Annotated in this window: 50 protein-coding genes, 4 tRNA genes, 2 pseudogenes and 1 riboswitch; of the genes and pseudogenes, 16 read left to right on the plus strand and 40 right to left on the minus strand. The window is 60.5% G+C overall.

Annotated elements, in window-relative coordinates; genetic code table 11:
- Positions 1-98: 98 nt before the first annotated feature.
- From ACH6CV_RS12295 to ACH6CV_RS12305, 3 genes are read left to right on the plus strand one after another with little or no spacing between them, the layout of a single operon-like run.
- Positions 99-1,295, plus strand: coding sequence for a hypothetical protein (locus ACH6CV_RS12295; protein ID WP_456358500.1), 1,197 nt, complete (start codon positions 99-101; stop codon positions 1,293-1,295).
- Positions 1,279-2,505: a hypothetical protein gene (locus ACH6CV_RS12300; RefSeq protein ID WP_456358501.1), complete on the plus strand. Its 1,227-nt coding sequence runs from the start codon at positions 1,279-1,281 to the stop codon at positions 2,503-2,505. Before ACH6CV_RS12295 ends, ACH6CV_RS12300 begins: the two co-directional genes overlap by 17 nt.
- Positions 2,506-2,508: 3 nt before the next feature.
- Positions 2,509-3,153 carry an ABC transporter ATP-binding protein gene (locus tag ACH6CV_RS12305; RefSeq protein ID WP_456358502.1) on the plus strand — a complete coding sequence of 215 codons (645 nt, stop codon included), beginning with the start codon at positions 2,509-2,511 and terminating at the stop codon, positions 3,151-3,153.
- 527 nt (positions 3,154-3,680) lie between these two features.
- Here ACH6CV_RS12305 and ACH6CV_RS12310 read toward each other — a convergent pair.
- From ACH6CV_RS12310 to ACH6CV_RS12330, 5 genes are all read right to left on the minus strand, one after another.
- Entirely contained in the window at positions 3,681-4,397 is a 717-nt protein-coding gene (locus ACH6CV_RS12310) for an ABC transporter ATP-binding protein (protein WP_456358548.1), read from the minus strand.
- Between the two features lie 2 nt (positions 4,398-4,399).
- Positions 4,400-5,239, minus strand: a complete 840-nt coding sequence (locus ACH6CV_RS12315; protein WP_456358503.1) for an ABC transporter ATP-binding protein — start codon at positions 5,237-5,239, stop codon at positions 4,400-4,402.
- Positions 5,236-6,351, minus strand: a complete 1,116-nt coding sequence (locus ACH6CV_RS12320; protein ID WP_456358504.1) for a branched-chain amino acid ABC transporter permease — start codon at positions 6,349-6,351, stop codon at positions 5,236-5,238. Before ACH6CV_RS12320 ends, ACH6CV_RS12315 begins: the two co-directional genes overlap by 4 nt.
- A 7-nt stretch (positions 6,352-6,358) precedes the next feature.
- Positions 6,359-7,240, minus strand: a complete 882-nt coding sequence (locus ACH6CV_RS12325; protein WP_456358505.1) for a branched-chain amino acid ABC transporter permease — start codon at positions 7,238-7,240, stop codon at positions 6,359-6,361.
- A 79-nt stretch (positions 7,241-7,319) separates the two neighbouring features.
- On the minus strand, positions 7,320-8,468 hold the full coding sequence (locus ACH6CV_RS12330; RefSeq protein ID WP_456358506.1) for an ABC transporter substrate-binding protein: 1,149 nt from the start codon (positions 8,466-8,468) through the stop codon (positions 7,320-7,322).
- Between the two features lie 227 nt (positions 8,469-8,695).
- Here ACH6CV_RS12330 and ACH6CV_RS12335 point away from each other — a divergent pair, with 227 nt between their 5' ends.
- Positions 8,696-9,688 (plus strand): hypothetical protein, encoded by a 993-nt coding sequence (locus tag ACH6CV_RS12335; RefSeq protein ID WP_456358507.1) that lies wholly within the window; start codon positions 8,696-8,698, stop codon positions 9,686-9,688.
- 177 nt (positions 9,689-9,865) lie between these two features.
- Here the strand turns inward: ACH6CV_RS12335 and ACH6CV_RS12340 are convergent, their stop codons facing one another.
- Positions 9,866-10,288 carry a hypothetical protein gene (locus tag ACH6CV_RS12340; protein WP_456358508.1) on the minus strand — a complete coding sequence of 141 codons (423 nt, stop codon included), beginning with the start codon at positions 10,286-10,288 and terminating at the stop codon, positions 9,866-9,868.
- Positions 10,289-10,293: 5 nt separating this feature from the next.
- Positions 10,294-10,671 (minus strand): hypothetical protein, encoded by a 378-nt coding sequence (locus ACH6CV_RS12345; RefSeq protein ID WP_456358509.1) that lies wholly within the window; start codon positions 10,669-10,671, stop codon positions 10,294-10,296.
- A gap of 159 nt (positions 10,672-10,830) precedes the next feature.
- On the opposite strand from ACH6CV_RS12345, the gene ACH6CV_RS12350 reads away from it, so the two are divergent.
- Positions 10,831-12,762 carry an ABC-F family ATP-binding cassette domain-containing protein gene (locus tag ACH6CV_RS12350; RefSeq protein ID WP_456358510.1) on the plus strand — a complete coding sequence of 644 codons (1,932 nt, stop codon included), beginning with the start codon at positions 10,831-10,833 and terminating at the stop codon, positions 12,760-12,762.
- 519 nt (positions 12,763-13,281) lie between these two features.
- Here the strand turns inward: ACH6CV_RS12350 and ACH6CV_RS12355 are convergent.
- The 10 genes from ACH6CV_RS12355 to ACH6CV_RS12400 all read right to left on the minus strand — a co-directional run bounded on the left by ACH6CV_RS12355 (position 13,282) and on the right by ACH6CV_RS12400 (position 22,593).
- Complete coding sequence (locus ACH6CV_RS12355) at positions 13,282-13,875, minus strand: hypothetical protein (protein WP_456358511.1); 594 nt, start codon at positions 13,873-13,875, stop codon at positions 13,282-13,284.
- Positions 13,851-14,636 carry an RnfABCDGE type electron transport complex subunit B gene (locus tag ACH6CV_RS12360; protein ID WP_456358512.1) on the minus strand — a complete coding sequence of 262 codons (786 nt, stop codon included), beginning with the start codon at positions 14,634-14,636 and terminating at the stop codon, positions 13,851-13,853. Before ACH6CV_RS12360 ends, ACH6CV_RS12355 begins: the two co-directional genes overlap by 25 nt.
- A gap of 14 nt (positions 14,637-14,650) precedes the next feature.
- Entirely contained in the window at positions 14,651-15,235 is a 585-nt protein-coding gene (rsxA, locus tag ACH6CV_RS12365; RefSeq protein WP_456358513.1) for an electron transport complex subunit RsxA, read from the minus strand.
- On the minus strand, positions 15,232-15,870 hold the full coding sequence (gene rsxE / locus ACH6CV_RS12370) for an electron transport complex subunit RsxE (RefSeq protein WP_456358514.1): 639 nt from the start codon (positions 15,868-15,870) through the stop codon (positions 15,232-15,234). The genes rsxA and rsxE overlap by 4 nt, the downstream gene beginning before the upstream one ends.
- A complete protein-coding gene (locus tag ACH6CV_RS12375; RefSeq protein ID WP_456358515.1) occupies positions 15,863-16,795 on the minus strand; it encodes an RnfABCDGE type electron transport complex subunit D in 933 nt (310 codons plus the stop codon). The genes rsxE and ACH6CV_RS12375 overlap by 8 nt, the downstream gene beginning before the upstream one ends.
- Complete coding sequence (gene rsxC, locus ACH6CV_RS12380; RefSeq protein ID WP_456358516.1) at positions 16,796-18,136, minus strand: electron transport complex subunit RsxC; 1,341 nt, start codon at positions 18,134-18,136, stop codon at positions 16,796-16,798.
- Between the two features lie 6 nt (positions 18,137-18,142).
- Positions 18,143-18,490 (minus strand): DUF1622 domain-containing protein, encoded by a 348-nt coding sequence (locus tag ACH6CV_RS12385; protein WP_456358517.1) that lies wholly within the window; start codon positions 18,488-18,490, stop codon positions 18,143-18,145.
- Positions 18,483-20,081 carry an FMN-binding protein gene (locus ACH6CV_RS12390; protein ID WP_456358518.1) on the minus strand — a complete coding sequence of 533 codons (1,599 nt, stop codon included), beginning with the start codon at positions 20,079-20,081 and terminating at the stop codon, positions 18,483-18,485. Before ACH6CV_RS12390 ends, ACH6CV_RS12385 begins: the two co-directional genes overlap by 8 nt.
- 191 nt (positions 20,082-20,272) lie before the next feature.
- Positions 20,273-21,268, minus strand: a complete 996-nt coding sequence (locus ACH6CV_RS12395; RefSeq protein ID WP_456358519.1) for an FAD:protein FMN transferase — start codon at positions 21,266-21,268, stop codon at positions 20,273-20,275.
- 284 nt (positions 21,269-21,552) lie between these two features.
- On the minus strand, positions 21,553-22,593 hold the full coding sequence (locus tag ACH6CV_RS12400; protein WP_456358520.1) for a bifunctional transcriptional activator/DNA repair enzyme AdaA: 1,041 nt from the start codon (positions 22,591-22,593) through the stop codon (positions 21,553-21,555).
- A gap of 156 nt (positions 22,594-22,749) precedes the next feature.
- Here ACH6CV_RS12400 and ACH6CV_RS12405 point away from each other — a divergent pair, with 156 nt between their 5' ends.
- Positions 22,750-23,541, plus strand: a complete 792-nt coding sequence (locus ACH6CV_RS12405) for a discoidin domain-containing protein (protein WP_456358521.1) — start codon at positions 22,750-22,752, stop codon at positions 23,539-23,541.
- Between the two features lie 30 nt (positions 23,542-23,571).
- Positions 23,572-24,741 carry an iron-containing alcohol dehydrogenase gene (locus tag ACH6CV_RS12410; protein WP_456358522.1) on the plus strand — a complete coding sequence of 390 codons (1,170 nt, stop codon included), beginning with the start codon at positions 23,572-23,574 and terminating at the stop codon, positions 24,739-24,741.
- A gap of 224 nt (positions 24,742-24,965) precedes the next feature.
- Here ACH6CV_RS12410 and ACH6CV_RS12415 read toward each other — a convergent pair.
- From ACH6CV_RS12415 to ACH6CV_RS12450, 8 genes and pseudogenes are all read right to left on the minus strand, one after another.
- A pseudogene (locus tag ACH6CV_RS12415) lies at positions 24,966-25,235 on the minus strand (GNAT family N-acetyltransferase); the annotation flags it as partial.
- A 112-nt stretch (positions 25,236-25,347) separates the two neighbouring features.
- A tRNA-Asp gene (locus tag ACH6CV_RS12420) sits at positions 25,348-25,424 on the minus strand.
- Positions 25,425-25,427: 3 nt separating this feature from the next.
- Positions 25,428-25,504 (minus strand) — tRNA-Ile (locus ACH6CV_RS12425).
- Between the two features lie 60 nt (positions 25,505-25,564).
- Positions 25,565-25,639: transfer RNA gene (locus ACH6CV_RS12430), tRNA-Glu, on the minus strand.
- 20 nt (positions 25,640-25,659) lie between these two features.
- Positions 25,660-25,736, minus strand: a tRNA-Pro gene (locus ACH6CV_RS12435).
- Between the two features lie 77 nt (positions 25,737-25,813).
- Complete coding sequence (locus tag ACH6CV_RS12440; protein ID WP_456358523.1) at positions 25,814-27,202, minus strand: MATE family efflux transporter; 1,389 nt, start codon at positions 27,200-27,202, stop codon at positions 25,814-25,816.
- A gap of 27 nt (positions 27,203-27,229) precedes the next feature.
- Positions 27,230-29,110, minus strand: coding sequence for a hypothetical protein (locus ACH6CV_RS12445; protein ID WP_456358524.1), 1,881 nt, complete (start codon positions 29,108-29,110; stop codon positions 27,230-27,232).
- Entirely contained in the window at positions 29,107-30,243 is a 1,137-nt protein-coding gene (locus ACH6CV_RS12450) for a THUMP domain-containing class I SAM-dependent RNA methyltransferase (protein WP_456358525.1), read from the minus strand. The genes ACH6CV_RS12445 and ACH6CV_RS12450 overlap by 4 nt, the downstream gene beginning before the upstream one ends.
- A gap of 208 nt (positions 30,244-30,451) precedes the next feature.
- Positions 30,452-30,632, plus strand: a riboswitch (Lysine riboswitch).
- Between the two features lie 83 nt (positions 30,633-30,715).
- On the opposite strand from ACH6CV_RS12450, the gene ACH6CV_RS12455 reads away from it, so the two are divergent.
- The 3 genes from ACH6CV_RS12455 to ACH6CV_RS12465 all read left to right on the plus strand — a co-directional run bounded on the left by ACH6CV_RS12455 (position 30,716) and on the right by ACH6CV_RS12465 (position 33,381).
- Positions 30,716-31,513 carry a transporter substrate-binding domain-containing protein gene (locus tag ACH6CV_RS12455; protein ID WP_456358526.1) on the plus strand — a complete coding sequence of 266 codons (798 nt, stop codon included), beginning with the start codon at positions 30,716-30,718 and terminating at the stop codon, positions 31,511-31,513.
- Between the two features lie 358 nt (positions 31,514-31,871).
- Entirely contained in the window at positions 31,872-32,663 is a 792-nt protein-coding gene (locus ACH6CV_RS12460) for an amino acid ABC transporter permease (RefSeq protein WP_456358527.1), read from the plus strand.
- The gene (locus ACH6CV_RS12465; RefSeq protein WP_456358528.1) at positions 32,647-33,381 is read left to right on the plus strand and encodes an amino acid ABC transporter ATP-binding protein; all 735 of its coding nucleotides are present in this window, start codon (positions 32,647-32,649) and stop codon (positions 33,379-33,381) included. The genes ACH6CV_RS12460 and ACH6CV_RS12465 overlap by 17 nt, the downstream gene beginning before the upstream one ends.
- 16 nt (positions 33,382-33,397) lie before the next feature.
- On the opposite strand, the gene ACH6CV_RS12470 is transcribed toward ACH6CV_RS12465, so the two are convergent.
- Positions 33,398-33,964, minus strand: a complete 567-nt coding sequence (locus ACH6CV_RS12470; RefSeq protein ID WP_456358529.1) for a hypothetical protein — start codon at positions 33,962-33,964, stop codon at positions 33,398-33,400.
- Positions 33,965-34,340: 376 nt separating this feature from the next.
- Here ACH6CV_RS12470 and ACH6CV_RS12475 point away from each other — a divergent pair, with 376 nt between their 5' ends.
- Positions 34,341-35,351 (plus strand): hypothetical protein, encoded by a 1,011-nt coding sequence (locus ACH6CV_RS12475; RefSeq protein ID WP_456358530.1) that lies wholly within the window; start codon positions 34,341-34,343, stop codon positions 35,349-35,351.
- A gap of 231 nt (positions 35,352-35,582) precedes the next feature.
- On the opposite strand, the gene ACH6CV_RS12480 is transcribed toward ACH6CV_RS12475, so the two are convergent.
- The gene (locus ACH6CV_RS12480; protein ID WP_456358531.1) at positions 35,583-36,920 is read right to left on the minus strand and encodes a hemolysin family protein; all 1,338 of its coding nucleotides are present in this window, start codon (positions 36,918-36,920) and stop codon (positions 35,583-35,585) included.
- 536 nt (positions 36,921-37,456) lie between these two features.
- On the opposite strand from ACH6CV_RS12480, the gene ACH6CV_RS12485 reads away from it, so the two are divergent.
- From ACH6CV_RS12485 to ACH6CV_RS12500, 4 genes and pseudogenes are all read left to right on the plus strand, one after another.
- Positions 37,457-37,909 carry a hypothetical protein gene (locus tag ACH6CV_RS12485; RefSeq protein ID WP_456358532.1) on the plus strand — a complete coding sequence of 151 codons (453 nt, stop codon included), beginning with the start codon at positions 37,457-37,459 and terminating at the stop codon, positions 37,907-37,909.
- 27 nt (positions 37,910-37,936) lie between these two features.
- On the plus strand, positions 37,937-40,930 hold the full coding sequence (locus ACH6CV_RS12490) for a leucine-rich repeat protein (RefSeq protein WP_456358533.1): 2,994 nt from the start codon (positions 37,937-37,939) through the stop codon (positions 40,928-40,930).
- A 234-nt stretch (positions 40,931-41,164) separates the two neighbouring features.
- A pseudogene (locus ACH6CV_RS12495) lies at positions 41,165-42,019 on the plus strand (recombinase family protein); the annotation flags it as partial.
- Between the two features lie 45 nt (positions 42,020-42,064).
- A complete protein-coding gene (locus ACH6CV_RS12500) occupies positions 42,065-42,733 on the plus strand; it encodes a DUF4368 domain-containing protein (RefSeq protein ID WP_456358549.1) in 669 nt (222 codons plus the stop codon).
- Between the two features lie 86 nt (positions 42,734-42,819).
- On the opposite strand, the gene rbr is transcribed toward ACH6CV_RS12500, so the two are convergent.
- The 11 genes from rbr to ACH6CV_RS12555 form a co-directional block, all read right to left on the minus strand.
- A complete protein-coding gene (rbr, locus tag ACH6CV_RS12505; protein ID WP_456358534.1) occupies positions 42,820-43,965 on the minus strand; it encodes a rubrerythrin in 1,146 nt (381 codons plus the stop codon).
- A 5-nt stretch (positions 43,966-43,970) separates the two neighbouring features.
- Entirely contained in the window at positions 43,971-44,636 is a 666-nt protein-coding gene (locus ACH6CV_RS12510) for a rubredoxin (RefSeq protein WP_456358535.1), read from the minus strand.
- 85 nt (positions 44,637-44,721) lie between these two features.
- Positions 44,722-45,600, minus strand: a complete 879-nt coding sequence (locus ACH6CV_RS12515) for an iron-sulfur cluster assembly scaffold protein (RefSeq protein ID WP_456358536.1) — start codon at positions 45,598-45,600, stop codon at positions 44,722-44,724.
- Positions 45,601-45,619: 19 nt separating this feature from the next.
- Entirely contained in the window at positions 45,620-45,979 is a 360-nt protein-coding gene (locus ACH6CV_RS12520; protein ID WP_456358537.1) for a NifB/NifX family molybdenum-iron cluster-binding protein, read from the minus strand.
- 20 nt (positions 45,980-45,999) lie between these two features.
- Positions 46,000-46,824, minus strand: coding sequence for an MBL fold metallo-hydrolase (locus tag ACH6CV_RS12525; protein WP_456358538.1), 825 nt, complete (start codon positions 46,822-46,824; stop codon positions 46,000-46,002).
- The gene (locus ACH6CV_RS12530; protein WP_456358539.1) at positions 46,821-47,705 is read right to left on the minus strand and encodes a nucleotide-binding protein; all 885 of its coding nucleotides are present in this window, start codon (positions 47,703-47,705) and stop codon (positions 46,821-46,823) included. Before ACH6CV_RS12530 ends, ACH6CV_RS12525 begins: the two co-directional genes overlap by 4 nt.
- The gene (locus ACH6CV_RS12535) at positions 47,702-48,544 is read right to left on the minus strand and encodes a 4Fe-4S binding protein (RefSeq protein WP_456358540.1); all 843 of its coding nucleotides are present in this window, start codon (positions 48,542-48,544) and stop codon (positions 47,702-47,704) included. Before ACH6CV_RS12535 ends, ACH6CV_RS12530 begins: the two co-directional genes overlap by 4 nt.
- On the minus strand, positions 48,541-48,903 hold the full coding sequence (locus ACH6CV_RS12540; RefSeq protein ID WP_456358541.1) for a NifB/NifX family molybdenum-iron cluster-binding protein: 363 nt from the start codon (positions 48,901-48,903) through the stop codon (positions 48,541-48,543). The genes ACH6CV_RS12535 and ACH6CV_RS12540 overlap by 4 nt, the downstream gene beginning before the upstream one ends.
- Positions 48,904-48,940: 37 nt before the next feature.
- Positions 48,941-49,783: a P-loop NTPase gene (locus tag ACH6CV_RS12545; protein ID WP_456358542.1), complete on the minus strand. Its 843-nt coding sequence runs from the start codon at positions 49,781-49,783 to the stop codon at positions 48,941-48,943.
- Between the two features lie 41 nt (positions 49,784-49,824).
- Positions 49,825-50,184 carry a DUF134 domain-containing protein gene (locus ACH6CV_RS12550; RefSeq protein WP_456358543.1) on the minus strand — a complete coding sequence of 120 codons (360 nt, stop codon included), beginning with the start codon at positions 50,182-50,184 and terminating at the stop codon, positions 49,825-49,827.
- 84 nt (positions 50,185-50,268) lie between these two features.
- Positions 50,269-50,541 carry a DUF5320 domain-containing protein gene (locus tag ACH6CV_RS12555; RefSeq protein ID WP_456358544.1) on the minus strand — a complete coding sequence of 91 codons (273 nt, stop codon included), beginning with the start codon at positions 50,539-50,541 and terminating at the stop codon, positions 50,269-50,271.
- Between the two features lie 398 nt (positions 50,542-50,939).
- Between ACH6CV_RS12555 and ACH6CV_RS12560 the strand changes: the two genes are divergently transcribed.
- Positions 50,940-51,641 carry a recombinase zinc beta ribbon domain-containing protein gene (locus tag ACH6CV_RS12560; RefSeq protein ID WP_456358545.1) on the plus strand — a complete coding sequence of 234 codons (702 nt, stop codon included), beginning with the start codon at positions 50,940-50,942 and terminating at the stop codon, positions 51,639-51,641.
- A gap of 66 nt (positions 51,642-51,707) precedes the next feature.
- Here the strand turns inward: ACH6CV_RS12560 and ACH6CV_RS12565 are convergent, their stop codons facing one another.
- Both ACH6CV_RS12565 and ACH6CV_RS12570 read right to left on the minus strand, forming a co-directional pair.
- The gene (locus ACH6CV_RS12565) at positions 51,708-52,121 is read right to left on the minus strand and encodes a hypothetical protein (protein ID WP_456358546.1); all 414 of its coding nucleotides are present in this window, start codon (positions 52,119-52,121) and stop codon (positions 51,708-51,710) included.
- A 379-nt stretch (positions 52,122-52,500) separates the two neighbouring features.
- Positions 52,501-53,241, minus strand: coding sequence for a hypothetical protein (locus ACH6CV_RS12570; protein WP_456358547.1), 741 nt, complete (start codon positions 53,239-53,241; stop codon positions 52,501-52,503).
- Positions 53,242-53,643: the final 402 nt, after the last annotated feature.

Raw genomic sequence — 53,643 nt, forward strand, 5'->3', positions numbered from 1 at the left:
GTTTTTTCGATATACTGACATATAGCGGTTGACAATACCTGGAAATTGCTGTAGTATGGAAAAATACGCTATGTTTGTGGCGTAATGTGGCGCTTAATATGAAGAGGGAAATTGTAATGCTGCAAAGAAATGCCGCAAATCTTATCAAATCCAGGCCTTTTTTGATCGGCCTGCTTATTGCCACATTGTCAATTATATTTTGTGTAATTTACACGGCCTTTGGGACAATCACAAGTCTCTATCAATTTATGACAGACTACGGGAATGTTCGTTATTTGGTGGTTCCCAATAAGCAAATGCGGGCGAATGAATTGGCTTTATCAGATTGTGATGTTGACGGAATAAGAGAACAAGTTTTTGCCGTATCTTCTGCAAGCCGCGAAGAAAGCGCAGTGATTGTCGGTGTATTTGGGAAGGATTGCTGGATACCGAAAAATGATGTCGAGCTTTTCTGGGAACAACAGGAGACCATCGAAAATCTTATTTTTCTCAGACATAAGGCTTATCTTAGTTCGGAGTTTTACAACCTGTATGAATATATAGAACCATGGGTCGATACAATCGTCATTGAAAATACCATCTTTGATGTCGTTGGCATGGCGGAATTCTATTTTGGTGAACGAGGGGTCTCCCATGTTCTGTCAGCAACGGAAATTCATGGCTTCGACGCAACGCTTCCTCCTTTAATAAGTACTGGTTCTGGCGAAAGAATTGAGTATCCGGAAGGTTTTGGCACGATCCTCATATCCGGCAATGACTTCATGGAGTTGAATCTACCGCTTTCCTTTATCTCCATTGTGTTTGAAGAGCCTCCATCCTATGAACAGTATCATCAGATGCGTGGCTGCTTTGATGAAAACCACTTTGATATTGACCCATATCGCACTGGAGCCACAGGGATCACCCTTGCCCACATAAACGGACTGATTTGTGGCGTGGCTGTTTTATTATCAGTCATGCTCACATGTGGCTTAATCAAAATTATCCTCGACGCAAATCAGGATGTATGGCGAGGACTATATCTGATTGGCTGTACGAAGGTAAGATTGCTTACAGGAACAGTATCTCTGTTAGCTATGTTATATACGGCGGCGGCGATTATCTCGGCTATTCCTTGTTACTTTATACTTAAACACCTGACGACGCTCAAAATATCGATCGGTATAAGTATAGGCGCTCTTGCTTTGCTGGTTGTACTGAGCGTTCTGTTTGTTATTCTCGCAACGCTTCCAACATGCATTCTCGCCGTGCGGAGGTACACAAGGGAGGAGGATGCCTATGTACAGACGATTTAAGGTTATGAGGATTATCTGCAATGGGCACAAATTGGCCAGGGCTACAATCCTCATCCTGACGTTTATCACAACGGTCAGTATGCTGTGGGTATTGCCGATGAGATTTATCGGACGATCCCGGCACGCGGCATGGAGCGGGTCTGGCTTGGATAACGCAGCCTTCTTTACGAGAAACTTTCGATTCGATTGGTATGGCTTTGATGATGTGCCGCCAGCCTATGGAAGACTGATCAACCATCTTAATGATATGGATGGTTGTACGGCAACGAGTGTCGACTATTGTGATATTTATTTTGCTGATGACCCAGAGCCCGTTGTGCTTTGCATATATCCCGAAATATTAAGAGAAACCATTCGGACGCCTTTAAGTGAAGGCACATTTGAATCTGCGAAGGGCAGCGAAGCATTGCCATTGGTACTGGATAGTCGCTTGCGCAATGCTTATGAGATTGGCGATAAGATACCTGTCCTATGCACCTGGGATGGAAATACGCACAATGAGATTGAAACCATCGCAATTGTTACAGGATTTCTCTCATCGGATAACGACCACATTAGCACTTTGGGCGGTAGCAGCACTCAAATGTTACGGTGTTTTGCCGCGAAAGCAATGGATGGTGACTCATATATTGCATTGGTCTCGGATGGTTCGATTTTCAAAGAAAAAGCATACACCGGCGATTGTTCATCGGTACTATTACTGCCGCCAAAAGGGGAACCTGTGAGCCAGTACATTGATGGATGGCGCAACAGCATTGCGCAATGGAATCTAGGACAAATCGACAGTTATCAGGAGATTTACGAGCGCGATTTATGGGGCATGGCCGTTATCGGAAACATTGACTATTATCTGTTGACGGCATGGCTCATGATCCTAACGATCGCGAGTTTGGCCGGATATAATCTAATGCAAACGGATTATCTGCGCCGCAGACTCGCATTGTTTGGAATGCTCGGAATGACAAAGGGAAGGATGCTTTCGTACATTGCAGTGGGCGGGTATCTTCCGTTTTGGCTCGTAAATTTCCTTGGATTGTTGGTTGGAAACGCCATTGCCATAACGCTTTATCTCGATTATAGGGCGGTAGTCCGACAGTTGACGATGACAACGTTGCTTGTTACGATGTTGCCGCATTTACTGGCGCTATGCGTTGATGGGATCCGGATTATGCGCATGGACGTATTAAAACAGTGGAATGCAAGGAGGTAGCGTATGGCGATTGTCAAGGCTATGAATGTTGGCCATTCTTACGATGGGAAAATGGATATTTTTGATAATATTTCTTTCGAATTGGATGAGGGGCAAACGCTGGTGATTACGGGCCCATCCGGTTCGGGAAAGTCGACGCTTATGAATTTACTCGCAATGCTCATGAAGCCGACAAAGGGAACTCTTTTCTTTCGAAATGTCGATATCGCTGAACTGACCGAAACACAACGGGCAAATACGAGGCTGAGGAATATCGGCATGATCAGGCAAGACCTTGCGCTCCTCCCTGATCGCAGTGCCCTCGAAAATGTAACGGTCCCCTTACTTCTCATTGGGAAAATTCACAAAAAGGAAATCTCGGAAAGAGGTCGGAACATTCTCACGAGAGTTGGTCTGGAAACGCAAATCCATAGCAAGACGGGGCATATGTCAGGCGGCGAGCGGCAAAGGCTGGCCATTGCCCGCGCTTTGATAACCAATCCCAGATTAATACTGGCCGATGAGCCGACAGCCCAACTCGACGAGGCTAACGCGTATATGATAAAAGAAATGCTAATCGATATGACAGATAAAGATGCCGCGTTGATTTTTGCAACGCATGATATGAGTCTGGTCAACTCGTTTGGACAAAGGCTGGATTTGAGATAGGCGCATGATAGGACCATTGTGGTCATGATCTCAGCGACTTCGTCAAACTCACACCGAGGGCACGCGAAAAGCGCGGAGAAACGGTTCAAGAGCACATAGCGGATGGGTTGCATTTGTCGCCGCCGCTTAAGAGCGGGAACCCAAGCACTTAAAATCCGCGAAGAGACGACTCTGCGCGGAAAGAGAAAAGGCGACGTCGGTTCTCGTGAGGCCCGAACCGGAGAGACTTCCGCTGGCGGCAACGCCTGCGGTTGCAGAAACGAGCAAGACTGCGGACGTCCGGTTTCAATACGGGAATGCGGTTGTCGAAATCCCCGCCGGGAGCCGGGCGGAGGACATATCCGAAGCGCTGAAGGCGATTTCAGGCCTATGATCGATTTCAGCGTTGTTCGGAACTACGATCGCCTGCGGCCAAACCCCCGCTCAAGCCACAAATTGATCCGCCACCAGGCCGCCACCCCGCCTGCGGACACCCTTCCGAGCAGGGGAATGGAGAGAGCCGCCGCGCGGATTCTGACCCTATCGCGTCAGCGCCCCGCGGCCTTGCCCAAATACGCCGCCCTCACCGCCTCATTGCCCAGCAGCGACTCGCCCGTGCCCTCCAGGGTCATCCTGCCCGTCTCCAATACATACCCGTAATCCGCCGCGCGCAGCGCGGCGTTGGCGTTCTGCTCGATCAGCAGGATCGTGATCCCCTCGTCGTTCACCGTCTTGATGATCGAGAAGATGTCCTTGACCACCATCGGCGCCAGCCCCAGCGACGGCTCGTCCATCATCAGGATCTTCGGCTTGCTCATCAGCCCACGGCCCACCGCCAGCATCTGCTGCTCGCCGCCCGACAGCGTGCCCGCCGGTTGCCACGAGCGCTCCTTGAGCCGTGGGAACAGAGCGTACACATGCTCGATGTCGCGCTCGATCGCCCGCTTGTCCCGCCTCAGGTACGCGCCGATCTTGAGGTTTTCCAGCACCGTCAGGTTCGCAAACACGCGCCGGCCCTCGGGCACCAGCGCGATGCCCTTCTCCACAACCTTCTGCGCGTCGAGCCTGGTGATGTCCTGCCCCTCAAACGTGATCGTGCCCGCCGACGGCGTCACAAGGGAGCTCACCGCGCGCAGCGTGGTCGACTTGCCCGCGCCGTTGGCCCCGATCAGCGTCACGATCGCGCCCTGCTCCACCGAGAACGAGATGCCCTTGAGCGCCTCGATCCCGCCGAAATTCACCTTTAAATCCCTGACCTCGAGCAGCTTCATGCCTCGTCCACCCCCAAGTACGCCTTGATCACGACCGGGTCGTCCTGCACCTCGGCGGGCGTGCCCTCGGCGATCTGCTTGCCGAAGTCGATCACATAGATGCGGTCGCTGATCTCCATGACCAGGTTCATGTGGTGCTCGATCATGAACACCGTGAGCGCGAACTGCTGCTTGATCTTGACGATGAACTGAGCGAGCTCGTCGGTCTCCTGCGGGTTCATGCCCGCGGCCGGCTCGTCGAGCAGCAAAAGGCGCGGCTTCGTCGCCAGCGCGCGCACGATTTCGAGGATGCGTTGCCTGCCGTAGGGCAGCGATCCGGCCACGTCGCGCATCTCGCGCTTGAGCCCGAGCGTTGTAATCAGCTCCGCCGCCTCCTCGCGCATGCGCTTTTCCTCCGCGTGGCCCAGCATAAACGTCGAAGCCAGGAGGCCCGACTTGACGTGCATGTGGCGCGCAATCAGCACGTTTTCAAACACCGTCAGGTTCTTGAACAGCCGGATATTTTGGAACGTGCGCGCCACGCCCAGCGCGGTGATCTTATCGGGCGTCTGCTTGATCTGGCGGGTGTATTCGCCGTTATGGCCGGCCGCGTACAGCCTCTTCATCTTGCCGGTGGGGAAACCCTCGGCGATGACCTGGCCGTGAAGCTTCACGCGCCCGTTCGTCGGCGCGTACAGCCCGGTGATTACGTTGAACGCCGTGGTCTTGCCCGCGCCGTTGGGCCCGATCAGCGCCACGATCTCGCCCTCGTCGACCGTCAGCGACAGATCGCTCACCGCGACCACGCCGCCGAACTGCATCGTGACGTTTTCTACCTCCAGCACATGCGCGCTCATCGCTTGACACCCCCCGTCGGGACCTTCCTGTTTCGCCAGTGGCCGGGCGTCAGCCAGTCCCAGCTGAACTCGTTCGTGCCCATCAGCCCGCGCCGGTAGAACAGCACCACCACCATCAGCAAGAGCGAAAACACCACCATGCGGAAACCGGTTTTGAACAGCGGGATTTCGACGCCGCCGAGCGCCAGCGGCTCGTCGAAGAACCGCAGCCACCACTCCTTGGCCGCCGTGACCAGGAAAGCGCCCACCACCGAGCCGGTGACCGAGCCGATGCCGCCGATCACCACGATTAAGAGGATGTCGTAGGTCATGGCTACCTTGAACGTGGACGAGTCGATCGAGCGCATGTACATCGCCAGCATACCACCCGCGACCGCCGTGAAGAACGAGCTGACCACGAAGCTCATTTCCTTGTGCCGGAACAGGCATATGCCCATCGCCTCGGCCGCGATCTCGTCCTCACGGATCGCCTTGAACGCGCGCCCGTAGCTCGAGCGGATCAGCAGCACGATCATGCCGATGCACAAAAAGGCGATCAGGAAGATCACCCCGATCGAATCGAACTTGGGGATGGACTTGAGCCCGTAGCTGCCGTTGGTCAGCGTGTCGAATTGGGGGCTGGCGATCAGCGCGCGGATGATCTCGGAAAACCCGAGCGTGGCGATCGCCAAATAGTCGCTCTTGAGCCGGAGCACCGGGATGCCGATCAGCGCGGCGAACAGCGCCGCCACCAGCCCGCCCGCGACCAACGCCAGGTAGGGGTAGCAAGCCCCAAGCCAACCCGGCGCGAGGTCCATGAACTCGCGCATCGACTTAAGCGCGGGCGCTATGCCGTTCATGTAGTAGACCCCGTCCAGCTTGCCGGTCGGGATCAGCAGAATGGCCGTCGTGTACGCGCCCACCGCCATGAACCCGGCCTGGCCCAACGAGAAAAGGCCCGTGAATCCGTTCAGCAAATTCATCGCCGTGGCCGCGATTGCGAAGATCGCGCCCTTTTGCAGCACCGAATACAGCATGGCCTGCTCGAACTTCTTTTCCTCGAGCACCATGAGCCCCCACGCGAGAAGCGCGATGGCCGCGAGGGACAGCACCCACTTGATCGGTTTCTTCATCAGCGCATCACACCTTCTCCGTCGTTTTTTCGCCGAACAACCCGGTCGGCCTGAACAGCAGCATCAGGATCAGCAGCAGGAAGGTAAAGGCGTCCGAGAACGTCGAGTAGCCGAACGCCACCAGCATCGTTTCGGCCAGCCCGATCACGAAGCCGCCCACCATCGCGCCGGGAATCGAGCCGATGCCGCCCAAGACCGCGGCCACGAAGCACTTGAGCCCCGGAAGCGTGCCGCTGAACGGGTTGACCGACATGCGGTCGGTGAAGTACAGGATCGAACCCACCGCCGCCAACGCCGAGCCGATGACGAAGGTGGTCGAGATGACCGTGTTGATCTTGACGCCCATGAGCTTGGCGGTCTCGAAGTCCTTTGACACCGCGCGCATCGCCATGCCCACCTTGGTGCTCTTAATCAGCGCGGTCAGAAGCAGCACCAGCGCGACCGCGAGCAGGGGCGTGATGAAGGTGACCAGCGAAGCTGACAGCGCGCCGATCTGGAAGATGCGCTTGAGCACCGGGATCTCGGGGTAGGCGCGGGGCAGCGCGGAGAACAGATAGGTGGCCAGGTTTTGCAGCAGCATCGACACGCCGATGGCCGAGATCATGATCGACATGCGCGGGGAAGACCGGAGCGGCGCGTAGGCCGCGCGCTCGATCGCCACGCCCAGCGCGACCGTGGCCGCGATTACGATGGGGATGGCGACCTGCCATGGAAAGCTGGTCACCGCGAAGATCATGAAGTAGCCCGCCATCATGAAGATGTCGCCGTGGGCGAAGTTAATCAGGCGCAGGATGCCGTACACCATCGTGTAGCCGATGGCGATCAGCGCGTAGGCGCCGCCCAGCGACACGCCCGTGAGGCAGTGCTGCAAGAAAGTGGTCACACCCATGCCGTTCCCTCCAATTAACTCAACACGAGGGGCGGGGGGTTGATGCCCCGCCCCTCGTCGAATCGGCTTGAATCGATGGTTATCCGATGGTGACGGTCTTGAGGAACTTGAACGCGCCGCCCTCGACCACCTTGATGTAGGCCATGTCCTTCTTGGCGTCGCCGTTCTCGTCAAACGAGATCGCGCCGGTCACGCCGGAGGTTTCGAGGCTCACGAGCGCGTCGCGGATCGCCGCGGGATCGGCGCTGCCGGCCGCCTTGATGGCCGCGATCGCCGTGTTGTAGGTGTCAAAGCCCAGCGCACTGACCGCCGCCACGCCCTCGCCGCCGTTCTTTTCCTTGCTCTCGGGGTTGGCGTTGAGGTACGCCTTGAAGCCGCTGACGAACTCGCTCGCGGCTTCATCGGCCTCGTCGAAGAAGGTGGACAGCACCACGCCCTCGGCGTCGGCGCCCGCGTTGTCGATGATCGTCACGTTCTCCCAGGTGTCGCCCGCCATGATCCGGGCGGTGACGCCCAGCTCGCGCGCCTGCTTGATGAGCAGCGGCGCGGTCGCGATCGACGAGGGCGCGAAGATGACGTCCGGCTCAGCCGCCTTGACATTGGTCAGGATGGCCTTGAAGTCGGTCTGGTTGGTCTGGAACTGCTCTTCGGAGACGATCTCGCCGCCCAGCTCCTTGAACGCCTTCAGGAAGAAATTACCCAGACCCGAGGAGTAATCGTCGCCCAGCTGCGTGATGACCGCGGCCTTCTTCGCGCCCTCCTGGAAGGCAAAGTTGGCCATCACCGTGCCCTGGAACGGATCGAGGAAGCACACGCGGAAGTAGAAGTCGTTGCCCAGCGTGACCTGCGGGTTGGTGCAGCTGGCGCCGATTGCGCTCACCCCGGCATCGGCGAAGATCTCGCCCGCCGCGATCGACACGCCCGAGCCGTAGGAACCCAGCACCACGGCCACGCCCTCGGCCATCAGCTTTTGCGCGGCGGACACGGCGGCCGTCTTATCGGACTGGTTGTCCACTTCGACCAGTTCGACCTTGTACGTCTCGCCGTTCAGCTCGACCTCGGGGGTCAGCGTCTGGGCATAGCGCATGCCCAGCAGTTCCTGGAAGCCGCCGCCGCCGTTTTCGCCGGTCACCGGCTCGAACACGCCGATCTTGATAACGCCCTCGGCGATTGCTGCGACAGGGACAAACAACATCAGGGCCAGGCACAGCGCGAGAATCTTCCTCATAAGACAACCCCCTCCGTTTTTCATGCAATCATTATACAGGCCGGATCGCAGAATTGCAAGTACATTTATGCCGATTGTCAAAATTGCGGGGCGGTACCCGCGAATCTGACGGAACTTGCCTCATCTGGGAACCGAAAATGCAGGATAGGAGCCTCGAACCGTTTTTGTCCGGCGGCATACCATGCAATGTGAGTCCGCTCACGCGACCAATTCGAGGAGGTATGAGCATGTCGTTTTATAGTTACAAGAACGCCGGTACCACCTGTTGCCCCGGTACCATGACCGGCAACGTTAGCCAGGGCCTGAACGAGCGCATCTGCGTGCAGGTTAAGAACGTTTACGATGCGTGTTTACAGCAGGAACAGCTGGACGAAGTGGACGTGTTGGTTAAGGACATCGTGCCGGTGTTGCCCGATCCGTGCAACTGCCGTCGCATGAATACGCCCTGCCGCTGCAAATGCAAGGGCAACAGTTGCCAGTGCACCTGTGGCCAATGCGGCAAGATTACTTATCAGGACGCCTACGAGAGCGCTGAAAACAGCGAGTGTCCGCTGCCGGTACCCTTCGGCCAGTGGACGTTTGAAAGCTGCCGCTCGTCGACGACCGCCGGCACGATCCGAGACCTGGCCGTCGAGCGCCTGTGCGACCGCCCGCAGTTCGCCCGCGTCAAGGGCACGATCGACATCCCGATCGACGTGCTGTTCACCGACCAGCGCTGCCAGGAGTGGATGGGCCGCGCGACCGTATCGGTCGTCAAAGACGTGCTGCTGTGCATCCCCGATGAGTCGATCGTGCCGTTCAAGCTGGAGAGCATGGTCAGCGCGATCTGCGTCAACGGCGTGTACCTGGGCGACTGCGTGTTCGAGATCACGATCTGCGTGACCGTGGTGCTCAAGGTGCTGGCCGAGGTCGAGGTGATGATCCCCACGTTCGGCTTCTGCGAGATCCCGCCGTGCGAGGAATTTGCGGAGAACGTCTGCGACGAATTCTTCAGTCTGCCGTTGTTCCCGCAGCAGCAGTGCCGGCGCGACAACGGAACGAACACCTCGCCGGTCTTCAACTGCGCGCCGACGAACAACGGCACGGGCGGCGTCATGGGCGCTTGCATGGGCGGCAGCTGCGCTCGAGCGACGAGCTCCTGCTCCCAGTGCGGCACCTCCTGCGGCGGCTGTTGTTCCTCCTGCCCGCGCTGCGGCTGCGCGATGACGCCCAACAGTTAGGCTGACCGAATCCCACGGGCAACGGGCCCGTTCCCGCACCGCCGGCGGGTACCCAGGGGCGGGGCGGTTGCGATAGGTGCCGGGAACCGAAGCGGGAAGGCCTTTTACGAATGAACATCCGGCACCGAATACATGGCGAAGGCGGCGGGTCTCGGCCCGCCGCCTTCGTTGGGGCGCTTATTCGCCCGGTTGATCCTGATCCTGCGCCTGATCCTGCTCCGGCGCGGCGTCCGCCGGCGCGCGGGACTTGAGCAACTCATCCACCCGGGCCGCGACTCTGAGCAGCTGCTCGTCGGTGAGGGCGTCCAGCGCGTCCAGCAAGCAGTCCTCATCCGCCTGTGACACCGCGCCGGTCACCCAATTCTTGAACTGATCGCCCAGCGCGCGGGCCTTGTCCAGCGTCTGGCCGCCCTTGCGGGTGAGATCCTCGCCCATCTGCGCCGCGCGCTTGTTGGTCTCGGTGCCCTCGGTGGTCAGTTCATGCACGAAGCCCATGCCCTTCTCCACCGCGCCGGCCACCGCGCCCACGCCCATCTTGAACACCTTGTTCAGCTCGTCTCCCAGGCTGGGCTTCTGATTGCTGTTGCCAGTTTCGCTCATCGAATTCATCCCTTTCTGTCCTGCTCGACATTCGGTCTGGCCGAAGCACCCGCCTTGTCGCGCGCGCGCTGCAGCCGATACAGTTCCTTGGCCACCTGAATGGCCAGCCTGTCCTGCATCACACACTCCCGCTCATAGGATACCGGCCGGCCCGCCTCGTAGATCAGCGCCAGCGGGCCCAGCATGAGCCCCAGAACGAAGTTGCCGAAGAACGTGTAGCCCTTGCCCCGCGCCAGCGCGCCCGCCAGCACCGCCTGCCCGATGTACACGAGCGCGATGATACCCGGCATCACCCAGTTCGCGACCGGGCCGAGCGCCGCCATCCAGTGTCCCCAGAGTTCGCCAAGCGTCACGGTCGTCGCGTTTATTGTGACCTGCTCCATGATGTGCTATCCCCCGTCGTGAGAATCCATCGGATCGATCATAGCACCAATTCCGCGACGCGTCAAGCTTGCGATTGAGCGCATGATTCAGTCGCGGCGCGTGACAAATCGCGCGCATGTGATATAATAATGGACGGAATACATCGCCAGGGGGATTTCATGGTACTTGTCTCGATTCAAAATGTCACGAAGAGCTTCGGCGGCGTCAACCGCATTCTCTCCGATGTCAACCTCACGCTCATGGAGGGCGCGCGCATGGGGCTCGTGGGCGTGAACGGCAGCGGCAAGACCACGCTGCTGCGGCTGATCGCGGGCGAGCTCAGCCCCGACGAGGGCACCGTGAGCGTCGCCCGCGGTACGCGCGTGGGGCTGCTCACCCAGCAGGCCGACATCACCGACGATCTGACGGTGCTCGAAGAGTTGAGCCGGGTGTTCGAGCCGCTGCAAAGGATGGAGGAGCGGCTGCGCGAGCTCGAGCGGGAGATGGCCGAGCGCCACGCCGACGAGGCCGCGCTTCATGCGCTGTCGAGCGAGTACGCGCGGCTGACCGAGCGCTTCGAGCAGGCCGGCGGCTACGAATGGCCCAGCCGCATCCAGGGCGTGCTTGCCGGCCTGGGCTTTGCGAAGGGGCGCGACCACGACAGGGCGAGCCTTTTGTCGGGCGGCGAGAAGACGCGGCTGTGCCTGGCGCGCATCTTGCTGATGCAGCCGGAGCTTTTGATGCTCGACGAGCCCACCAACCACCTGGATCTCGAATCCACGGCCTGGCTCGAGGAGACGCTCAAGAAATACCGGGGCACGGTGCTGCTGATCTCGCATGACCGCTACTTCCTGAACCAGGTGTGCGATTCGATGGCGGAGCTGTCGGGCACGCGCCTCAACCAGTACGGCGGCAACTACGACGCGTTCGCGGCCCAGCGCGAAGAGCGGCTGACGCGCCAATTAAAGGAATACAAGCTGCAGCAGGCCGAGATCGCGCGCCACGAGGCGATCATCGCGCGCTACCGCAGCTTCAACCGCGAAAAATCGATCATCGCCGCGCGCAGTTGGGAGAAGAAGCTTCAGCGCATCGAGCAAAGCGCGGTTTCGCGCCCGCAGGACGAGCACAAGGTGCGGTTCTCGTTTGACGTGCGCCGGCGCTCGGGCGACGACGTGCTGATTGTGAAAGACCTTGAGCAGGGCTTCGACGGGCGGACGCTGTTTGAGCGCTTCTCGCTGCACCTGCGCGCGGGCGACCGCGCCGCGCTGATCGGCCCGAACGGCGTGGGCAAGACCACGCTGCTCAGGACCATCCTCGGGCAATTGAAACCGCGTTCGGGCAGCATCCTGTTCGGCAGCGCGGTCGACCTGGGCTATTACGACCAGCAGCAGTCGGGGCTGCACCCCGAGAAGACGGTGCTGCACGAAGTGTGGGACGAGTTCCCGCGCATGGAGCCGGGCGACGTGCGCAGCGTCTTGGCGCTGTTCCTGTTCACGGGCGAGGATGTGTTCCAGCCGATCGGCACGCTGTCGGGCGGAGAGAAGGGCCGGGTGGCGCTGTCGAAACTGATGCTGGGACGCGATAACCTGCTGCTGCTCGACGAGCCGACCAACCACCTGGATATGGATTCGCGCGAGGTGCTCGAGCACGCGCTCGACGACTTCCCCGGCACGATATTGGCCGTGTCGCACGACCGCTACTTCATCAACCGCGTGTGCGACCGCGTGGTGGAGATGACGGAGGGCGGAACGACCGAGTACCTGGGCAACTACGACGACTATGTGGAAAAGAAGCGACGCATGGAGGCGGGCGGGGCGGAAGATGCGCTCGGCGGGCGCACGCGCACCGAGATCGAGAAGGAGAAGCGCAAGGAGCGGCTGCTGAAGGCCGGGCAGAAAGCGCTCGAACAGCAGGTGGAGGCGCTGGAGCAGGAGATCGCGGGGGCCGAGGGGGAGCTCAGGCGGCTCGAGGCGCAGCTGGCGGATCCCGCCACCTATCAGGATCGCGCGCTGGCCGAGGAGATCGCGCGCGCGCACCGCGCGCTCGGGGATAAGCTGCCCGCGCTATACGAGCAGTGGGAAGAGGCGGCCGAGATGGCGGCAGGCGGCTGAATCGAAGGATGAACCCGCGTGAGCGCTGAAGGGTGTCCAGAGGGCAAAGCCCTTTGGCAGGGTCCAGGGGCGGAGCCCTTGGCGTAACCCCGCAACCCCGCGCCGCCGTATCCGGTATCCAATCATCAGGAATGGAGCGCCGCGCCTTTGCTGCGGCGGCGCGGCGTTCCCGATGTTCTGAAAGATGAGGCGTCGCCCGAAAGGGCGGCGTCTTATCTTTCAGGACGAGTCCGTACCTGTTCCGTAAAAACGCCCCCTCCGTCTGCCGAGGGGAAAACCCTTGGTCAATCCTACGGAGAAAACAAGACGCGGTTTTACGCGACGGGGGAACTCGTTCTACAACCGAAGGTGTCGCCCATCAGGCGGCACCTTCGGTTGTAGAACATCGAGAACGCCGCGCCGCCGTCGCTCGGACTCGGCACTCGGTTCCTGATGATTGGATACCGGATACGGCGGCGCGGGGAACGGGAACGTTGGGGCCAGCCCCAAACCCCGCTGGGGCCATAGCCCCAGACCCCGTCACCGTGCGCGGGGAGATGGTTGATAATCCCGCGGCTCATCGTATAGCGACTCGCCCAGCATCTCGCGCGCCAGCGCGGTATTGCCGCTGTCGAGCGCGGAGCGAATCCGCGTGGAAGACACCTTCTCCCCGGCCAGCATCACGAACGGCACCTCGTGCACCTCGAACCCGTAATCGGGGGCATCCCGCCTCAACGTCTCGACCGTACCCTTGCCCAAGTGCCCGTAGGTGTAGTCGCTGCCCACCACCACCGCGCGCACGTCGTAACGCGCGCACAGCATCGTAAGAAATTCTCTCGGCTCAAGAGCGGCCATCGCCCGGTCAAAGCGCACCATGTCCACGACATCCACGCCCCGCTTGAGCATCGCCTGCCGCCGCCGCGCCGAAGTCATCAGCGGCGCGGGCGCTTGCGCAAACACCGAGCGCGGGTGGTTCTCAAACGTGTACACCGCGCTTGCCCAGCCGCGCTCCTTCGCCAGCTTGACCGTCTGGTCGATCACCTGTCGATGCCCGATGTGCATGCCGTCGAACATGCCCAGCGCCACCGCAAAGGGCTGCCTCGCGTCGGTCATTTCAGCGTGATGCACTTGCATGGACACACTTTTGCGCAGTCGCCGCACTGGGTGCACTTCTCAGGATCGATGCGCGCGACGTTGTTCTCGACGTGGATCGCGTCATATTGGCAGGCCTGCACGCAGCGCTTGCAGGCGATGCAGGCGCGCATGCAGTCGGCGCGGGCATTCTTGGCGGTGTCGGTATTCAGGCAGCGCACCGTGACCTTCTGGTTCATCGGCGCAAGCTCAATGACATTGCGCGGGCAGATCGGCACGCACGCGCCGCAGGCCGTGCACAGCGCCTCGTCGATGTGCACCACGCCGCCGCGGATTGACATCGCGCCGAACGCGCAGTGGCCGACGCAGTCGCCCAGGCCGATGCAGCCGTACTCGCAGTCCTTGGGGCCGCCCGCGATGCCGGCCGCCACGCGGCAGCTCTGGTAGCCGTCGTAGGTATAGCGGTCGCCCGCGATGCCGATCGTGCCCTGGCACAAAAGCCGCGCCACCTTTTTGTCCATCTGGTCCGCGCTGACGCCCATGATCCGGGCGATTTCCTGCGCGGCCTCGTTGCCCGCCGGCGCGCAGAGCGTGGGTTTTGCCTCGCCCTTGGCCACGGCCTCGGCATAGGCGTCACAGCCGGCATAGCCGCACGCGCCGCAGTTCGCGCCCGCGAGACAGGCGCGCACCTCGGCCACGCGCGGATCGATCTGCACATGGAACGCCTTGCCGGCAAAGGTCAGAATCGCGCCGAAGATGAGGCCCAGCGCGCCCAGCACGCCGGTTGCGTACAATATCGTCATGTCCGTTCCCCTCCTTACGTAAGGCCCGCGAAGCCCATGAACGCGATCGACATGAGCCCGGCGATGATCAGGCTGATCGGGAAGCCGCGCAGGCACTTGGGGATGCCCGCCAGCTCCAGCCGCTCGCGCACACCCGCCATCAGCACGATCGCCAGCAAGAAGCCCAGCGCGCTGAACACGCCGTTGAGCACGCTGTACATCAGGTTGTAGGCTTCCTTCACGTTGATTACCGTGACGCCCAGCACCGCGCAGTTGGTGGTAATCAGCGGCAGGTAGATGCCCAGCGCGTTGTACAAGCTCGGGCTCGATTTTTTGAGGAACATCTCCACGAACTGCACCAGCGCCGCGATAACGAGGATAAAGCTGATCGTGTCGAGGTACTTGAGGTCGAGCGGCACGAGCACGTAGGAGTACGTCAGGAAGGTGAACAGCGACGCCATGCCCATGACGAAGGTCACCGCCAGGCCCATGCCCGCGGCGGTCTCGACCTTGTTCGACACGCCGAGGAAGGGGCAGATGCCGAGGTAGCGCGAGAAGATGAAGTTGTTGGTCAGCACGCAGCTCACCATAAACAGGAGCACACGGGTCAGCTCGTTCATACCTTCGCACCCTCCTTCCGCAGCCGACGCACCTCAACGGTGCTTATAATCAGGTTGAACAGCGCCAGGTATAGCCCGAACGTGATGAAGCCGCCCGACGCCATGCCGATGAGCAGCATCGGCTGGTAGCCCGTGCTCATCACCTGGAGGCCGAATACCCTGCCCGACGCGATCAGCTCGCGGAACAGGCCCATGAGCGTGATCGCCATCGTGAACCCGAGGCCCATGCCGACGCCGTCCATGGCCGAGCGCGCGATCGAATTTTTGCTGGCAAACGCTTCCGCGCGCGCCAGGATGATGCAATTGACCACGATCAGCGGGATGAATACGCCCAGGCTCTGGTACAGCGCGGGCACGAACGCCTGGATCAACATCTGCACGATGGTCACGAAGGTACAGATGACCACGACGAACGCCGGGATGCGCACCTTATCGGGGATGAAATTGCGCAGCAGCGAGATCACTACATTGCTGCCCAGCAGCACGAAGGTGGCGGCCAGGCCCATGCCCAGGCCGTTGGTGGCGCTGGTGGTCGAGGCCAGCGTCGGGCAGGTGCCCAGCACCAGCCGGAACGTGGGGTTTTCGTTGATGATGCCGTTCAGGAATACCGCGCCCATGCTCTTTTCCTTAGCCATTGCGCTTCGCCTCCTTCCTCGGATGGCCGTACACGCGCGGCCTCACGTATTTGTCGATCAAGGGGGTGGCCACGTTCATCAGCAGGATGGCATAGGTCACACCCTCGGGGTAGGAACCGAACTTGCGGATGATCGCCACGATCAGGCCGGCGCCCACCGCAAAGATGATGTTGCCCGGCCGCGTCATCGGCGTGGTGGTGTAGTCGGTCGCCATGTAGACAGCGCCGAACAGCAGCCCGCCCGACAGCACCGCGGATACCGGATCACCGCCGAACGCCCAAGTGGCGACGAAGGTGGTCGCCACCATCACGACCGGCACGTGCCAGCGGATCGTGCGCGTAATCAGCAGGTAGGCGAGCCCCAGGAGGATCATGATCTTGCTGACCTCGCCGATCGAGCCCGGGATGTTGCCCAGCATCAGGTCCATCACAGGCGTCTGGACGCCCGTCAGCGGCGTCGCGCTGGCCACCGCGTCCACACCCGCGGCCCAGCGGGTGGGGGCCACGAACGAAGTCATGTACACCGGCCACGACGACAGCAACACCGCGCGCGCGGTCAGCGCCGGATTCATGAAGTTGTCGCCGATGCCGCCGAACAGCTCCTTGACCAGCACGATCGCGACCAGCGAGCCCACCATGACCATCCACCAGGGGGCGGTCGGGGGCAGGTTGAGCCCCAGGATCAGGCCGGTCACCAGCGCCGACAGGTCATTAACCCGCACGGGACGGCGCGCGATGACCTGGTACAGGTACTCAAACATCACAGCCGAGCCGGTTGCCACCACAAGCACGATTGCGGCGCTGACGCCGAAGTTGTAGATGCCGGCGATCGCGCAGGGCGTAAGCGCAATAATCACGTTCATCATCAGCGTGGCGGTCGATTCGCTGTTGCGAATGTGAGGCGCGGTAGAAAGCCGAAGGTTCATCTATGCCTTCCCCCTTTTCTTCGCAAGCGCGATTTTTTCCTTTGCGTTCTTAAACGAAGCGGTCAGCCACAGCCGCGCGGGACAGATGTAGGAACAGCAGCCGCACAGCGTGCAATCCACGACGTTGAGCCGCTCCGCCTCGGGCATGTTGTCGGCGTCGCAGTAGTGCTTGATTAGGTAGGGGTTCAGGTGCATCGGGCACACCTGCACGCAGCGGCCGCAGCGGATGCAGGGGTTCTCGGGCACCGAGCGCGCCTCGGCCTTGTCGTACACCACGATGCCGTTGGTGGCCTTGGTCATCGGCACGAAGTGGTTGGGCACGCACACGCCGGTCATGCCGCCGCCGCAGATGATCTTGCCGGGGTGCTTCAGGTAGCCGCCGGCCTCGCCGATCGCGTCCTCGAGGATCGTGCCGATCCGAAGGCGCAGGTTGCTGGGTTCGATCACGCAGCCGGTCACCGTGGTCACGCGGTCGATCACGGGCTTGCCGTCGATCAGCGCGTCGGCGATTGCGTGGGCGGTGCCCACGTTGAGCACGATCACGCCCACCTCGATCGGCAGCTTTTCGGACGGCACCTCGCGCCCGATGATTGAGTCGATCAGCTGCTTCTCGCCGCCCTGCGGGTACTTGGTCTTAAGCTTCATGACCGTGACGCCCGCGCGCCCCTGCGCGGCCCTTGTCATCGACTCGATGGCCTGCGGCTTGTTGTCCTCGATCGCGATGATGCCGCGCGGAACGGAAAGCGCCCGCATGGCCGCGCGCAGTCCGTCCACGATGCGCCCGGGGCTTTCAAGCATCAGCCGGTTATCGGCGTTCAGGTAGGTCTCGCACTCCGCGCCGTTCAGGATGATGGTGTCGCAGTGCTTGCCCTCGGGCGGAGACAGCTTGATGTGCGTCGGGAAGGCCGCGCCGCCCATGCCGCAGATGCCGGCCGCCTTGATTGCGGGCACAATGGCGCCGACGTCGCAGGTCTCGACGCCGCCCACCGGATGAAGCTCCACCCAGTCGTCCTTGAAGTCGTTCTTGATCGATACCGCCATCATGCGGTTGCTGGTCAGGTAGGGCACCGGCTCGACCGCCGTGACCTCGCCCGATACGCTGGCGTGTACCGCGACGCCCAGCGGCCCGACCGGCTCGCCGATCAGCTGCCCGAGCTTGACCTTGTCGCCCTTCTGGACGCAGGGCGAGGACGGCGCGCCCAAGTGCATGCCCATCAAGATGGTCACGCGGTCGGACACGAAGTCGCGGATCGGTTTATCCCGCGTGGGCAGCTTGCCCTCATGCGTACCGTGCAGCGGATGCACGCCTCCGCGAAAGGTTCCCCTTGGCAATGCCAACACCCCCCGTTATTTTTCCTTCAGTTCCGAAAGAGCCCTGATCTTTTTTTCTTCGACGTTGATCTCCCAGTGGATCAGCAGGGTCAGCGCGCAGCGCAGCAGTATGATTGCGCCCACCAGCAGAACCTCGTATATTTCGTGCACGATCGTGGTGCGCAGCACCTCGCCGCCCAGCTTGAACTCCAGCGCCAGCGCGATGCCCTCGGCCAACGCCAGTCGACTGTGCGGGTTTTTCGTGAACAGCATGCAGATCGACCGGATGGCGGAGTACAGGATGATGGCTACGCCCACGAACTCCAGCGCCAGCACCCCATAGCTGACGATTGCGCGGTAGGTGTTTTCAAGCGCGTTATACATGGCTGGCGCCCTCACTTACCAGCTGGTTGATCGCCCCGAGCACCGCGTCCGAGGTGACCGTCGCGCCCGCAATGGCGTCCACGCCCTCGCCGTACTTGAAGGGGCCGCGCTTGCCGACGAACTGGCCGGTGAACGCCTCGTCCTTCGCCTTTTCGCCCAGGCCCGGCGTTTCGTTGAAGTTCGCGCCGCCGACGGTGACGGATTGGATCGTGCCGTCCTCGTTCAGCGCCACGGTCACGTCAATGTCGCTCGCGAAGCCCTTGACGGTCACCGTCTCGGCGGGCGCTTCCATGGCGGCGGTTTCCGCCGCAGGCACGGGCGTCGGCTTTGCCGTCGGTTCGGGCGTCGGCTCAACCGTCGGTTCGGGTGTCGGCTCAACCGTCGGTTCGGGCGTGGACACAGGCTCGACCGCCGCCGGCTGCGCCGAGGCTGGCACCGCCGGCTGCGCCGAACCGGCATTCGCCAGGATCTTGTTGACGGCGTCCATCACCGCGTTCGAGGTGATCGTCGCGCCCGCGATGGCGTCGATGCCCTCGCCGTACCGGAGTTGTCCCGACTTGCCGATAAACTGATCGCGGAAGGCCTTCTCGGTGGCCTTTTCACCGAGGCCCGTGGTCTCGGCGAAGTTGGGGCCGCCCACGTCGAGGCTGGCAATCGTGCCGTCCGCCGCCAGGCCCACGCTGACCTCGATGTCGCCGCCGTAGCCCTTGACGGTTTCGACCATCAGCGCCGGGGCCGCGACCGGGCCCTGCTGAAGCGCCTGGTTGACCGCGTCCATCACCGCGTTCGAGGTGATCGTCGCGCCCGCGATGGCGTCGATGCCCTCGCCGTACCGGAGCTGTCCCGACTTGCCGATAAACTGGTCGCGGAAGGCCTTTTCGGTGGCCTTTTCACCCAGGCCCGTGGTCTCGGCGAAGTTGGGGCCGCCCACGTCGAGGCTGGCAATCGTGCCGTCCGCCGCCAGGCCCACGCCGACCTCGATGTCGCCGCCGTAGCCCTTGACCGTTACGACGCGCGTTTCAACCGCATTTGTCGCGCCGGTATCCTCGGACACGTAGCCGGGCAGCAGCGTCTTCATGTAGTCGCCCATCTTGTTGACGCCCGATACCACCGCGCCCGATGAGATCGTCGCGCCCGCCACGCTGTCGATGTCTTTTTTGAGCTCAAGGGGTGTCTGCTTGCCGATGAACTGGCCGGTGAACGCGGTGTCCTTGGTCTTCGCGCCCAGGCCCGCGGTCTCCTTAAACTGGTCGCCGCCGACCGACACGCCGGTCAGCGCGCCGGTAAGGTCCATGCCCGCCGTCACCGCGATCGGCCCGCCGTAGCCCTTGACGCTGATCTCGGACACGTAGCCGACCACCTTGCCGTCTTTGAGGCCGGCATAGCAGCCGCTCAGGGCGGACTTCTCGGGCAGCGCCTGCGGCTCAAACGTCTCGGCCGCGCTCAGAGACGCGATGCGCGCCTCATTGGCCGCCTGCACGCCCTGCGCCGCGATGCGGTCCTGCGTCAGCGCGTTGGTGAGCGCCAGCAGTAAGCCCGCCATCAACGAGATGATGGCGAGCGCCAGCCATGCCGGGAGTTGTTTCTTCATCCTGTTTTTCCTCCTCCATCCGTCTTGGTGTGACCGATGTTGTTATTGTACAATGAGTGCTGCGGGAACTGCCGACCGAATCCCATGCGCGCCGACGGCTGTATTTCCGCCATCTTGCGCCCACAAAAGCTTCGGCGTAACGTCGCTACGCCTCGGCTTTTGCGGACGCAATCCGACAAAAATCCAGCTCGTCATCGCATATGATTTTCGATCAGCAGTTCCCTGGCACCCTCTGTCGCCAAAATCTCGCCCGAGCGCGTGATGAACAGCGCTTCCGCGTCCGGGGTGTTTTGAATGAATTCCATACCTTTTTTAAGGCCCAGCACGAAGGTGGCGGTCGACAGCGCGTCGGCCCTGCCCGACTGCTCGGCGAAGATGGTCACCGCGGCCAGCTCGTTCTGCGCGGGCCAGCCGGTGGCCGGGTCGAGCAGATGGTGATAGCGCACGCCGTCCACGTCGAACCCACGCTCGTAAATGCCGCTGGTGACCACGGCCTGGTGGCCCTTGGCGCGCACCGCCAGCAGGTAGGCGCCGGTCGGCTGTGCCGGATCCTGGATGCCCACGGTCCACGCGCCGCCGTCGGGCTTTACGCCCATGGCGATCACATTGCCGCCGAAGTTGAGCAGCGCGTCGTTCACGCCCAGATCCTTCAGTAAATTGGAAATCTGGTCGCAGATGTAGCCCTTGGCTACCGCGCCCAGGTCGATCTCCATGCCCGCGGGCACAGACACCCGGTCGCCACGGACGGCAACCTTGCCGTAATCGATCAGCGCAGCCGCCCTCTTGACCGATTCGGCATCCGGGACCACCTTTGATCCGCCGGTGAAATCCCACAGTGCAACCGCCTTTGCCACCGTTATATCGAACGCTCCGTCGCTGGCTTCGCTGATCGCACGCGACATCGACAGGATGTTCAGCGTGTGTTCAGAAACCTGAATCGGCTGCCCCTGCGCGTGGTTGATGTTCCACACGTCGGAACCGGGGATCGTCTTGCTGAGCAACTTTTCATAGCCCTCGCAGGCGGCCAGCGCTTCCTTGAGCGGCGCGTCGCTGTCTATATAAGCCGAGATGGTCACCACTGTGTCGAAATAGAACCCCGTCGCCGAACGTTTGGCCGGCGTTTCCTGCGCCGCGCATCCCGATCCCGCCACGACAATCAATAAAAAAAGAATAAATGCCCGCTTCAAAGGTCCGCCTCCAATCCGATTCATTATACCACTCCCCGCACGATTCCTGCAAGGCAACATTGGATGGCGTGTACGGTTTTTTTGGCGGAATTCCGCCAGGAATTCTTGGCATCTTTTTCTTGCAACGGGCGATTCGGCAGATGGACAAGAAGGGCCGCATGGCGCTGCCGGTGCTGCGCGCCGACTTTGGCGACGCGCAGCCGCCGAGCGAGGCGAGGGCGCCGCTCGCGTTTCACCCGTCGGCCGACGAGGTGGCCGAGATGGGCGGCTGCACGGGATTCGCTTTACTTTTCGAGCACATTTTTATAGGTCTGCTCCAGCGCCAGCAATGTCTTCTTGATTTCCAGGCCGCCGGCATAGCCGATCAGCGCGCCGTTTGAGCCGACGACGCGGTGGCAGGGTATCACGATCATTATGGGATTTTTGTTGTTGGCCATCCCCACCGCGCGGCTTGCGCCGGGGTTGCCGATCCTCTGCGCCACCTGTTTGTAGCTGCGCGTCTCCCCGTAGGGAATGAACCCGAGGGCCTCCCATACCGATTGCTGAAAGGCCGTTCCGCCCGGACGCAGCGGCAGGTCGAACCGCCGCCGCTTCCCGGCAAAGTATTCTTCCAGTTGCCTGGCCGCCTGATCGGTCAACGCGTTCGCCGCCTGCTTGCCGCGTGGGTTCGCCATGTGTTCGAATTGTACCGCGCATATGGCGCCCGAGTCCGACGCGATCATCATGCGGCCTAGCATGGTTTCATAGGTGCGGTAGACCTGATCGGCGTGCGTCCCGGACGACCGCTGCATCCGCCGGTATTCGCCGGGGGCCATCTGCGCGTGCTTTCTGAAAAAGCCGTAGAACGCCGACGCGCTGTCATACCCGAGATGAAGCGCGATGTCCGCGATCGATTCGTCGCCGGCTGCGAGTCTCGCCTTTGCCTCCTGTATCCGCAACCCGTCGGCGTATTCCTTGGGCGTGAGCTTGTACCGCGCCCGGAAGATTTCCGCCATCCGGTGCTGCGTGACGCCGATCTTGGAGAATGCCTCCGCCAGGGCATCCTCGTCATGATGGCAACGGTCGATGGCCTGCTTGACGCGCTCGGCCGTCTCCGCCACGGGTTCGTAGCGGATCAAGTCGGGACGGCAGCGCTTGCAGGGCCTGTACCCGGCGTCAACGGCTTGCTGCGCCGTGTCGAAATACGCCACGTTCGATTGAAGCGGCGGCTTCGACTTGCAGGACGGGCGGCAAAAGATGCCGGTTGATTTCACCGCATAGAAGAAACACCCGTCAAAGGACCGATCGTTTTCGGTGACCGCCTTCCACTTGACCTCGCTGTCCATCGACTCTGTTCACCGCCTTTGCACCATATATTATAGCAGAATCGGCCCCCAAAATCTTTCTGTTTGCGTACATTCAATTGTCCTTGCCCCGGCGGCGCGTTTGTGTTACGATACAGGCATAAGGGTCCATATACTACCAAAAGGAGAGGGATTTTTGTGAAGAAGTGCGTAGGGCTCATACTGGCGCTTTTGCTGATCTGTCTGCCCGCGCTGGCCGCCGAATCGGCTCCGGTCGAGTTGCCGGACGGCGCGCGCGACTTGCTGCGCCTGTTTGCGGGCGCGACGGACGAAGTGCTGCCGTTTGACGGGTCGGCAGGCGATGGGAATTTGACGGTCGAAGTCGCCCTGTCGTCGGTGGCGGCGGATGGGGATGCCGTGATGGTGGAACTGTCGAGCTACCAAGCAGAGGAAGGCGGCTACCCGCAGAACTTCATCGGCAACGCGCGGGCGCGGCTGGAGGTCGATTCCGAGGCCCGTTTCGGCGCGCGGATCGTCGCCTGGGAGATGCTTGAGCCGCCGGTTTTCGACGCCGCCACCGCCACGGCGCAACTGCGCGACATGGACGGCAACAACTACGACGCGGCCAACGCGATCGACGGCAAGCCCGAGACCTGCTGGGCCTATCCCGCCTCGGGATCGGGCGCGGCGCTGACCCTGACCGCGAGCGCGCCGCAGACGGTGCGCGGCCTGGAGGTCACGCCGGGCTACGCCAAATCAGCCTACGCGTTCGAGGGCAACCTTCGCGTCAAGCAGCTGACGGTCACGCTGTCCGGCGGCGAGGAATTCATTTTCGACCTGGCCGACGTCGGCAAGGACGATTTCGACGGCCGCTACGTGCTGGCGTTTGACGGCGCATACACGGCCGATGCGGTCACGCTGGAGGTGACCGACACCTACGCGGGCGCGCGGTTTGACGACGTGTGCATCAGCGAGGTTTTGATGTTCTGACACCGGCCCACAGAATAATGGAGGTAGATGATGAACAACTTTGAATTCTTTAACCCCACTCGCATCGTGTTCGGGCGCGGCGCGCAGGCGAAGACCGGCGCGCTGGTCAAGCAGTTTGGGCGCAAGGTGCTGCTGCACTACGGCGGCGGTTCGATCATGCGCACGGGCGTGTACGGCCAGGTAATCGACTCGCTCAAGGCCGAGGGCGTCGACTACGTCGAGTTGGGCGGCGTGAAGCCCAATCCGCGGCTCTCGCTCGTGCGCGAGGGGATCGAGCTGTGCAAGCGCGAGGGCATCGACTTCATCCTGGCCGTGGGCGGCGGCAGCACCATTGACTCGGCCAAGGGCATCGCGGCGGGCGTGCTGTACGACGGCGACATCTGGGAAGCCTACATGAACCCCGAGAAGACGCCCACGCGGGCGCTGCCGCTCGGCGTGGTGCTGACCATCCCGGCGGCCGGTTCCGAGTCGTCCGTGGGCTCGGTGGTCACCGACGAGGCCAATCAGCTCAAGCGCGCGATCAACAGCGAGTGCCTGATCCCGCGGTTCGCGATCATGAACCCCGAGTACACGTTTACGCTGCCCGCGTACCAGACGGCCTGCGGCGCGAGCGACATCCTGGCGCACATGATGGAGCGCTATTTTACGAGGGTCGACCACGTCGACCTGACGGACCGGCTGATCGAGGGCGCGATGCGCACGCTGATTAACTACGCGCCGGTCGCGCAGGCGCAGCCCGAGAATTACGACGCGCGCGCCGAGGTGATGTGGACGGGCACGATCGCACACAACAACCTGCTGGACACCGGGCGCATCGGCGACTGGGCCAGCCACGATATTGAGCACGAGCTCAGCGGCCAGTACGACATCGCGCACGGCGCGGGGCTGGCGATCGTGTTCCCGGCGTGGATGCGCTACGTGTACAGGGACGATGTGGCCCGGTTTGTGCAGTATGCGCAGCGCGTGTGGGACGTCGACCTGTCGAGCGCCGATCCGGACGCCATCGTGATGGAGATGATCCGGCGGCTGGAGGCGTGGTATAAGCGGCTGGGTCTGCCGGTGCGCCTGAGCGACGCCGGGATCGGCGAGGAGCATCTGCGGCTGATGGCCGACCGCTGCCTGCTGGGCCGTGAAGCCGTGGGCAATTTCCGGCGATTGAAGGCGGACGACGTATACGAGATTTATAAGATTGCAAGGTAAGGCAGAGCGATTCCCCGCGTGAGCGCCGAAGGGGATCCCCAAGGGGCGGAGCCTCTGGCGTTCCTCCGCGCCGCCGCATGGGTCCCCTGGCGATAGGACCGTACCGCCGAGTCCAGGCAACGGCGGCGCGGCGTCCCCGATGTTCTGAAAGCTACGGCGCTGCCCGATGGGCAGCGCCGTAGCTTTCAGAACGAGTCCGTTCCTGTTCCGTAAACCGCGAACCCCTACACGCCCGGCTCCACAAAATGCTCGCCGTAGCGCTTCCAATACCCCCTATAAACCGACCGGTTGCCCTCGTCAAAATTCATCTGATACATCCTGAACGTCACAGAGATGTCCTTCGGCTGCCACTGCTCGACGTAGGAATAGCGATACACCATTCCGAGCTTTTTCATGACCGCGCCGCTGCGCGGGTTGTTCACGTCATGGGTGGCGGTGATGAAGGGGAGTCCCGCGCGCCTGATCCGCTCCACAACCGCCGCCGCGGCTTCGGATCATCGGTCCGTCCCCCATGTGCCGCAGCGCATTTCACGCCGCGCCGACGGTATTTCACCTGCCTGGAAGGGCAGATTTCATCGAAAAAAGCGGGTCGGCGACCCGCTTTTTTGGCGATCCGGAAGGGGCTCGAACCCTCGACCTCCAGCGTGACAGGCTGGCATTCTAACCAACTGAACTACCGGACCATGTGGTGGGCCTTCAGGGACTTGAACCCCGGACCAATCGGTTATGAGCCGACCGCTCTGACCAACTGAGCTAAAGGCCCATGCGCGCCGGGATATGTCCCCCGGGGGGACAGCGCACCGGGCGATGCCGGTGCGCTGAGTGGTGACCTCTAGGGGACTCGAACCCCTGTTACCGCCGTGAAAGGGCGGTGTCTTAACCGCTTGACCAAGAGGCCGAATATCGCGCGCCGGACGCTGGTCGGGGTGACAGGATTTGAACCTGCGACCCCATGCTCCCAAAGCACGTGCGCTACCGAGCTGCGCTACACCCCGTGGGATCGTCAAGCGACGCGGTTTATTATAGCATCATGGGGTATGACCGTCAAGGGGGGAGATGGAAATTTTACACGTCAACCCTCTTTCGCGACCAGGTTGTGGATCCATTTGCCGCTTCGCAGGCGCCTTATGCAGATGACGTCCTTGATGACTTCCTCGATGCGGGTCAGGAGAAAGACCCAGTGGATCGGCCAGTTGAGCCCCGGGCCGGCCAGGAAGACCATCGGGATGCCGACCAGCCACACCGGCAGTATGTCCACGATCATCGCGTACTTCACGTCGCCGCCCGCGCGCAGGATGCCCACGATCAGCAGGCTGGCCAGCGCCTGCACCCAGGTAAAGCCGACGTAGGTGTTAATCAGTGTGTGCGTCGCCGCCGCGGTCTCGGGGGGCACCGGGAACAGAGCGATCACCGTAGGCCCCACGAGCATCGCCACCAGGCCCGTCAACAGCCCCAGGCCCACCCCCAGCACCAGCATGCGCCGGGCGATCAGCTCGGCCTCCTTGTTGCGGCCCGCGCCGATCGCCATGCCGATCATCACCGCGCAGGCGTGCGTCGCGCCGCGCAGCGCGATCGAGACCAGCTGCTCGATGTTATTCAAGATGCTGATCGACGCGACCGTGCCCTCGCCCATCATGCCGTAGGCGATCGAGTACATGACCATGCCCAGCGACCAGGCGGCCTCGTTGACCATCGTGGGCAGCACCACGCGGAAGAAGCGCCTGGCGTCCTCGCGCGTGCCCGATACGAGGTCCGCAAGCTTCGCGGCGTTGGCGAAGTTCATCTTATAGCCCCCGACGACCAGCAGAAGAAGCTCCACCGCGCAGCCCATCACGGTGGCGATCGCGCCTCCGGTTACGCCCAGCCGCGGGAACCCCAGCTTGCCGAAGATCAGCAGCGCGTTGAAGGTCATGTTGGTCAGGATGGCGGCAAACGAGCCGTACATCGGCAGCTTCACCTGCTCGGTCGATTTCAAGACCGCCGACTGCACCATCGACATCGCCTGGATCAGGTAGGCGAAACCCACCACGCGCAGGTATTCCACGCCCGCGGCCAGCGCGTCATCGGCGCCCCCGCTTTGGATCAGCACGCGCATCATCTGCTCGGGGATGAATATGGCCGCCAGCGCGAACGGCAGCGCCACGCATCCGGCCGTCAGCATGCCCAGCCCCAGCGTCTTGTGGATGCCCGGAAGATCGCGCGCGCCCCAGTACTGCGCGGTGAACACCGACGCGCCGCTGACCACGCCGAACATGGTCACCTGCATGAAGAAGGTGATCCGGTTGGCCTGCGTCACCCCGGCCAGCGCGCTTTGACCCAGCTGGCCGATCATCAGGTTGTCCACGATGAACATGAAGGAGGCCACCAGCGCCTGCAGCAGCACCGGCAGCGCCAAGCGCACCACGGCGCCCGTGAATTCACGATCCCAGACAAAGATTCCCCGATCCAGCTTCTTCCGCATGACTTAGCTCCTGTTTTTCGTCGTGTTTCAGCCCTTGCTCGGGGGAATGACCGGGAACTGCGCGATGCGCAAATCCGAATCGCCGTAGGGCGTGAGCGCGATCACCTGCGGCGCGCCGTCCGCCTGCGGCTCGACCGGCGGTTGCTGGCAGCTCGCGCCGCCCATCGCCCACTCGTCCGTGCGCGCGGCCTTGACCAATACCCTAACGTCCCGGACGCCTTGCTTGAACGCGCGCGCCGGCCCGCCGCCGGTTATCGCCTTCATCGGCTCGTCTTCGATCAGCGCCCAGTTCCACGGCGTATCGCCGGTAAGGTTCAGGCACATCAGCAGCGGGCCCAGCTCGACCGCGCCGGACCTACGCGCCCAGCGCGTCAGGCGCGGGCGCATCGGCAGATCCATCTCGAGGCTTTCCTCACCAATCCAGCGCCGCCGGACGCAGGCAATCTCGCCGCCGCGCATCTGCATCAGCTCGCCGTCGGGCAGCGTCAGGATCGCCTGCTCCGCCCAGCCGGGGATGCGCAGGTACAGCGGGAATTCGCATGGCTGCTTGACCGTCACGCGCAAAGCGACCTGGCCGCCAAACGGGTAGTCGCCCGAGACGTCCACGCGCACGCGCTCGCCGCCGGCCACAAACGACACCGTGCAGGGCGCGTAGCCCACCGCGGCCAGCCCATCGTCGCCGGTGGCGTACCACAGGCTGGATGCCAGCTGTGCGAAGCCGCCCTCGGACAGACCGATCGGTCGCTCGCTCATGCACAGCGCGTCGTTCGGCGCGTTGTAGAACGGGCGCGGGGATAGGCTGACGTCGACCTGGTCGGCTTGTTGCAGACGCTGGCTGCACCGTCCGTCCCGAGACCAGGCCGCGGGCAACGCGTTGTAGGAGAGCTTCTCGAGCACGTCGGCCATCTCCCAGCCGAACTCATCGCCCGTGCCGATCAGCGCGGATAGCGACACCATCGTCTCGCAGACCGCGTCGAGGTTCACGCCCTGCGCCGGGTTCGCGCCTGCCAGGTGGTCGTCGCCCGTGTACATACCCAGCGCCACGCCGTGCTGCTTCATCAGTTTCGACCAGCCCACCTTGAACGCGCTGACCTCCTTGAAGCCGCTCTTGACCAGGTTAATCATGCCCGGCGTCTTGAGCCCGAACGCCAGATCGACCGCATGGGTCAGATGGTACTCGCGGCCGTTGACCTTCTGATCGACGCCGCTGAACTCGCCCTCGGCCTTGAGCCCCGCCTCAAGCGCCGGCCAGGGCCGGTACTTGGCGGTCGGGCGGATGTGGGGGAAGATGTGCAGTTCGTCGGTCCAGTCGAGCGACTGCGCGCGGATCAGGTCGCACAGCTTCCGCAGATACGGCTGGCCGGTCAGGTTGTACAGAAACAGCACCGATTGCAGGTTTTCGCCCGCGCGCGCGGCGGCATGCCCCATAAGCGGCAGCGAAGGCAGCGTTTGCAGCTGGAAGCGGAAGAAGCGATCCATGCATTTGAGCGCTTCACGGTCGGCGGTGGCGGTGAAGTGCCTTTGCAGCACGCGCAGCATCATCAGCTTGGGCCACCAATCCGCAAGCCCCGCCGGGCCGAAGTCGCCCGACTCGGTCTGGCTGCGCAGCGTCCAGTCGACGAACCGCCGAACCAGCGCGACGAGCGCCTCGTCGCCGGTCACATACGCCAGCCCCACCAGCCCGGCCAGCGCCTCGCTGGCGGAGGTTGCGTCGTCCCGCGTCCCACCCAGCCAGCTGGACGAGCCGTCCGCGCCGGGGAAGCGGGCGGTCAGCGTCTCGCGCGCCGCGCGCGCCTGGATGGACAGCTGCTCCTCGAGCCAGCCCGCCGGCTTTACCGCGCCCAGCGGCAGCGGCGCGAAGCGGTTGGGGGGCAGGGGGGTTCTGTTGAATATGGCGCGTCCGATCATGGCCTTTCTCCTCCGCGTCCGTTATAGGTCATCAGCTCGCATTCGATCCGGCCGTTGTACAGCCGCCGGCGCTTGTCGGCCCGCCGGCCGAAGGCCTTCTCAAAGCCGGTGTCGGCGGTCAGCGCCGCCATCGACCAGCCGCTTGACCGGCGCATCAATTCGCCCAGTTGGCGCGCCACCGCCTGCGCCGCGCGCCGGTCGCCCAGCCGCTCGCCGTAGGGCGGGTTGGTCAGCACCGCGCCGCCGCCGGGCGGCAGGCGCAAATCGCGTACGTCCTTCTTTTCGAGCGAAACCCGCCCGGCCAGTCCGGCCTGAACCAGGTGCCGCCGCGCAAGCTCGAGCGCCTGCGCGTCGATGTCGCTGCCCGACAGACGGAGCGGGCGCTTCGCGCCTTCCGCAAACCGCTCGGCCGCCTCGCCGCGCGCCGTTTGGACCGCGTGCGCGTCCATCGCGGGCCAGGCTTCGCAGTCGAATGAGCGCATGAGCCCCGGCGCGCGGTCGAGCGCGATGAACGCCGCCTCGATCAGCAGCGTGCCCGTGCCGCAGCAGGGGTCGTGCAGCAAAGTGTTCGGCCGCCAGGGCGACCACAGCGCCACGGCCGCGGCCAGCGTCTCGCGCAGCGGCGCTTCGCCGTTTAAGGTGCGGTAGCCGCGCCGGGAAAGCGCCGCGCCCGACATGTTGAGCCCCACGGTCACCTCGTCCTTGAGGATGCCGATGTCGATCTCGTGCGGCGCGCCCGACTCGCCGAGCCAATTCAGCCCGCGCCTTTCCTGCATGCGCCGCGCCACCGCCTTCTTGGCGATCGACTGGCAGTCGGACGGGCTCATCAGCTGCGACCGCGCGCAATGCGCCTTGACCGGCAACTGCGCGTCGTCCGGCAACACGTCCTCCCAGTTAAGCGCGCGTATGCCCTCGAACAGCTCGTCGAACGTGCGCGCCGGGAACCTGCCCATTTGCAGCAGCACCCGGTCGGCGGTGCGCAGCCACAGGTTGGCGCGAAGGGCAAGCGCGAGGTCGCCCTCGAACAGCACCCCGCCGGTGGGCAGCGGCGTGACGCCGAGCGCGCCCAGGCGTGTGAGATCCTGCTTGATGAGCCCCTCGAGGCCGAACGCACCCTTGGCGATAAATTGCATGGTAACCCTCCAAGACGGAATACAAGTATTTCATTATAGAGGGAGCAAAGGTCGTTTGTCGAGCATGATCGTGCTAATTTTTGCGGGCGCGCCGGCATGCGGCAAAACTGCATGGGCCGATCCGAAATCTTGCATTTTAACGCAATTTCCGCGCGAATGAGCTTGCCATTTGTGGAGAGCGGGGTTATAATTCGACCGTTGAAAACCGAATCGAGATAGAGGCGCGAAGTTCATGAGTAGGGTGCCCGAGCCGCTCAAGCGGCGCGGACGGTGCGTGAAAGGGGATTTTGCCGAAGCGCGGGCTGGGCTTGAGCGGCCATGCGCTGGGTAGACGGAGAACATCCGGCTAACTTTCACATCTTATCATGATGTGGGGCGCTATCGGTTGACCGGCCTCAGTTGGGCATAGACGGTCGAAGCGAACGCTTCGGCCGTTTTTGGTCACTCACTTCGAATTTAAGGAGGGTTTCCCGTGAAGAAGTTCGTGTCGATCCTGCTGCTCGTCCTGCTGCTGTTCTCGTCATCCGCGCTGGCCGCGGAAAAACTGCGCGTGGGCATGGAGTGCGACTACACCCCGTTCAACTGGACGCAGTCCGATCCGTCCGAGCAGGCGGTGCCGCTCGAGGGCGGCGGCTACGCCGACGGCTACGACGTGCGTATCGCGAAAAAAATCGCCGAGGCCCTGGGCCGGGAGCTCGAGATCGTCAAGACGGTCTGGGACGGGCTGGTGCCGGCGCTGACCTCGGGTAAGATCGACCTGATCGTCGCGGGCATGAGCCCCACCGAGGAGCGCAAGGCCACGATCGACTTTTCCGACCGGTACTACCTGAGCGACTTGGTGATCGTGGTGCGTAAGGACAGCGCCGTCGCCGCGGCCACCGCGCTGACCGGCTTCTCGGGCGCGCGGATCACCGGCCAGCAGAATACCGTACACTACACGGTGATCGACCAGATCGAAGGCGTTAACAAGATGATCGCGATGGAGAGCTTCCCGGCCATGATCGTGGCGCTCAAGGCCGGCGGGATAGACGGCTACGTATCCGAGCGCCCGGGCGCGCTGGCGGCGGTCGCAGCCAACCCCGAGTTGGGGTTCGTAAGCTTTGACGAGGGCAGCGGCTTCGCGGCTTCGGAGGATGAGCGCTCGATCGCCGTGGGCATCGCCAAGGGCAGCGCGCTGACCGAGGAAGTCAACCGCGCGCTTAAAGGCATCACCGAGGAAGAGCGCCAGCAGATCATGATGGACGCCGCCGCGGCGAGTCCGCTGGCCTAGGTAAGCGCTGATTAAAGCACGCGTGCTGTGGCGCGCTGAATTTGCGTCAGATTGCGCTTGCAAAATCTGAAGGCGTAGCGGCGCTACGTCGAGGATTTTTGAGGCGCAAGATGGCGCAAAGGCAGCCGCCACCGCGCGTGGGATTTGATCGGCGGTTACCGGGGTAAGCGCTGATTGATTCCGGTTCGGTCGGGCTGCGGCCCTTCCTCTGTCGGCATCGCATTCACGCCCTTCGTACACGCCGGCGGGCGCGTCCCCGGGAGGGCCGCAGCCCTCCCGGACCCACCCGGGGAGCCTCCCCGTGCTCCGACGAGAAAAATTGGGCGCGTCAAGCGCCCCTCATGCGGGAGTTGATCGGATGCCCACGACGTTTTTTGGCTGGGTGTGGCTGCTGCTCGAGAAGTACGGCCTCTTGTTCTTGCAGGGAGCGGGCGTCACGCTGACAGTGGCGCTGACGGGTACGGTGCTGGGGTTTGCGCTGGGGCTGATCGTGGCGATCGCGCGCGATATGCAGCCCTCGCCCGGCGCGGGGCTGCTGCCGCGCGCCGCGCTCCGGCTGCTCAAGGCGCTGCTCGGCATATACATCGAGGTGTTTCGCGGCACACCCATGATGGTGCAGGCCATGGTAATCTACTACGGCGCGATGCAGTATCTGGGGCTGAACATGCCCTACCTGCCGGCGGGCATCCTGATCGTGTCGATCAATACCGCGGCCTACATGGCCGAGATCGTCCGCGGCGGCATCATCTCGGTGGACGCGGGGCAGACCGAGGCCGCGCGCTCGATCGGCATGAGCCACTGGCAGACGATGACGAGCGTCGTATTGCCGCAGGCGGTGCGCAACATCATGCCCTCGATCGGCAACGAGTTCGTGGTCAACATCAAGGACTCGTCGGTGCTCAACGTGATCTCGGTCAGCGAGCTGTTCTTCCAGACCAAGTCGGCCTCGGGCACCTACTTCCGCTTCTTCGAGGCGTTCTTTATCGCGGGCGTGATCTACCTCGTAATGACGCTGACCGTCACGCGCCTCTTGCGCCTGCTTGAAAAGAAGATGGACGGGCCCGACACCTACCGCGTGCACGGCTCCCAGTCGGACAGCCGATCGGTGATCGTGATGGAGAGGGGGAACGCAAGTGGAACGGGTGCTTGAGGTGCGCCATCTGCGCAAGGCGTTCGGCGACAACGAGGTGCTGTCGGACATCGACTTCGAGGCGCACAAGGGCGAGGTCATCTGCATCATCGGCGCGTCGGGTTCGGGCAAGTCCACGCTGTTGCGCTGCATCAACCTGCTCGAGACGCCCAGCGGCGGAGAAATCCTCTATCGGGGCAGCGACATCCGCGCGCGCTCGTTCGCGCTTTCCGCCTACCACGCCAAGGTGGGCATGGTGTTCCAGCAGTTCAACCTGTTCGGCAACATGACCGTGCTCGAAAACTGCGTGGTGGGGCAGATGAAGGTGCTAAAGCGCGGCCGCGCCGAGAGCGAGAAAAACGCGCGCAAGCACCTGGCCTCCGTCGGCATGGAGGTTTATGTGGACGCCCGGCCGCATCAGATCTCGGGCGGGCAGAAGCAGCGCGTGGCGATCGCGCGCGCGCTGTCGATGGACCCCGAGGTGCTGCTGTTCGACGAGCCTACCTCGGCGCTCGACCCCGAGATGGTGGGCGAGGTGCTCTCCGTCATGAAGGACCTGGCCCAGAGCGGGCTTACGATGCTGGTGGTGACCCACGAAATGGCGTTTGCCCAGGGCGTGGCCGACCGCGTGGTGTTCATGGACGGCGGCGTCATCGTGGAGCAGGGCCCGCCGGGCAAGATATTCACCGCCCCCGCGCAGCCGCGCACCCGGGAATTTTTGAAGCGCGTGCTCGCCTGAATCGCCGATCTGCGCATCAGGCGAGCGGGGAAGGGAAGCCGGACGGGTTCCCTTCCCCGCTTTTCCTCAATTTCCGATTTCTCAGTCCCACGGCGCAGAGCGTCACGACATAGACGAACCATACGATTGCGCCCAGAATCGATATGAAATCCCAGCGTCCGCCTTCAGGCGCTATTTTGTCACGGCGCACCCTATACGAATTGATCCGATAGTAATCGTCGCCCGTGACGAGTACGCTGTCGACATTCGACGTGCTCGTCACATATTGCAGATTGTATTTTGAAAACAGCTGTCCTTTTTGCAGAACCGCGACATAGATCCGATTCCCCAGATCATGAAGAGCCACATCGTATGTTGCGATGATCGAGAACTGGGTGCGCAGTGATGTGAGCTCGCCGATGCGCTCAATTTTGACATCGTCTTGCGCGGCGATGGCCTCGGCTACGGCGCCGGCGATATCCTGTTCGGACAGCGTGTAGGTGCCCAACTGCAGGATTGTCGGCAGCAGAATGGCGACAACCAACAGCACGTTTAACAGTACGTTTGCGAAACGCCTTATCCGGTTCGTTCCCGCCTTACACATAGAACACACTTTCCTTTAAACAATATGCGTCGGGTATGGGCGCTTTATTGTACGATTTTCCAAAGAAAGCAACCCAGGCGGGAGCCCGTTCGCTCACTTCTCACACATTATACACAAACAGGCAATCATCAGTCAACACGGCGAGCTGCAACGTCAATACCAATCAACGCGCTTTTTGCCTCTTTAGGGGAAGGGCGTTGACCGCCTCTGTGACTGAGTCCGTTGCCTGATGCGCAATGCCGCGCGCGTCGCCTCCGTCGCGCATGGAATCCGCCCCATCGAAGCGCCAATATTCTGGGGCGGCCTGAATCGCCTGCGACCGCAGTCGTAAGCGATTGCTCTTGCGCATAGGCTTGCTCGACGGGAGGGGATTGATATGATCAGAAACGATTATCGGCGCGCGCTGATCGTGCTGCGGCCGGTGACGCCGTCCAGGGGGATGAGCGGCCACGTGCGGCTGGAGCGCCGCACGCTGACGGGCACGATGCGCTTCACCGTTTCGGGCGCGGATTCGGGCGACACCTTGAACGCCTTGCTGATGGCGTGCGCGGGCGAGCGCGTCACCGTATATCCGCTGGGCGTGCTGGGCATGGACAGCCGGGGCCAGTCGGGCATGACGGCGACGTTCGACCCGCGCAACCTGAACGGGATGGACTTAGGCGACTATACGCTGGTGGCGCTGGTGCGAACCGGCGCGGACGCACCGGAGCTCATGATGACCGGCATGGTCAACGGCTCCCGCGAGGTCAACTGGGCGCGGGTCAACCAGGCGGCCCTCGCGCCGTTCCAGAAGAGCGCAAGGGCCGCGCCGCCGCAAGGGCAGGGGGACACGGCCTGTGAGGAAGAGGAAACCCTGCCCGTGTTTGAGCCCCTGCGCAAGAGGGCGCCGGCGGCGCCGGTCGTGGAAGAGGTGATCGTCGAGGAAGCGCCGGTTGAGGGGGAAGCAGCCGCCGAGGAGGAAGTGATCGTTGAGGAAGCGCCGGTCGAGCCGGAGGTAGCCGCCGAGGAGGAAGTGATCGTCCCGCAGGCGCCGGTCGAGGAGGCAGCGCCGCCCGAGCAGACCGCGGCCGAGTTGCTTTTGCTCGACGAGCGGGTTGATTGGCCCGAGTCGATCGCCTCGCTGCGCGTGCTGTTCTTCACGTCCAGCCCGATCACGCCGTTCGAACTTGAGGACTTTGTGTTTGTGGAAGCGCCGCTACCCTGCGACGAGGGCACGCAGGGCGTCTGCGCGATCGGTCTGCGCGCGATGGACGGCGCGCCGGTTTCGGTGTGCTACGCCCTGCCCGGCGCGTTCGCGCTCGATCCCCCGCCAGGTCTGGAAGGTTACCAATACGCGGGCGGTTGGTGGTATACGGTGCTGGAGGAATTGGAGGACGAAGGGGCGTAACGCAAAAGTCCGCGTGAGCGGCGAAGGGGTTCAAGGGCCAAAACCCCTGGAACCCCTTCGCCGGTTACCTGGGTAAGCGCTGATTAAAGCACGCGTGCGGTGGCGCGCTGAATTTGCGTCAGATTGCGCTTGCAAAATCTGAAGGCGTAGCGGCGCTACGTCGAGGATTTTTGAGGCGCAAGATGGCGCAAAGGCAGCCGCCACCGCGCGTGGGATTTGATCGCCGGTTACCTAGGTTACGTCGCTTTCCGTTACCGGGGGCAGCTTGCTGACCAGGGCTTCTTCGATGCGGCGGTCCTCGACGCGCACCACGTGCACGTTTAACCCGTGCACCTGCACGTCCAGCACCGCGCCGTCCTTTGGAATCGTGTGCAGCCTTGAGTACACCATGCCGCCCACCGTGTCGTAGCCCTCGTCCTCGGGCAGCTCCATGTCGAGCGCCTCCGAAAGCGTCTCGATGTCCACGCCGCCCGATACCCGCCACAGGTTTTCCTCCAACTGCTCGATCTGCGCCGGCTCCGCCGGGTCGAACTCGTCGTAGATGTTGCCCACGATCTCCTCGAGCAGGTCCTCGATCGTGATTACGCCGCTCGGCTCGCCGTACTCGTCCACCACGATCGCCAGATGGACCTTCTTCTTCTGCATGTCCTTGAACAGCTTGTTGGCGTGAATGGTCTCCGGCACGAAGTACGCCGGACGCAGGATATCGGTGAGCGCGCGCGGCTGGTCTTCCGCCAGGTTCATCAGGTAGTCGCGCGCGTTCAGCACGCCCACGATGTCGCTCGGATCCTCATCATAAACCGGGTAGCGCGACAGGCCGGTTTCCCGGATCACGCGCAGGATATCGGCTGTGTCGTCACTCAGGTCGATCAGCTCCACGTCGGGCTGATGCGTCATGGCCTCGCGCACCGAGATGTCGCCGAAGTCGAAAACGTTTTGAATCCACTCCATCTCGTCCGCGTCGATCGAGCCCTTCTCCTCGCCGAGCTCCACCATCATGCGGATCTCGTCCTCGGTGACCGTCTCCTCCTCGGTTTCGGTCTTCATGCGCAGCAGCCTGAGCACCGTGTTGGTCGACATCGACAGGAACATCACCACCGGGCGCGTGGCCTTGGCGATCGCGGTCACCACCGAGCACGAGAACCGCGCCACCTGATAGGGTCGCTGCATCGCGATGCGCTTGGGCACCAGCTCGCCAAACACCAGCGTGAAGTAGGCCAGCGCGATGGTAATCAGGATGATCGCCAGCATGTTGAGCAGGCCCCGCGACAGGAACTGGAACTGAAGCCCCTCGTAGATCCACTTGACCAACGGCCCCGCGAAGCTGTCCGCCGCGAACGCGCTGCCCAGGTAGCCCGACAGCGTAATGCCGATCTGGATCGTCGACAGAAAGCCCGAGGGTTGCTCCACCATGTCGAGCAGGCGCTGGGCGGTCTTGTCGCCCTCCTCGGCCAGGCGGCGCACCTTGGCGGGTTTTAGCGAGATCACCGCGATCTCGGTTGCGGCAAAAAATGCGTTGACCGCGATCAGCAGAATCTGGATCAGCAGCTGTTGGGGGATGGATGTCAAAATGCTCTCTCCTTCAATTCGTTCGGATGCACACAAAAAGGCATAGCCTCCGCGCCATGCGAGGCTATACCTGGAATATGGTGCTCAAGCTACTTGGGCCGGCGTCGCCAGCGGGGTCGTCCATCGTCTGCGGTTCCTTTCCTAATCGTCGGATGATTATGTACTATGCCACGGGTGGGCGAATTTGTCAAGCAATTTTTCATCAATGCCAGAACCTTCATGACGGGGTATCCTATAAGGGATATAATATCGTCCATCAATATCCGGCCCAAATTGTGGGTGAGCGGCGGCCCAACATGGTTGGCGACATCATCGATATAAAGCGCAAGCGGGCACACCTATGACGCGCTCCAACTGGTGGCGGGCGCGATTGAGGCGTCCGCCATTCCCAAAGAGGACTCGATCATCACGCGCAACACGCGGGAACCCATCGTCGATGAAGATACAGGGCGGATCGCGCATCGGATACGGGAACAGCAGGGCGGGCGCCGACCAGCCGCTACGCACGACAAGGGTCCGTTGAACGGGTTTCTGTTTTGCCCGGATTGCGAGAACGGCTGCATTTTCATTTTTCATCGCGTCTAAAAACACCAACGGTACGTTTTCTTTGTTTGCCGCATTACATCCGGCGGGGCGCTGTGGAGGCTGCGGTTCCCGGCAATCTGCGGACAGTCACATCGATGGCAAAAGGCCATGAAGCGGAACTCATCCGCACGGTTCAGCGTAAAAGCAGTGCTGGCAACCGGGACGTCCCGCGCCGCAGCAAAAGGGAGCGGGGTGCCATCCAAAATCGGCTGGAAGGGATTGATCGAATCATCAACGGCCTGTTCGAGTCCAAGGTCAGCGGCGAGCTATCCGCAAAAAGGCTTTCCCGGATGCTGAACGCTTGCCAGGAGGAGCAGGCGAAGCTCCGGGCGCGTAATAATGCCGCCACAGGAACGGGGGATCTTGTATTTTTTGGGCGTTATGATATACTTATGGCAATCTAAAAAGGGAATGAATTGGAGGGATTAGCAATGAAGAAAATGGCCGTTCTTCTGATTGCCGCTCTGTTGTTGTTCCCGTCCGCAGGGATGGCGAAGGGTGGGCAGGTCGTGGCCTTCGACGATCCCGTGCTGGAAGCGGCATTGCGAGACGCGGTTGGCATTCCCGAGGGCGATGTGACCGATAAAGACCTTGCAAAGGTTAAGAGCCTGGGGATCGGGCGTAACTATGAGCAAAACCCCGACCCAGCCACGCAGGTGCACAGCATCGCCGTGCTGGCTCACTGCGTGAAACTGCAGTCCCTTCAACTGAACTTCCAAGACATTTCCGATATTACGCCGCTTAGCGGACTCACAAAAATAAAAACGCTGGAGCTGGGTGGGAGCCCGATTGCTGATATCACGCCCCTCGGAAACCTTACGGCGCTGGAAAATCTGACGCTGTTCAGCTGCCAGGCGCAGGACTATAGCCCCCTTGCGAATCTGAAAAAGCTCAAGACGCTATTTCTCGATTTTTCCGCCATTTCCGACCTGACGCCGCTGGCGAAGCTCACCAAGCTGAAAACCCTTGGTTTGAAATGTACGGCCGTAACGGATGTTGCGCCCCTTGCGAAACTGAAGTCGCTGCGCACGCTGTACCTTGCAGAGTGTGCTATCAAGGATTATTCGCCGATCGAAAAGATATATGGCAAGCTCAAAGAAAAGGACTTTGAACTTGTCAAGCCGACACCCGCACCGGTGGGCGAAGCGATCGCCTTCGACGACTCGGTGCTGGAAGCCGCTATCCGTCAAGCGCTCAACAAGCCGGAGGGCGACGTGTACGAGGAGGAGCTGGCTGGCCTTACCTATTTGGGAACCGGGTTTGATTACGAGCAAAACCCACCCGAAGGGTCGCGGGTGAAGAGCGTCGAAGTGGTGAAATACTGCCTGAACCTCACGGGACTAGAATTGCTCTTTAACCAGATCACCGATATTACCCCGCTGGCGGGGCTTACGAAGCTCGTCGACCTGCGGCTGGGCGGCAACCCTGTGGCCGACATTGCACCGCTGGCCGGGCTTACAAATCTGGAATCCTTGGCCCTGTTCAATTGCCAAGCGAAGGATTACACGCCGCTTTCGCATCTGACGCGTTTGAAATGCCTTCAACTGGATTACTCCACCATCGCCGACCTCACCCCGCTTTCCGGGTTGACGGAACTCACCGGCCTTTGGCTAGTCAGCACCCCTGTGACGGACGTGTCTCCGCTCGCCGGGCTCACCGGGCTGACGACGTTAAACCTGAAGGAATGTATGATCGGTGATTTTTCACCGCTTTCGGCCATTATCCCCAACTTGGCGGGAATGGATTTCGATCCAGATCATCCCGTAACGGCGGTCGCCTTTAGCGACCCGGTGCTGGAATCGATCATCCGCAACAGCATCCACATATACGATGGGAACGTGTACGACAAACAGGCGGCACAGATCGCGGAGCTGTCTTTCGAGCGCTTTGACGACCGCCCCGCAGGCGAGGACATCTTCGACCTGTCGGCTCTTCGCTACTGCACGGGATTAAAACAGTTGACGCTCAACAGCATCGCAGCGACCGACCTGAGCGCGCTTTCAACCCTCACGGGTCTGGAAGGCCTGACGCTTCGCAACAGCAAGGCGAGCGACTATTCTGCGCTGGCGGCGCTTACCCATCTCAAGTGGTTGGACCTCACCGGCTCCACCATTGCCGATCTTGCACCGCTTGCCGGGCTTACGAATCTCGAAGCGCTGACCCTTTGCTACACCGACGTTTCCGATCTGACTGCGCTTCAGAACATGACGAAGCTATTTGGCCTCAAGCTGGAAGGTACGCCGGTAAAGGATTACAGCCCCCTGACGGCACTGTACCCCAACCTCGGCAAATGCGATTTTATCCTTCCCGAGCCCGGCGTTGTCCGTTTCTCCGACGAACTGCTGGAAGAGCGTGTCCGAAAGGCTATGAATAAGCCGGATGGGGACATCACCCCAGAAGAGGCGGCTGCAATCACGCTGCTCGATCTATCCCAAGGCGAGAACAGCGAGAGCTCCATCGCAATCCTGCAAGGACTCGAAGCGTTCACCGGGTTAACGGAGCTCAACCTTTCCGGTAACATGCAGTTGGCTGATCTGTGGCCTATTTCGGGTCTGGCAAAACTGGAGAAACTGAACTGCTGGAAATGCAACATTTCCCGCCTCAAGCCAATCAACCGCCTGACAAACCTTAAAGAGTTGAGCCTGGGTTGGAACGGTTCTGTGGGCAACCTGGACGCGCTTTCGGGGCTTGTGAATCTGGAAGCGCTGGACGCCAAGGGCGTAGGCATTGTGGATATCAGCGGCCTGACGGGGCTCCCCAAACTTCAGTATGTGGGGCTGAACTGCAATGCAATCAAGGATGTGTCGCCGCTGGCAACGCTTCCCGGCCTTACTTCTGCGGAGTTGAAAGATAACCTGATCGTGGATTACAGCGCTCTTGCGGCCATCTATCCGAATCTGGAGTATAAGGATTTCACCCTCGATGATCCTGAGAGACCGCAAAGCAACGTAGAGCCCATGGATTCGATTGAGGGCTGGCAGTATGACGCATCGACCCATACGCTTATGATTCACAGTGACGCAGCCATGATCGCATACCAGCCAAATCACGAGAACGCGGAAGAAGCCACGCAAACGAACGCACCCTGGGCTGCCGATCTGGCGCAGATTGAACAGATCATCGTCGGCGATGATGTTACCCGGATCAGCGACTATGCCTTTGCCTACGCTTCCGCCCTGAGGAGAATCACGATCGGAAAAGGCGTAACATCGCTGGGCTGGCGCTGTCTATATCGGTGCGGCCATTGGCAAGCAGGAGATGATCTGGAAATATTCGTCAACTGCTCTTCCGTGCCAGCATTGGGAGATGATGCATTGGGGTATACATGGGATAACCCGCATACATTTTTGACCGTTCCGACATCACAAATCGATCAGTGGAAGACTATGCTGGGTAAACATGCACTCCGAATCGTCGCGCAGTGAGGCTGAACCTTGCCGCATGACACATTCGACTCATCGTTTTGATGCTGCCCAAACACGCTTGGGCCCATAAATCCAACACTCAACGAGAGGATGATCGAAAGATCGTCCTCATTTTCTGGAGGTATTGGATAGGGGGATTCTCACCGTAAGGTTAAATATTTTGCGCACATTTGAAAAAAGGAACAAGGCTAATGGAGCAGGTGTTGTTCCGGATAAGAAACGTATTGTCGCCTTTCTCGCGATGACGCGATGCAAGGCGACAGTAATAGCATCGCTAACCAAAAGACAATGCTCGCGCGGTACGCTACCGATCACGGCTTCCTCAACACGAAGTTTTTTGTGGACGATGGCATCAGCGGCACAACTTTCAACCGTCCGGGCTTTCAAGCAATGCTCGCCGAAGTGGACGATGGCAACGTCGCGACGCTTATCGTCAAGGATATGAGCCGCTTTGGGCGCGACTACCTGAAAGTCGGCTATTACACAGAGGTCGTTCTGCCCGATGCCGGCGTTCGCTTCATCGCAATCAACGACGGCGTCGATAGCGAGCGCGTCGACAATGATTTCACGCCATTCCGCAACATCATCAACGAATGGTACGCGAAAGACACATCAAAGAAGATTCGGGCGGTGATGAAGTCAAGGGCGTTGGCGGGTGAGCACCTGTCGGGCTATCCTCCGTTTGGGTATATGAGGGATCCCGACAACAAGAAGCGCTGGATCATCGACGAACCGTGCGCCGAGGTGGTCAGGGAGATATTTTCCCTCTACATCGGCGGCAACTCACGTTTCGGAATTGCCCGGGTTCTCAACGAGCGCGGCGTTGCGCCCCCCTGCGTCCGCAAGGCGGAACTCGGCTTGAACCCTAACGGCGGCTTCAGCACGACGCAGTTCCCGCATCTCTGGGACCACACGGCAATTGGCGATATACTCAGCCGGCATGATTATCTTGGGCATACGGTCAGCATGAAGATGACCACGCGCTCCTACAAGGACAAGCGAGTCATACACAAACCGGAAGACGAATGGATCATCACGAAGAACACGCAAGCACCCATCGTTGACGAGGAAACCTGGAAGACAGCGGAGCGCATTCGTGAGAACGGCAAACGCCGTCCAAACAGGCTGGGCGAGATGGCTCCCCTCAACGGGCTGATCTACTGTAGCGACTGCGGCTCAAAGCTCCATGTCACGCGAGCGGTCTCAATCAAGGCGACCAACGAATACTATAATTGCAGCCGATACAAGAATAAGCTCACATGCACTTCCCACCGCATTACGAGGGTTGCGTTGGAGAAACTGGTGCTGGACGATATCCGGAGCGTGACAGCTTTCGCCAAGGAACATGAGCCTGAATTCGTGGCAATGGTGGAACGCCAGATTCAAAAGTCCGAAGAGAGCGCGTTTCGGGAAGCTCAAGCCGAGTACGCCAAGGCGACCGCTCGAATCTCCGAGATTGACAGAATCATCAGCGGAATGTACGAGGACAAGATACGAGGGTTGCTGCCCGCCGAACGGTTCGCCAAAATGCTCTCGGAGTTTGAAACGGAGCAAAAGGCCCTCAACGAACGGTCGACCAAGTTGAAAACAGAGATCGACAGCCAGAAGAAGAAAGCGGAAAGCGCAGACAGGTTCCTCGCCCTCGTCAGGCGGTTCACCGACATTTCGGAACTCACCCACGAGCTTTCGGCGACCTTTATCAACAGGATCGTCGTGGGGCCGCTCGAACGGATCGAAGGCAAGAAGCATCAGACGGTAAGGATTGTGTACAACATTATCGGCGAACTGGAAAAGACAGAATAGCGGCATCTTCCATTTTCTTTGGAAGATGCCGCTATTTTTTGCTCAAAATATTACCACTACCGGATTTTATATACCAGGTAGAACCACTAGTAGTTTTCTTTCCGGACCTCGAAGAAACTCTGGCCGTGCTTGCAGACCGGGCAGATTGCCGGGGCCTTTTTACCCATTATAAGATGGCCACAGACGCGGCACTCCCACATGGCCTCTTCGCCCTTCTCGAACACCCGCTGCATCTCCACATTCTTGAGCAGCGCGCGGTACCGTTCCTCGTGGGACTTCTCGATGGCCGCCACACGGCGGAAGCGTTGAGCAAGCTCGGGGAAGCCCTCCGCCTCGGCATCCTTCGCGAACCGCTCATACATGTCAGTCCACTCATAGTGCTCGCCCTCGGCCGCGGCCAGAAGGTTTTCGGCGGTTTTTCCCAGGTGACCCAGCTCCTCGAACCAGATCTGCGCGTGCTCCTTCTCGTTGCCCGCGGTCTTGAGGAAGATCTCCGCCAGCTGCTCGAAGCCCTCGCGCTTTGCGACCTCAGCGAAATAAGTGTACTTGTTGCGGGCCTGGCTCTCTCCGGCGAAGGCATCCGCCAGGTTCTTCTCGGTCTTGGTGCCGGCGTAATTGTTCGCGGCAGCGGGCTTCTCCTCGAGCTTTACAAAGGCGCTGCGAGGCTGCCTGCAACGGGGGCAGGTGAAGTCGTCGGGCATGGGGCCTTCATGGACGTATCCGCATACCGAGCATTTCCATTTCTCCATCGGTTTTTCCTCCGTTTTCTCGTTTGGTTCGATCTTGTCCAACAGCATCCTGACGGCATAGTCCGGGAAACCTTCCGGCTGGGGCGAGGCGAGCAGCGAGGTCAGGAATTCATGCGCGTTGGCGCTCTGCGGCAGCATGTAGCCGGATTCCCGGATCAGGTCCTCCGCCATGATGCGGCTGGACTTCTCCACCGCCGCGGCGAGTTTTCCGGGCAGGGCGGCGGCAATGGCCTCCTGCCGGGCCTTGCTGCGAAGGAGCGCGCGCAGCGCCAGTGTGACCGGTTCGGCCTTCGGCTGCTGCGGCGGGTATTCCTGGGGCACCATCGAGATCGCGCCGGACGGGCAGGCGGCCGCGCACACACCGCAGCCGGTGCATTTTGCTATGTCAATGACGCTGTTCTCGGTATCCGTCGCCCCGGTGGGGCAGACGTACAGGCAAAGGCAATCCTTGGTGCAGAGCCTGATGTTTCTAACGGCGACCATAATGCCTACCTCCCTTCCACTTTCTCGAATTTCCAGCCGGGCACCTTGCAGACCGGGCAAAGCTCCGGCGGGTTCTCCCCGACGTACACAAAGCCGCAGATCGTGCAGACAAACACGCCCGCGTCGTCCGGCAAGGCGTTCACGCCGCCATAGCGGGCGAGCAGCGACTTCAGGATGCGGGTCACCTTCTCATTCCACACCAGCGCCCGGAGCGCGCCGCGGTCCTTGGCCTCCGACGAAACCGCGTTGGCCCCCGGGATGCCCTCGTCCAGATCCTTTTCGATCAACTCTGCCAGCTTCGAAAAATCCGCGCCTTCCGCCGGTACGGCGGCCGCCTTGAAGTACTCCGCCAACTCCACGAACAGGCGGGCCTCCACCGGCTTGTACTGCTTCTCGCAGCCGCGCGCGAGGTTCGAGCAGAGCGCACTCTTCTCGATGGCCGTCAGTTCGCGGAGATCCCCGCTGTGGTGTTCAGTGCGCGCCACCGCTTTCACCACCGGCTTGACGTCGGCTGCCTGCGGCCGAAATTCCTCCTTCGTCGCGCCGCAGACGGGACAGACCCAATTGTCGGGCAGGTCCTCCCATTTCGTACCCGGCGCAACGCCGGTTTCCGGAGCGCCCGCGGCCTCGTCGTAGACGTAGCTGCAGACAGAACAAACGAACTTCCTCATACCAGACCACCTCTCTTCGTCCAATTTTCGTTGGGCTTCATCGGGAGAAACAGGTCGGACGCGCCTTTTTGTTCCTACAGGGAAATTATAGTAGATTCAGCTTTGAAAAGTCAATTGTGCCGTCCTCCTGAACCAACGATGGGTCCGCGTGCACGTACTCCACGCGCCCAACGAACATCTCATGAGAACCGGTCAGGATGGAATCCACCACGGTACACTCAATGTTCACCGGGCAATCGGATAGGAGCGGTGCATTAACTTTGACACCGTTCTCCGTCTTCACATGGAGATTTGCGAATTTGTCCTCATCCCGCCCGCTGCGCTTGCCCAGTTCGAAGAAGGTTTCAGCGTACGCCTTGGGCACCAGATTCACCACAAAGCAGCCGGTCTCCTTCACGATATTGTACGAGTGCCGGCTGGGCACGATTCCCACCATCACCATTGGCGGATCATAGCTGCAATTGCAGCAGTAGGCGACCGCCAGCGCGTTGTCGCGTCCCTCCCGGTCGCGGCAGGAAACCAGAACCTTGGGCACCGGCTGCAAGCAGGTCTTTTTCGCAGCTTCCGTCGTCATACTCTGACCCCTTTCACACTTTGAACGGTAATCGGCAATGGCATTGCGTATAGCCGTTGCGCCCAGAATAGAGCAATGCATCTTATGTTCTGGAAGTCCACCCAACGCATCGGAGATGGTCCGATTCGTCACGAGCACCGCTTCTTCAAGCGTCTTCCCCTTGATCAGGACCGTCGTCATACTGCTGGTAGCGATGGCCGCCACGCATCCACGCACCTTGAAGCGCACGTCGGTGATGACGTTATTGCGGACCTCAAGATGCAATTCCAGGAAATCTCCGCAAACAGGGTCGCCTACTGTCCCAACGGCATCCGGATGCTCAAGCGCTCCGACATTGCGCGGATTGGTAAAGTGATCAAGCACTTGATCCGTAAACAGTCCTACACCCATGGCCGTCCCCTTCATCTCTTTAGCAGTTTTCGCCGTGTTCTCCCATGGCGTGCTCGTGGCAGATTTCACCCGAAGACTTCAGTTCGCCCTTCAAGAACCGCTCCACGGCGCTCCGCGCGTCGCCGGACGCACCGGCGACCACTTGGACACCGCGCTCCTCGAAGATCGTGACCGCGCCGCCGCCCATGCCGCCCGCCACCACCACCGTCACGCCCATGTCGGCCAGGAAGTTCGGCAGAAAGCCCGGCCTGTGGCCCGGGTTCGGAACGGACTGTTCCGAGAGGATGACGCCATCCTTTGCCTCGAAAAGGTTGAAGTTCTCGCAGTGTCCGAAGTGCTCGCAAATCCTCTTCCCGCTACTGGGTACCGCAATTTTCATAACATTTCCTCCTAAACCAATTATGGGTTGAACACCAGTCCGGTTGACAAACAATGGACGCGGGGGCCAATCATCGTCCTGAGCAATTGGACGCCGCCCTCCCCGGTGCAGTGACCCGTATAATAGTCGGTGCCATACGCCCCGAGCGCCTCCGCTACCTGCGCGGCGAACGCGGCATCCCCGCCGTCGGGGTCTTCCTTCAAGACCAGGTGAAACCCGCCGACCACCGCGCGGGGCGGCCTGCCGCGCAATGCACAGGCCGCTTCAAGGATGTTCACGATCCCGTTGTGGGCGCAACCGGTGAACAGCACGTCTTCGCCGTCCTCGGTGACGATCAGGTTCTGCTCGTGGCGAAAGTCATCGGGCGCATGGCCGCCCGGTGCCTCCATGAGGAGCGTCCGGTTGGCAGGCGGCCAGAGGATTCCCCCTTGAACCCCGGAGAAGACCGTCAGCTCATCGTCCAGCGCCTGAGCACCGCGCATCTTCCTTACCCGCGGATTTCGCTCGAGCGCAGGATCCAGCCCGATGTCCGCGATCTGTCCCCCAGCGCGGATCGAGAAATGCGGCTCGAAGGCGCGCTCCTGAACCAGAACTTCAGCACTCTTGTTGCGCTGGAAAAACGCGGCGATGCCGCCGCCGTGGTCGTAATGCCCGTGAGACAGAATCGCCAGATCCACCCCGTCCACGTCCACGCCCATCTTCTCGGCGTTCTCAAGGAACAGGCCGCTCTGCCCAAAATCGAAAAGCAGTCTATGGTTTCGCGTTTCAATGTAGAGGCTCAGGCCGTGTTCACTTGGGGTTTCGCTGGAAGGACTGGTGTCCTCAACGAGCACGCGAACGTTCACGCTTTCACCTCGCAATCCTCAAGCAGTGATGTGATCCGAGGGTACATTGCTTTGATCGCTTCCGCCGCCTCGCCACCATATCCGATGACGTCTGCGCCCGCGTTCACCGCCTCCACGGCGCGCACGTCGTATGGAATGCAGCCGACAAACGGAAGTCCAACCTTCGCGCAGAATTCTTCGATGCCGTCGGCGATCTTTTCGTTAACGTCCGCTTTGTTGACGCAGACCGCGCACTTAACGCCGAGTTGGAAGGCGGTATTGAGGATGCGCTCCAGATCGCTGATGCCGGAGAGCGTCGGCTCGGCCACCACCAGCACCAGGTCAACGCCGCTCACGGAGGCGATGACCGGGCAACCGATGCCGGGTGAACCGTCGATGACCGCGACTTGGCCCACCGCCCCGGCGCCTTTCAGCCTTTTTTTGACCGCCGAGACCAGCTTCCCGGAGTTCCCGCTGCCCATGCGCAGCTGAGCGGACGAGAAGAATTTGCCGCCACCCCGAAAGCCCATCAGGCGGCCAGTGACCGCCTGCTGCATGGAGATCGCGCGCGATTCGCAGGCGACTTCGCACAGCGCGCAGCCCTCGCAGGCGGCGGAGTCGACTTTGTAGTGGCCGTCTTCTTCGCGGATGATCGCCTGAAACCGGCACAGCGATGCGCAAAGACCGCAGTGGTCGCACTCGCCCGGATCGATCACAGCCCTCGGAAGGCCATGATAATCTTCCTCCGATTTCTCCGGCGGTACGAAAACCGTCAGGTACAGATTGGGCGCGTCGACGTCGCAGTCGGCGAACCGCACCGCATCCGCAAGGCGGATCAGCGCGCTGGCGACGGTTGTTTTTCCCGTGCCGCCCTTGCCGCTGAGCACGAGAAGCTGTTTCATCGGGCGGCCTCCTTCCTGAGCCGGTCGTGGAGATCGGTAAACAGCGATTTGGCCCAGGGCAACTGGCCCGTTGCGATAAGGCCGAGGGAATTCAGCTTGCCCAGCGCCTCGTCAAACGGGATGCGCGCCACAATGGGGATGGCCTGCGCTGCGCAGTACGCCTCCGACGGGTTGTGAGCGCCCTCCAGGCACTTGTTCAGCACCGCGACCCGCGGCTTCTGGAACGCTTCGCACAGTTCGTCCGCCATTGCGAGGTTGTGGGCCCCATATAAAGTGGGCTCCGCCACCAGCACGCAAAGGTCGGCCTGGCGCACGCATTCCATCGCCGTACACGCGGTGCCGGGCGGGCAATCGACGAAGACGGTCGAAGCGTCCGCGTGCGGCATCGCCAGCAGCTCGCGTATGATCGGAACGCCGCTGACTTCGCCGGGGTTCAGGATGCCGGTGCGCACGTCAATTTCGCCGTGTGTGCCTCGCTCAATCACGCCGATTCCTCGAGGTTTTTCCGTGATCGCCTTGGCGGGGCACAAATACGCGCAGCCTCCGCAGCCGTGGCAGACCGATTGCGTCAAGAGCGGCTTTCCATTCACAAACGCCAGCGCGCCGAAGCGGCAAAACTGGACGCAGACGCGGCAGCCCAGGCATTTATCCGGATCGATTAGCGGGTTGTAGACCGATACCTCCGTACGGGACAGGTTCTCCGGGTTCAGAAACAGATGCCCGTTGGGCTCCTCCACGTCGCAATCCAGGTAGGTGCAGCGCCCCGCGACCGCGGAAAGGTTGACGGCCACCAACGTCTTGCCGGTTCCGCCCTTGCCGCTGAGGATGGCGATCTTCATTGGTTGCCCCCGTGATGGAAGCCTGGGTGGATGGCAGTCAGCGGCTTTAGAGAGCCCGCCAGCAGCGCGCCCACGTTGGCTTCTACGCCGTCAAACTTCGGCTCGTAGAGCTTGACGCCCGCGGTCCTCAGCACGTTCGCCGCGTTCTCACCAAGCCGGGGTGCGATGAGCGCCTCCGCCCTCAGGTCCAGAACAGCCTGCGCCGCGCGGATACCCGCGCCACCCTCACTGGTGGCGGCTGTGTTTTCGACGACCTCCGACCTGCCGTTTGCGGTATCCGTAATGCTGAAGAACGGCGCGCGCCCAAAGGACGGGCAGACGCTCGTCTTGTCTTCATTGACCGGAACGATAATCTTCATTGCAATCCTCCCCAACAGATTTTCGATGATGGCAGATTCAGTTCGGGATATCCATCGCCTTTTCTAGGTGGCTGAGCATTCCGTCGAGCCAATTGCCGTCAAACAGTTCGATCATGCCCTTGTCGCAGGCGGCGGCGAGCTTCGTGTCGATCGGTAGGCGCGCTACGGATGGGATGCCATGCCGCTTCGCGATGTCGTCCGCGCGGCTCTCGCCAAAGGGCTTGAGCTGCTTTCCGCAGTCTGGGCAGAACATGTAGCTCATGTTTTCGACGAGGCCAAGGACGGGGATCTTCATCATGTCCGCCATCCGAACCGCCTTTTCGACGATCATGCCCACCAATTCCTGCGGCGAGGCGACCACCACCACGCCGTCCACCGGCAGTGACTGGAACACCGTCAGCGGCACGTCGCCCGTCCCCGGCGGCATGTCGACAAACATAAAATCCACGTCGCCCCAGATCACTTCCGTCCAGAACTGTTTAACGGTGCCCGCGATGATCGGCCCACGCCAGACGACCGGGTCCGTGTCGTTGTCCAGTAGAAGGTTCAGCGACATGACCTCAATCCCGGTCTTCGTCCGGACCGGGAGGAGCCCCGCCTCGCAGCCCTCCGCCCGCTGCGCCAAACCGAAGGATTTCGGGATGGAAGGGCCGGTGATGTCCGCGTCCAGGATCGCGGTACGATAGCCCGCGCGCCGGGCCAGCACGGCCAGCAGCGACGTGACCAGGCTCTTGCCAACCCCGCCCTTGCCACTGACGACGGCGACGACCTTCTTCACATGGGACAATTCGTTGGCCTTCGCGCTGAAATCAAAGGATTCTGTTCTCTCGGAGCAGCTCTCGCCGCAGGAAGAGCATTCGTGGGTGCATTCTGTGCTCATTCGTTCTCTCTCCGCATTCTTTAAAATTCAGGGTATCAGTTTTAGAACCTTCTGCCGCACCGGTGCCTGTGGCAGCCGCCGCAGCGGCAAGTATCCTCCAGGCCGTCGCACAGCTGGTATTCGCCGCCTTCGATCTTGAGGATCCTCCCGTGAACCAGCGATTCGGCAATTTTGCGTCGCGCATCGCTGTACATGCGCTGGACGGTCGTGCGGGCGATGTTCATCTGATCCGCACACTCTTCCTGCGTGAAATTCTCCAGGTCGATCAGGCGGATCGCCTCGTATTCGTCCACAGACATCACGACAAACGCTTCCTGTTCGGGCAACTCGGCGTTCAGCGGGCCGTATTGGTTGCTCTCCGGAAGGCGGCATACTTTCCGCCATTTTCTCGGCCTTGGCATGATTTCACCTCTCTTCCATATCACATGCGGTCATGTCCTGACGTACGAATGGGAGAGGGATGTACCCTCTCCCCACGTCGTCTTCTACTGGGTTTCGAGCTGCTTGTTGACCATCTCAAGCCTGCTTTCGAGCGCTTGCTTCTGCTGGGCAAGAAGCTCCTTGCGCGAAACGTCGTCCGACAGGTTCATTGGACCAGATTGTTTTCCGAGTCCTCGCCCGCAGCCTCGCCTCCAGCCCAGGCCCAAACCCAGACCGCGGCCTGCTCCATACCCCGTAACGCCGCTCGTGCAGAGACCCACGCCTCTGCCCGTCATGGAGCCCGCGCCAATCGGCCCGGTTCCATCTCTTCCTGGCATATCGTTTCACCTCCTTTATGGGCATATGCCCCTTTCAATTTCCATTATACTTGATTTCGGGCATATGTCAATATCTTTTTGTTTTTCAGCAAAACTTTTGAGCGGATCGATGACGTTACGATGATTATGACGCCAACGACGCCACGAATAGACATTAGTTCTTACTAAGAATGCTCACCGGTTTCGGTAGGCGTTTTGCTGCCGACATGGGCAGATTTAGGTGTCGGATCGTGAGGAGCGATGAGCGCCGCTTCGGGTTTACGTGAGGGTGATGCCTTCTAAGTCTTTCTTAATTGTCGCCGCACCTAGCTGTCTTCCCGGAAGCAAAAAAACTTTGGGAATCGGGGGCAGACTACAATCTTCTTAAAATAGTACCTTATCGGGGGAGTTCTGGGGAAGTGCCGCAGTATTACGTGGAAGGCAGCCACCCGGCCATCATTCCGCCGGAGAAATTCGATGCCGTGCAGGCGGAGATGCAGCGCCGGAAAGAGAACCCGCATCGGTTCTATACGCCGCATTGTTACTCCGGGTACATCTACTGCGAGGACTGTGGCGGCATGTACGGAAGCAAGACCTGGCATTCCACGGATTGCTACAAGAAGGTGGTGTGGCAATGCAATGCGAAGTATCGACATGAAAAGCTCTGCCAGACGCCGCTGGTCCACACCGAGGAAATGCAGGCGGCCTTCGTGCAGGCGATCAACCGTGTGGTTGGCAGCAAGGCCGAAATCATCGACCTCTGCGAGAAGGCGTTGAACCGGCAAGAGGAGCTTGACAGCCTATCGAAGCAGATCGGCAAGTTGCAGGCCGAGTTCAGCGTGGTATCTGAACTCATGCAGCGGCCTGCGCCGGATCAGGAGGAATACATAGCGCAATGCGTGGAAATCCGGCAGCAGCTTGACGAGGCCACGGCCCAGAAAACCCAGATGACCGCCAAGCGCAGTAAGATCATGACATACCTCCAGACACTTCGGAAGGCCGACCTGATCACCGAATTCGATGAGACGCTGTGGTATGGCACGGTGGAGCGGGTGTGGGTATCGGCAAAAAGCAGCATCCGGTTTGTGTTCAAGGACGGGCAGGAAGTTGAGATCAAGTAAGGTGAGAAACGGCACATTCCATTGCAGAGTGTGCCGTTATTTAAAGGCCATAAGTGCCGCTCATTATCATTGGGGTAGATTTAAATGGTTATCTGTATCGTCGCTAATATTAGCATTATCGGACGATGAATTGTTTAGCAACGTATATACTCCATAGACCAATAGTGCTATACCCGCCATTAATGCCATATTGCCAAACCACCTAATGAATTTAAGCTTTCCCAGTTGATGATTTAGTTCTTTGATTAACTGAATTTTTCGCATTTTAAGGTCTACTTTTTGTTGATGACTAAGACTAGAATTATTTCTGACTTCGTCATCACACCATGAAATAACTTCCCGAAAAGCATCTCTAAGTAGCGTTTCTTGGTCTTTGTATTCATCTAATAAGCTGCGAATTTTCTCTCCATATGAAGAAACCTGTTCAAGAAAAAACTTTGATATTGCTTTTGCTATCTCTTCTTTGGTTTGATTAGTCATATTCTGCACTTCATTTCGCTCTTTTTATACTATATATTATACTATATTACTGAAATAAAATAATGTCAATATGGTAATATTAATATTTGATTAAATATCAGTGTCAAACAGGCTCGATGCCATCCGTAACTTAACTGGACGGGCTGAAACCTAAGGAGCGTGAAAACCGTTCGCGGATGTCCTGCCGGCAATGGTTCTTCATGAAACGACGGATGCGGTCAGTGGCCATAAAGTACTTTTTTCTGTGTCGCTGCCTAGTTCCCCAAATAAGGGTCTTTATGACTTGCTCAAGTGCCCACCTATATTCAGATACCTAAGTTCCGCCGATGCCATTGGGCACTTGGGTGTATTCGGGTGCTAGAATCACGGTAATATGTGCCTATTCATGATTTTGCTTTTCTTGATGTACTAGTCCTTGCACAGAAGCAGACTTTTTTGCTGCCTCAAGGTGTTGAATATCTCTAATATCATCAATAAAGACGCGCTTTATCTCGGATTTTTGCCCAAGAAGGGCATCGTAGTCACGGTGTGCAGCATTCAATAACATTGTCGCTGCATCATATAATCGTGAATAGCTGTTTACCAAATCTTCGAAATATTCCACGGTACAATGATTGTAGAAATATACCTCAATAGGATTTGTCGATTCGGGTGCCGCTATTCCTTTTGAAATCAAATCTTGCTCTGCCACCAACATGGATTCAGGAATATGATTCACCCAGTTCCTTGTTCTGTTAAAGTGGACTAATGTCTCTTCTTCTTCATCTGTTAATTCGACTAACTGTAAGGCGGCGGTGCCCTTTTTCAGCATTTTCTTAATTAGTTGGCGATATTTGATATACGATACTGAGGATTCTTGTAAATCGCCAAATATATTGAGAAGATATACTTCGACGCTGTTGAACTGTCGAAGCATATCAGAATACACCAAGTATGAAATAGTATTCGTACCTGATGTTTTGCAACTTTCGAGTGTACTCCGTCCATTTTCTATGAAGCGTTCCAATGAGCGGAAGCACAGCACTGCTGTAGTGATTATTTTTCTCAGATAGATTTTACAATTTTCCTTATCTTTAAGCGCAAACTGCTTTTCTGCCTTTTTATTTATTTCTGCGCACATTAGCCTCACACCCCAAACCGCAGTATTTTTTCCATTTTATCACAATGTAGAGTGATCCGCAATCCCAAAGGTCGCGAGTACGAAAGCCACTCCAGGCGGTCTCAACCTTCAACCAGGGCACGTTTGTTTTCGGATCACGTGGTTCTGTCGAATTTGATTAGCACCCGCTCCGCGCCGTTACACGCTTTCGTCAACCCAAAGTTGGATAGAAATCAATAGCCGTTTTTCGAACTCCGTCGTTGCTGACATGTAAACCAACTTGCCAAAAAGGTGGATTTTTGTTGAGCCTGCGCCCATAGTCCTCTAGTTTCGATTGAAACTGCCGCACGTGACAAGGTACTGTGAGAAAACGAACTCGGTATAGTTCCATCTATGGTTCTGTGTAATGGTGCACCCAACGGC

Source organism: Anaerozeibacter quisquiliarum, from assembly GCF_051162045.1.
GTDB classification, from domain to species: domain Bacteria; phylum Bacillota; class Clostridia; order Christensenellales; family Aristaeellaceae; genus Anaerozeibacter; species Anaerozeibacter quisquiliarum.

Excerpts from the sequence above, each read along its gene's own strand:
- ACH6CV_RS12295 (WP_456358500.1), top strand. The coding sequence starts at position 99 with ATGAAGAGGGAAATTGTAATGCTGCAAAGAAATGCCGCAAATCTTATC.
- ACH6CV_RS12300 (WP_456358501.1), top strand. The coding sequence starts at position 1,279 with ATGTACAGACGATTTAAGGTTATGAGGATTATCTGCAATGGGCACAAA.
- ACH6CV_RS12305 (WP_456358502.1), top strand. The coding sequence starts at position 2,509 with ATGGCGATTGTCAAGGCTATGAATGTTGGCCATTCTTACGATGGGAAA.
- ACH6CV_RS12315 (WP_456358503.1), bottom strand. The coding sequence starts at position 5,239 with ATGAGCGCGCATGTGCTGGAGGTAGAAAACGTCACGATGCAGTTCGGC.
- ACH6CV_RS12320 (WP_456358504.1), bottom strand. The coding sequence starts at position 6,351 with ATGAAGAAACCGATCAAGTGGGTGCTGTCCCTCGCGGCCATCGCGCTT.
- ACH6CV_RS12325 (WP_456358505.1), bottom strand. The coding sequence starts at position 7,240 with ATGGGTGTGACCACTTTCTTGCAGCACTGCCTCACGGGCGTGTCGCTG.
- ACH6CV_RS12330 (WP_456358506.1), bottom strand. The coding sequence starts at position 8,468 with ATGAGGAAGATTCTCGCGCTGTGCCTGGCCCTGATGTTGTTTGTCCCT.
- ACH6CV_RS12335 (WP_456358507.1), top strand. The coding sequence starts at position 8,696 with ATGTCGTTTTATAGTTACAAGAACGCCGGTACCACCTGTTGCCCCGGT.
- ACH6CV_RS12340 (WP_456358508.1), bottom strand. The coding sequence starts at position 10,288 with ATGAGCGAAACTGGCAACAGCAATCAGAAGCCCAGCCTGGGAGACGAG.
- ACH6CV_RS12345 (WP_456358509.1), bottom strand. The coding sequence starts at position 10,671 with ATGGAGCAGGTCACAATAAACGCGACGACCGTGACGCTTGGCGAACTC.
- ACH6CV_RS12350 (WP_456358510.1), top strand. The coding sequence starts at position 10,831 with ATGGTACTTGTCTCGATTCAAAATGTCACGAAGAGCTTCGGCGGCGTC.
- ACH6CV_RS12355 (WP_456358511.1), bottom strand. The coding sequence starts at position 13,875 with ATGCAAGTGCATCACGCTGAAATGACCGACGCGAGGCAGCCCTTTGCG.
- ACH6CV_RS12360 (WP_456358512.1), bottom strand. The coding sequence starts at position 14,636 with ATGACGATATTGTACGCAACCGGCGTGCTGGGCGCGCTGGGCCTCATC.
- rsxA (WP_456358513.1), bottom strand. The coding sequence starts at position 15,235 with ATGAACGAGCTGACCCGTGTGCTCCTGTTTATGGTGAGCTGCGTGCTG.
- rsxE (WP_456358514.1), bottom strand. The coding sequence starts at position 15,870 with ATGGCTAAGGAAAAGAGCATGGGCGCGGTATTCCTGAACGGCATCATC.
- ACH6CV_RS12375 (WP_456358515.1), bottom strand. The coding sequence starts at position 16,795 with ATGAACCTTCGGCTTTCTACCGCGCCTCACATTCGCAACAGCGAATCG.
- ACH6CV_RS12385 (WP_456358517.1), bottom strand. The coding sequence starts at position 18,490 with ATGTATAACGCGCTTGAAAACACCTACCGCGCAATCGTCAGCTATGGG.
- ACH6CV_RS12390 (WP_456358518.1), bottom strand. The coding sequence starts at position 20,081 with ATGAAGAAACAACTCCCGGCATGGCTGGCGCTCGCCATCATCTCGTTG.
- ACH6CV_RS12400 (WP_456358520.1), bottom strand. The coding sequence starts at position 22,593 with ATGGACAGCGAGGTCAAGTGGAAGGCGGTCACCGAAAACGATCGGTCC.
- ACH6CV_RS12410 (WP_456358522.1), top strand. The coding sequence starts at position 23,572 with ATGAACAACTTTGAATTCTTTAACCCCACTCGCATCGTGTTCGGGCGC.
- ACH6CV_RS12440 (WP_456358523.1), bottom strand. The coding sequence starts at position 27,202 with ATGCGGAAGAAGCTGGATCGGGGAATCTTTGTCTGGGATCGTGAATTC.
- ACH6CV_RS12445 (WP_456358524.1), bottom strand. The coding sequence starts at position 29,110 with ATGATCGGACGCGCCATATTCAACAGAACCCCCCTGCCCCCCAACCGC.
- ACH6CV_RS12450 (WP_456358525.1), bottom strand. The coding sequence starts at position 30,243 with ATGCAATTTATCGCCAAGGGTGCGTTCGGCCTCGAGGGGCTCATCAAG.
- ACH6CV_RS12460 (WP_456358527.1), top strand. The coding sequence starts at position 31,872 with ATGCCCACGACGTTTTTTGGCTGGGTGTGGCTGCTGCTCGAGAAGTAC.
- ACH6CV_RS12470 (WP_456358529.1), bottom strand. The coding sequence starts at position 33,964 with ATGTGTAAGGCGGGAACGAACCGGATAAGGCGTTTCGCAAACGTACTG.
- ACH6CV_RS12475 (WP_456358530.1), top strand. The coding sequence starts at position 34,341 with ATGATCAGAAACGATTATCGGCGCGCGCTGATCGTGCTGCGGCCGGTG.
- ACH6CV_RS12490 (WP_456358533.1), top strand. The coding sequence starts at position 37,937 with ATGAAGAAAATGGCCGTTCTTCTGATTGCCGCTCTGTTGTTGTTCCCG.
- ACH6CV_RS12500 (WP_456358549.1), top strand. The coding sequence starts at position 42,065 with ATGGCTCCCCTCAACGGGCTGATCTACTGTAGCGACTGCGGCTCAAAG.
- rbr (WP_456358534.1), bottom strand. The coding sequence starts at position 43,965 with ATGGTCGCCGTTAGAAACATCAGGCTCTGCACCAAGGATTGCCTTTGC.
- ACH6CV_RS12510 (WP_456358535.1), bottom strand. The coding sequence starts at position 44,636 with ATGAGGAAGTTCGTTTGTTCTGTCTGCAGCTACGTCTACGACGAGGCC.
- ACH6CV_RS12515 (WP_456358536.1), bottom strand. The coding sequence starts at position 45,600 with ATGGGTGTAGGACTGTTTACGGATCAAGTGCTTGATCACTTTACCAAT.
- ACH6CV_RS12520 (WP_456358537.1), bottom strand. The coding sequence starts at position 45,979 with ATGAAAATTGCGGTACCCAGTAGCGGGAAGAGGATTTGCGAGCACTTC.
- ACH6CV_RS12530 (WP_456358539.1), bottom strand. The coding sequence starts at position 47,705 with ATGAAACAGCTTCTCGTGCTCAGCGGCAAGGGCGGCACGGGAAAAACA.
- ACH6CV_RS12535 (WP_456358540.1), bottom strand. The coding sequence starts at position 48,544 with ATGAAGATCGCCATCCTCAGCGGCAAGGGCGGAACCGGCAAGACGTTG.
- ACH6CV_RS12540 (WP_456358541.1), bottom strand. The coding sequence starts at position 48,903 with ATGAAGATTATCGTTCCGGTCAATGAAGACAAGACGAGCGTCTGCCCG.
- ACH6CV_RS12545 (WP_456358542.1), bottom strand. The coding sequence starts at position 49,783 with ATGAGCACAGAATGCACCCACGAATGCTCTTCCTGCGGCGAGAGCTGC.
- ACH6CV_RS12550 (WP_456358543.1), bottom strand. The coding sequence starts at position 50,184 with ATGCCAAGGCCGAGAAAATGGCGGAAAGTATGCCGCCTTCCGGAGAGC.
- ACH6CV_RS12555 (WP_456358544.1), bottom strand. The coding sequence starts at position 50,541 with ATGCCAGGAAGAGATGGAACCGGGCCGATTGGCGCGGGCTCCATGACG.
- ACH6CV_RS12565 (WP_456358546.1), bottom strand. The coding sequence starts at position 52,121 with ATGACTAATCAAACCAAAGAAGAGATAGCAAAAGCAATATCAAAGTTT.
- ACH6CV_RS12570 (WP_456358547.1), bottom strand. The coding sequence starts at position 53,241 with ATGTGCGCAGAAATAAATAAAAAGGCAGAAAAGCAGTTTGCGCTTAAA.